Consider the following 56,425-nt stretch of genomic DNA (forward strand, 5'->3'; position numbering starts at 1 on the left):
GCTCCGGCCCGCTCATGGTCGGGGTGACGGGCGTTGCGGTTGGCCTCCGACTGGGGGCCGAGGAAGTACTCGACGAGCTCGTAGGCGCTGCTGGGGCCCACGTGCTGGGCGAAGTAGGTGCCGCCGGGCCTGAGGACACGGGTGATCTCCGTCCAGTGCGCCGTCACCGGGTGCCTGCTCACGACGAGGTCGAATGCCGCGTCGCCGAACGGCAGCGGTGCGTCCTCCGGCGAGGCGACGACCACCGCTCCGCGCGGGTGGAGGAGGGCGGTGGCCTTGGCGACGTTCGGGGGCCAGCCCTCGGTGGCGACGGTGAGACGCGGCAACTCCCGTGCCGACGCGAGGACTTCACCACCCCCGGTCTGGATGTCGAGAGCGGCCTCCGCCTCGGCCAGGCGCTCGCCCATGACCCGCGCGTATCCCCAGGAGGGACGCGCCTCAGTGGCCCGCCCCTCGAACCACGAGAAGTCCCAGCCCTCGGTGGGGGCGGCTTCGGCCTCGCTGACGAGCTCTTCGAAGCTTTCCGGGGTTTCGAAGCTTTCCGGGGTTTCCGGGGTTTCAGGGGTTTCAGGGGTTTCGAAGGTACGGGCGGTCGGGTTCATCGAGAGATGGTGGCAGGACGGGTTCGCGTGCCGCGACCGGATTCCCCCCGGGGGCGAGGGCGGGGGCGTTGTCACCGGGCGCTGCTACGTTCATCGCCATGACTGTTCCTGAGGCTGGAATGCCGTACGCCGGGGGCGAGAAGGAAAGCCTGCACGCGAGCCTCGACCGCCATCGGGACGCCGTGCTCTGGAAGTTGGAGGGACTGGACGACGAGCAGCTGCGCCGGCCCATGACCCCGTCGGGCACGAACCTGCTGGGGCTGGTGAAGCACCTCGGGTCGGTGGAGTACGGCTGGTTCTGCGAGACGTTCGGCCGCGCGGCGGAACCGCTGTGGTTCGACCCGTACAAGGACGAGGACATGACCGTCGCTCCCGGTGAGACGACGGCCCGGATCGTGGACTTCTACGGACGTGCCCGCGCGGCCGCCGACCGCGTGATCACCGAACTGCCGCTGGACACCCTCGGCAAGGCACCCTGGCGGGACCACAAGGTGTCGTTGCGCTGGGTCCTCATCCACATGATCGAGGACACGTCACGGCATGCGGGACACATGGACATCGTGCGGGAGCTGATCGACGGAGCGACGGGGGACCATCGCCGGCCCTAGTTCAGTTCCTCTCCGGGGGTCAGGCAGCGGGTGAGGCCGGGGGCTCCTGGAGTACGAGGAGGGTGTGTACGTCCTCGCCGTGGCGGACCGTGCCTGCTTTGCGGAAGCCGTGCCGTTCGAGGAGGCGGACCGAGGCGGTGTTCTCGGCGAAGGGGTCGGCGTGGAGGGGGCGGGTCCTCTCCTCGCCGAGGAAGAGGGCGAGGGCCTCGGTGCCGACGCCCCGGCCCCAGTGGGACCGGCCGAGCCAGTAGCCGATGAAGCGACGGCGGTCCTCCGTTTCCTCCTCCCACCAGGCGACGATGTGGCCGGCCGCCGTGCCGTCCACCGTGACCGTCCGTACGAGGACGGCGTCGTCGCCGAGGATCCGGGTGACCCAGTGATTCATGAAGCGGTCACGTGGCCGGGGCGTGAACCGTGACCGCCGGGCCGCCTCCGTGTCGTGCTCCTGCTCGAAGAACACGCCGAGATCGGCGTGTTCCACGGCACGCAGCCGTACGTGGGCCTGTGCAAGCGTGTCGTCGCTCATACCGAGGGAGTCTGGCACCACCCACTGACATCGGACTCGGCCTGGGACTCGGCCTGGGACTGGGACTGGGCCTGGAACTGGAACTGGGACTGGCTCTGGGATTGGGTGTGTCTACGGGACGAGAGGGCGTACGTCCTCGGCGGTGAAGCGGACGAAGCCCTCGGGGTCCGGCTCGTCGGCCGTCGGCTGGAGGATCACGGTGTCGGCGCCGGCGTCCGTGAGGCGGCGGACGGCCGCGGCGACCGCTTCCGCGTCCCCGGCGACTCCGAGGTCCGGGACCGATGCCAGGCCCTCCGCATCCAGCTCGGCGTGGAGGCGGGCGGCGGCGTCGGGTCCGGTGGCCGTGAGGAGATAGACGACGACGGTGTGCGGGTCATCGGGGCCATCGGTACGGGAGGCCGACTTCCGCCCCTCGTCGATGAGTTGGCGCGCTGTACGTACGCCGTCGGGTGGAGTGCCGGCGTGGAGGATCGTGCCGTCGGCGGCCTCCCCGGAAAGCCGGAGCGTACGCGGGCCGGTGGCTCCGGCGAGGATCGCCACGGGTGACTGCGGGGGCCAGTCGAGGGCGACGCCGTCGAGCTTCACGTACCGGCCGTCCGTGGTGACGCGTTCGCCGCGCAGGAGTGCGCGCAGGGCCGCGAGGTACTCACGCAGGAGCGTCACGGGCGACTCGGCCCGTGCCCCGACCTGCCCCATCCAGTCCTGTACGCCGTGACCGACGCCCACGATCGCCCGGCCCGGGAAGAGCCGGTCCAGGGTGGCGGTCTCCATCGCGGTCACGGCGACGTTCCGCAACGGCACGGGAAGCAGACCCACGCCCACGCGCAGCCGCTCCGTCCAGGCGAGCGCTGCCGCCGCCGCGGAGACCCCGCCTTCCAGGAAACAGTCCTCCCACAGCCACAGCTCCTCCAGCCCCACGTCCTCCGCCGTACGAACCATCGTGCGCAGGCGTTCCGGGGGCAGCTGCGGCCGGAATACGGCACCTAGAGCGGTCATGGGGTTCTTCCTACCCCGGGGTGGGGGCGGCGGACAACTCCATTACGGGGCCGCACCGTCGACGGCGCGCAGAAAGAGGAGGCAGAGGGTAACTGGTTTCTCCGTCCCAGGGCTTCGTCGGCACCCGTCACGTACCCGCAGGTCAGAGGGCTGGCTCCCGTGATCGTCTGGGACTCAGACGACACTTACGCCCGTTCCATCCGCCCTCACGGTAGTTGTCCACAGGCCCGCGACGTCCGGGGTGGGGTGCGGGAGAGTTGGGGGGTGCGGGGATTGCGGGAGGTTGCTGTGGGTGGGGTGTTGGTGGCGGAGTGGGGCTTGGCCGCGGGGTGGTCGCGGTCCGGGCTCTATCGGTGTCTCAAGGAGGAGGGGTGGGCAGCGCTTGGTGAGGGGGTCTGGGCGGAGCCGGGTATGGAGGTGGATTTCCGGATGCGGCTCAGGGCGGTGCAGCTCGCCGCACCGGAGCTTGTCGTCAGTCACCGGGCGGCAGCCTGGGTTTGGCGGATCGAACTGCTGCGGGTGGAGGCGGAGTTCACCGATCCGGCGGCGGTACGGCAGCGGAAGCGTCTGCGGGTGCACCGCAGTGCGCTGCCCGCCGGTGACGTGGTCGAGCGTGACGGGTTGCGGATCACGAGCGTCGACCGGACGCTGGCCGACCTGTTGCTGTCGGGGCCGCGGGACGAAGCCTTGGTGGCCGTCGACTCCGCGCTCACCCGTCGCACGGTCGGGGTGAGCGACCAAGACCGCGAGCGGCGGGTGCGTCGGGCACCGCTCACCCATCGCGGCACGATCGCCACCGCACTCGGACGGCGGAGGCGCGGTGTCGTCCGGGCCCTGGGGTGGCTCGCGCTCGCCGACCCGGCGTGCGGTTCGCCGGCGGAGACGGTGGCCCGGCTGCGGATGTACGACGCCGGCCTGCACCCCGAGACGCAGGCCGAGGTCGCCACGTTCACCGGACGCGTGCTGCGCCCCGACTTCCTGTTCCGGGCGCAGGGCGTCGCCGTCGAGATCGAGGGGTACGCCTATCACGGCAGCCGCGAGGACCACCGCCGTGACGTCGCCCGTTTCAACGACCTTCAGCAGTGCGCCGAGGTGCGGGTCGCGCTGCGGTTCACGGCGGAGGAGGTGTTCCGCGCCCCGAGGACGATGATCGCCACGATTCGGCGGGCGTTGGGGGCGACAGGAGGGGGTTCTGGGGTCGCAGGAGGGAGTGCGGGGGTCGCAGGAGGGAGTGCGGGGGTCGCAGGAGGGAGTGCGGGGGTCACAGAAGGTGGTCCGCCTTGCCCGCCTTGATGTCCTGGATGAGGGTACGGAGGGCATCGCGGGTGTCGGTGAGGTAGGTGTCCTCGGCTCCGGCGAGGGCGATGTAGGCGTTGCCGGAGGTGTCGGTGCCTATGCGGAAGCAGTTGGCGCCCTCTCCGCAGAAAGGGGGTTCCCAGGTGATGTCCGGCACGGCTGTGTCTCCTAGAGGTCGGCTGCGAGATCCTGAATGAAATCGCGTGACGCGTCGGGGGCCAGTGCCACGGCTTCCGCCGCGTCGAGCTGGGCCCGGTACTTGTGGAGCTGCATCTCGGTGTCGATGAACTCCGGTCCGTGCGTGCTGTCGAGCTCCACGGTGTCCAGGGCGGGGACGGAAGATTCCGCGTACACGACCGACTGTCCGGCTCCGGGAAAGCCGCCCGCCTTGAAAGGGATGACCCGCACGGTGATGTGGCCTCGCTCCGACAGGCGCAGGACGTGCGCCAGCTGTCGTCGCGCCACGGCAGTACCGCCGAACTCCATGCGTAGGGCCGCCTCATGGACGATGACGTCAAGGACAGGCGGTTCGGGTCGGTCGAGCACCTGCTGCCGGTCCATGCGGTGCGCCAGGCGTACGGCGACGTCGGCGACGGGCAGGCGGGGAATCACCGCCTCGAAGACCGCGCGGGCGTGGTCCTCGGTCTGAAGCAGTCCCGGCAGGTGCACGGTCAGCGCGATGCGGAGGCACTTGGCGCGCCACTCCATCTCGGCGATGTCCTGGAAGCTCGCCGGGAGTTGACCCCGGTACGTCTCCCACCAGCCCTTGTCGCGCTCGGCGGCCATGTCGGCGAGCGCCTCGACCAGCGCCTCGTCCGCGCAGCCGTAGTTGGCCGCGAGGGTACGTACGCGTTCAGAGCTGATGCCGGACCGGCCGGACTCCATGTTCGGCACGTTCGTGCGCGGAACGCCGAGCAGCCCTGCGGCGTACTCCGTCGTCATGCCTGCGGCAGCACGCATTTTGCGCAACTCCGCACCGAGCCGTCGCTGCCGCTCGGTCGGTGTGCTCCTTGGCGGCATCCGCCCCTCCAGTTCGGCCCCGCGGCAGGGCAAGTCTGCCTCCGCGCGAGCAGGCGGGTCCACCACGATCGGAGTGAATCCCGGCCAGTAGGTAGTACACGTACTCCAGAATGCTCTACGTTAAGTAACGCACACGCTACACACGGCAGTTGGCAGTGCATCGCGCGAGCCTGCCCCGAACTCCTTCCCTGGGAGGGGCGGGCCCGCGCCAGGGAGACGAGCCACCGGCAGCCGTGATCGTCACGTCATGTCACATCACCGGACAGCACTCACCCCAACTCACCCCACGGGAGTTCCGCATGCCCATTTCCCTCTGCACCGTCCAGGGCGACCACTCCGCCCCCGCGCCCGAACCCCTCGCGTACAGCCTCACCCTGCCCGCCACGCTCAGATCGCCGGCGATCGCCCGGGCGGCGACCCGTACCGTGCTGGTCGCGCACGGGCTCGGCGCGCTGGCCGACCCCGCCGAGCAGGCAGTGGGTGAACTGGTCGCCGTTGCCTGTCGGTTCACGCCCACGTCCGAGGTCTATCTCTCCCTACGCCATCGGGACGGAGCCCTCCGCGTCATCGTCTACGACGGGCACCCGCGCCACACCCACCCCCGCCTCGCCGCCGCCTGCGACACCCGCCGCCGCGCGTCGTTGCGCCTGCTCGGCTGTGTCGTGCGGGCCTGCGAGGGCGACTGGGGATTCGGTGAGGCACGGGAGCCGGGAGGGGGGACACGGATGTGGGCGGTACTGCCGTGCGGCGGGACTCCGGCGGGGGTGGGTGACCCCCCGGAACCGATGTCGAGGTCGATGTGATCAAGGCGGGACAGGCCGCTCGTCGCCCGACCCCCGGTCGGACGACGAGCGACTCCGGGGTGGCCGCACGGGAGCCCACCACCCGGACGAAAGGCACAGCCTGCACGACAGGAGGCCCTCGACCCGCAGTTCGACACGAGTCGCAGGGCGCACTCGACCCACCTGGTGGACCAGAGGAAACGATTTGCTACTTACTTTGCTACTCCGATGGTATTCTGGCGTCATGGACTCCACGGAGCAGTACGACAAAGATGAGGGCCCCGCCCAGAAGGTCAGCGTGTCCATGCCCGCAGGTCGCGTCGCCGCGGTGAAGGCGCGGGTGGGATCGCGCGGTTTCTCGGCGTATGTCAGTGCGGCGGTGGAGAGGCAGATACAGCGCGATCTGCTGGAGGAGTTGCTCCAGGCGAAGGAGGCGGAGACCGGGCCGCACTCCCCCGAAGTCCAGGAGTGGGCCACAGAGATCTTCCGCGAGGCCGAGAGCATGGCGGAGAACGAGCACGCCGCAGAAGGCCACGAGGGGGGCGGGGAATCGGAATGGCGCGCGCACAGGGCCAGTTGAGCAACGGCGTACTGCTCCTCGACAGCGAGGGACTGAGCAAGCTCATGGCCAACGACCCTCGCGTCACAGGCCTGATGCGCACCGCCCAGGCCAAGGACACCCTTGTCGCCCTGAGCAACCTGACGTTGATCGAAGCATGGCATTCCAAAGTCCGCATCGAACGCCTCCGCTGGCACGTCTCACGTATGGAGGTGCTGTCCGTCACGGATGCCATCACATGGCGGGCCATCGATCTGCTGCGGAACGCGAACCTCCACGGGCACAAGTACGCGATCGACTCCGTCGTGGCCGCGACAGCCTTGGGCTACTCGGGGCCACGCATCATCGTCACCTCGGACGCCGACGACATGAACAAACTCTGCGGGGACAGGGTCCGCGTCGTCGGCGTGTGACAGGGACGCGGCGACGGCTCGATCGTGCGTCAGCTCTGACTGGGCCCCGCCCCCTCCCCCTTCGGGAACGTCACCTCCACGCGGCGGTTTTTGCGGCGGCCCTGTTCCGAGGTGTTGTCGGCGATCGGGTAGTCCTCGCTGTAGCCGCGTACCGCGAAGGTGACGTTCGTTCCGCCGAGGCTGGAGGCGAGTTCCTCGTGGACGACTTCGGCGCGGTTCTTGGAGAGGGTCAGGCCGTGGGCGTACGAGCCGAGGTTGTCGGTGAAGCCGAAGACGCGGACGTTCGTGGCGTTCTGGGCCTTGATCTCGTCCGCGATCGCCTTGATGCGGGAGCGTGCCTCGGGGTTGAGCTTCGAGCTGTCCTTCGGGAAGAGGACCTCCGCCTGGAGCGCGAACGTCACGTCCTCGTTCGTGTCCACCCGGCGTTCCTCGCCGCCGAGGTCCTCGACGACCGACTTGATGTCCAGCACGCGCGCGGGCGCGAGCGTGGCGCCGTCGGCGAGCTTCAACCCCGGGCTGTTCGCGTCCACTTCAGGGGGTGGGGAACTGCTGACGCTGCCCGGCGGAGCGCTCGGGTCCTCGTCGTCCGCCTGGGCCGGGGTGAGGGGCGTCAGGAAGACGAGGGTGGTGAGAACGGTGAAGGTGATCGCTGTGGTGCGGGGGGTGAGGGGCATGGTTACTCGCCCTCGGAGAGTTCGATGGAGGCAGGGGGCATCGAGCCGACCTGGAAGGAGACCTTGGTGGTGCCTTCGGGTGGGGCTGGGAACTGGGCGAACCACTCTGTGGTGTCACCCGACAGCACGCCGCCGGTGAACCGGGTGCACAGGCAGCGCCCTTCCGTGTCGCGCAGGACGAGGTACTTCTTCTTGCCCGTCTGGTCGACCAGGCTCGCGCCGGCGATCGACCCGCCGTTCTTGGCCAGTTCGCTCTCGTCGCCGCGCCAGTCCGCGGCCACCCACGGCTTGCCGCTGCCGTTCGTCACCGTTCCCGCGACGGTGACGAAGCCGCCGTCGTCCCGGGTGGCCGACGTGACGGCCAGGGTCAGACCGCCGCCCTTGACCTCGGCCAGCGTCTGCTCGGCGGAAGGGGCTTGGGATTCCTGCTTGTCGTCACCCCCGTCGTCGTTCTTCGCGGGCGACGAGGACGAAGTCTTCTTGTCCGAAGCCCCGTCGTCTCCCCCACCGCAGCCGGCCACCGTGAGGACCAGCCCAGTCGTGATCGCCACCGCGGTCAGTACCGTGCGGCCCTTCGTGGTGCGCCGAATGTTCATTGGTACGGCTTCCTTTCACTCGGCCAGTTGCACAGAGAACAGCACGGACGCGTCGGGAAGGTCGTCCAAATCGAAATCTTCGGGGTCGATGTTCACCAACTCGCCGTCGCAGTCGAGTTCGACGGCGTCCTGGGGGTCGTCGGGTACGGCGAATTCGCAGCGGGGCTTGATGACAGCCTTGGCATCGGCCGTCGCCTGTATGTTCTCCGTGCCCGGGATGAGCGAGTCGCCGACCGTGTAGTTCGTCTGGATCGCCACCTCGTAGCCGAGGTACCCGTTCACGGTCGCGCCCCCGAACGCCGTGACGGCCGCGTCGTTCTCGGCGGCCAACGCGTCGGCCGCGGCGGCGGCCCCGGCGCCTTCGAGCGCTTCGGGGTCGAGCCAGTCCAGCCAGTCGGCGTCCCCGCCGACGGCGCCTCCCAGGCCCTCCACCAACTCGTCCCGCGCGCTCTGGGCGGCAGCCAACGCAGCGGCGTCCGCCGCGGATTGAGCTCCGTTACGGGCGGACGCCGCCTGAGCGAATGCGAAGAAGGCGAACGCGGCGAAGAGCAGAATCCCCGTCAGCCAGATGTAGATGGGGAGAGTCGCCCCTCGGTCGCCGCGCAGACGTGCTGCAATCAGCCTCCGACGACGCTGGTGACCGCTGCGAGGATCGCGCCCGAGATCAGGCCGTCGAGCCCGAGCCCGTCGATCAGCGTGAAGATCCCCGCGATCAGGATCATCAGCCCCGCGTACTCCACGAAGCCCGCCCCGGCGTCCCGGTCTCGTCCTCGCATCCGGGAGGCCACGGTGTGAACCCACCCGCGTACCGCGTACCGCGTCCTCGTGGATGTCTCCGGTCCCTGGCTCTTGGTCACAGTGATCCCTTCCCTCCCACCTGAAACCACTACCGTCCCGCGCACCGTACGTGAGAACACGCCTACTCCGGGTGGGCCCAGGGGCCCAACTTCCCGAGATCGGAGTCACCGGTTCCACCCCCCGCGGGCCGTGCCCAGCCAGTGGGCTATCGCTTCGCTGCGCGTGGAACTGTGCAGCTTTGCGAAGATGCGATTGATGTGGTTCTTGACCGTCTTCTCACTGATGAAACACGTGGCGGCGATCTGCCGGTTGTTCATGCCGGCCGCTATCAGATCCATGACCTCCACCTCCCGTGAACTCAGTCCGAAATCCAGTCGGTTGTGGCCGCGGCGCTGAAGTCCCGCCGCGGAGGCGGGTCGAGCCTTCGACGACTGTGCCACAACCGGTTGCAGATGCGAAGAGATTTCGTTCGGTTCGTACGAAACACCGAGTGAATCCGACCCAGTTGCCGCGGTGGCGGAAGAGGCGGCGGAAGAGGCGGAAGAGACAGCCTCGGCGGAAGGCGAGAAGGTGGCCCTTCCGTCACGCACGTCACGGACCGCGGTGATCAGTTCGGCCGCCGTGAACTCGCCGTGCACGAGATAACCGGCCGCTCCCAGGCGCAACGCCTCCGCCACCACCTCGGGTTCACGGCTGTACGTCAGCATCATCACGGGAGCCAGCCGGCCCAGTAACGGCAGTGCGGTGAGGCCGTCCGAGCCCGGCATGCGTACGTCCAGGAGGATCACGTCGGGGCGGTCGCGGGTCGCGGCCGCGACCGCCTCCGCACCGTTCGACGCCCTGGCGGTGACCCGGATGCCGGGGTGGGCGTCGAGCAGGGCCGCCAGGCCCGCCCGTACGACGGGATTGTCGTCGGCAACGAGCACTCGTAGGGGCGGGCCGGGAAGTGCCTGGTCAGGCATGTGCGGCCTCCTCTTGAGGAGTGTGTGAGGGGGATACCGGCAGGGGGGCGCCCAGCGGAAGGTCGACCTTGACCTCCGTGCCGCCCTGCTCGGCCTGGCGCAGCTGAATGCCCGCGCCCATCGACGTCGCGCGTTCCATCATGCCCAGCAGACCGAAGTGGCCGGTTTTCGCCAGGTGTTGTACGTCATCGAGGGAATCGAGGGATACGGCCGGGCCGGTTCCGTCGTCCCTCACCGTCAGGTGGAGGGAGGAGGGGGAGGCGTCGAGGGTCACGTCCACGCGGGTCGCGTTCGTCGCGTGGCGGTGTGTGTTCTCCAGTGCCTCCGAGACGATCGCCAGGAGGTGGTGGGACGTTTCGGGTGGGAGTACGAGGGTGGAGGGCGCCTGGTGGTCGACCCGCGCCGCGATGCCCGTACGGGAGGCGAAGTCCTCGGCCCTCGCCGACAGTTCCGTCCTCAGGTCCGTGGGCGGAAGCGACAGCGTCGTGTGGTGGCGCAGGTCCGTCAGGAGGTCGCGGGACTCCGCCGCCGCCCGGCGTGCCGCGCCCGCCACCGCCGCGGCCTGGGACTTGAGGGCGCGGGGGTCCGTGTCGTGGTCGGCGGCGACCGCGAGGGCCTCGGCGGCCAGGGCCAGGCCGTGCAGGGTCTTCGCCACCGAGTCGTGCATATCCCGGGCCAGGCGCGCCCGTTCGGACTCGACGGCCTCCGCCACGGCCAGGCGGGAGTTGGCCTCCGCGAGGGCCTGACTGGCCGTGCCGAAGTGGAACATCAGGTTGCGCAGGGTGACGCCTATGATGCCCGCGGCGATACAGAAGCCCGCGATCAGGAGAGTGCTGGCGCCGGCGCCCGGATGGTGTTCCCAGGTCCTGAACACCATGAGCAGTACGACGAGTTGGAGGCCCGTGAAGACTCCGGAGCCGCGCCAGCCGTACAGCAGGCCCGCCAGGAGCGGGGTGCAGACGGCCGCGTACGCGAGGGGGGAGGCGGGGGGCGCGGTCAGCAGGAGTATCGCGCCGAAGACCAGGTCCACCGCCATGAGGGTGGGGTGTGCGAGGAGGCGGGGGGCGAGGCGGTCCCAGTCCCTGAGCATGGCGTACGAGCCCATGACGCCGAGGACCGCCGCGGCGAGGACGCCGTAGCGGGGCGGGCCGTCCGTCGCGTTGGCCGTCGCGAAGGGGGCGCCGATCGCGATCAGGGTGAGGCGGACCGCGAACGCCTGGCGGCACAGGGCCTGTAGGGCGTTGAGCTGGAGGCGGACGCTGCCGGGCGCTGCCGCGTCGTCTGCGAAGTAGCCTGTGGCCCACTTGGCGGAGCCGGCCGGGGGAAGGGTTGTTCGTTGGCTGCGGGCCGGTGGGGGCTGGTCGCGCAGTTCCCCGCGCCCCTTGAGGGGGCGCCATGCCCACCGGTGTTTCCAGGTCCCCGTCACCTCAACGCCCCAATACCGAGCCGAAGTTGGTGCCGGAGCCCAGGAACATTCCTGTGGCGATGAGGATCATCGTGGCCGGAAGCATGAAGACCAGGGTGACCATGGTGGCCTTGGGGATCGTCTTGGCCGCGCGGCGGCGGGAGTTCTGGGCGTCGGTGCGGCGCATGTCCGTGGCGAGCTGGATCAGGGTGTCCGCGATCGGGGAGCCCAGTTCCTCGCCCTGCTGGAGCGCCGAGACGAACTGGGCGACCTGTTCGGAGGAGTTGCGCCTGCGCAGTTCGTCGAAGGCCTGGCGGCGGCTGACGCCCATGTCCATCTGGCGCAGGGTGATGCGCAGTTCGTCCGCCCACGGGCCCTCGTACCGTTCCGCGACCCGGTCCAGGGCCTGGCGGAAGCCGAGGCCCGCCGAGACCACGACCGCCAGGACGTCCAGGAAGTCCGGGAGGGTGCGGTCGATGACGTCCTTGCGTTCGCGGATGGCCTGCCAGATGAGGGCGTCGGCGGCGAGGATGCCGAAGGCGAGGGCCATCAGGGCGAAGAGCGGCTGGCCGTTGGTGAGGAAGATCAGGCAGAGCAGGACGCCGAAGACCCCGTACACCGCCCGGCGGGCCGCGTAGCGGTTCAGGGTCAGGCCGCCGGGGTTGCCCGCCATGTCGATGCGGCGGCGTTTGGCGTCCGTACGGCGGGGGCCCATCAGACGCAGGACGAGCGGGGCGAACCGCATGCCCAGGCGGTCGACGGCCGAGTCGGCCTTCGAGACGCGGGTGGCGCCGACCTCCAGGGCGAGCGCCATGTCGCCGGGGAGCTTGGCGTCCGCGCGGTACATGCGGATGCCGAGGAGCATGCCTCCGACGGCGAGGCCCGTCAGCGCGGCGAGGAGCAAGGCCAGCAACGTAATCCCCTCCCCCTCATACTTCGATCTTGCCGAGGCGGCGGATGGCGAAGAAGCCGATGGTGTAGAGGCCCATGGAGACGAGCACCAGGGTCTGGCCGAGCGCGGAGCCGGTCACCTTGGCGAGGGCGCCCTCGTTCGAGGAGTTGATCAGGACCAGGGAGCCGACGCCGAGGAGCGGGACCGTGAAGGCGGTCGCGTTGACCTCGGAGAGCATGGTGCGGACCTCGCGGCGGGTCTCCTTGCGGTCCTCCAGGGTCTGGGTGAGGTTCCGCAGGGAGTTGACCACCGAGCCGCCCGCCTTGTTGGACAGGACGAGGGTGGTGACGAGGACGACGAGTTCACGGGACGGGAGGCGTTCGGCCAGTTCGCCGAGGGCGTCGTCGACCGAGCGGCCGAGGGTCAACTGGTCGGCCACCCGGGCCAGTTCCTCGCCCGCCGGGGCCTCCAGCTCCTCCGCCGCCATCGCCAGGGCCGTACGCAGGGCGAGGCCGGCGGCCGCCGCGTTGGCCAGCAGGCGGGCCACGTCCGGGAGTTGGTTGATGAAGGCCTCGATGCGTTTCTGGCGTTGCCAGTTGAGGAAGATCGCCGCGCTCCAGATGCCGGCCAGACCGGCGATGGGGCCGAAGAACGGGGCCAGGGCGGCGGCCGCGATCAGCCAGAGTGCGACGACCCCGGCGGCGACGTATGTGCAGAACTCGCCCGCCGTCACGTCGAGTCCCGTCGCCGACAGGCGCAGGTGGATCGTGCGGCCGAGGCGGGTGCGGCGCAGCCGGCGGTCGACGGCGGCGAAGCGGCGGGCGCGGCCGGCCGCGGTGCGCAGCGGGCCGCCGCCGGAGAGGCGGTCGACGAGGGCCTGCCGCTGGGCGCGGCCCGACGCGTACGTGTGCACGCCCGCGACGGCGAGGGTGCCGCACAGGACGGTGCCGCCGAGGGCGAGCAGGGCCGGGTTGTTCACGGCTCGCTCCTCTCAGGTTCGGTGGGGGTCGTGTCAGGTTCGGTGGTGGGGGGCGTCGCGGGTGCGCGAGTGAGGGGGGTCGCGCGTGCGCGGGCAGGCGGCGTCGCGGGTGCGCTGGTAGGCGACGTCTCAAGCCCGGTCGTGGGAGGCGTACGGCGGTTCATCCGATGGCCTGCCTCGTGTTCAGTACGTCGATGGCTTCCGCGACCCCGAAGGCGGGCGGCAGGGGCTCGTTGGCGACGTACAGCTTCTCGGCGACCGCGCGGGGCAGCGGGAGATGCTCGAAGTGGCCGTGGACGACGCGGTCGGGGCCGGTGGGGCGGGGCACGAAGCGGGTGACCGGGACGACGCGGAACTGCTCGCGGCCGTGCGAGACGAGCAGGGCGATCTCGGTGACCTTGCGGGAGCCGTCGGCGTGGCGGGTGAGCTGGACGACGACATCGACCGCGGAGTTGATCTGGTCCTTGAGCGCCTCGAAGGGGATCTGGACCTCGGACATCGAGCCGAGGGTCTGGAGGCGCATCAGCGCGTCCTCGGCGGAGTTCGAGTGGACCGTGGCGAGGGAGCCGTCGTGGCCGGTCGACATGGCCTGGAGCATGTCGAGCGTCTCGCCGCCGCGGACCTCGCCGACGATGATGCGATCGGGGCGCATACGCAGGGAGTTGCGGACCAGGTCGCGGATGGTGATCTGGCCCTTGCCCTCCACGTTCGCCGGGCGGGATTCGAGGCGGATCACATGCTCCTGCTGGAGCTGGAGTTCGGCGGAGTCCTCGATGGTGATGATGCGCTCGTGGGACGGGATGAGTCCGGAGAGCGCGTTGAGGAGCGTCGTCTTTCCGGTGCCCGTACCGCCGCTGACGATGACGTTGAAGCGGGCGCGGACGAACGCGGCGAGCAGCATCAGCATCTGCTCGTCGAGCGAGCCGAGGCCGATCAGCTCAGGGAGGGTGTAGGCACGCGGGAAGCGGCGGATCGTGAGGGTCGGGCCGGTGAGCGCGAGCGGCGGGATGATGACGTTGACGCGCTCGCCGGTGGGCAGGCGGGCGTCGACCATCGGGTTCGACTCGTCCACGCGGCGGTTGACGGTGGAGACGATGCGCTCGATGGTCTGCATCAGCTGCTCGTTGGAGGCGAAGCGCAGCGGGAGCTGTTCCACGCGTCCCGCCCGCTCCACGAAGATGGAGTCCGGGCCGTTGACCATGATCTCGGTGATCGACGCGTCGGCGAGGAGCGGTTCGAGGACGCCGAGGCCGAGCGCCTCGTCGACGACCCGGCGGATCAGCTGGGAGCGCTCGGAGGACGACAGGACCGGGCCCTCGCGGCTGATGATGTGCCCGAGCACGCGCTCCAGGCGCATCCGTCGCTCGGCCGCGGCGAGGCTCGACATCTCGGCGAGGTCGATCTCTTCGAGCAGCTTGGCGCGGTAGACGGCGACGAGGTGTCCGTCCTCGCGGTCGGTTCCGCCCTCTTCGGGGGCGGCGATACGGGCTCGCAGGCTCATGGGTCGGCTCCTCTCGCTCAGTCGTCCGTCGGCATGGTGGCGTTGCGTTCTACGGTCACGGTCGGCAGGAGGGGGATCACGGCGGGGACGGTGACGGTGACCGTCGCGGTGGTGAGGTCCGGGCCCTCGGCAGCCGCCACCGCCGGGTCGAGCCAGCCGCTCACCGCGGCCTGGCCCGCCGCGGTTCCGTCCTCGCCCTGCGAGGCCGCCCGCGCCGCGGCCCGTGCCGCTGTACCGGCCTGGCTGAGGCCGTAGCCGATGAGGCCGAGCTGGATGGCCGCCATGCCGACGAGCAGGAGGATGGGCAGGAATCCGGCGAACTCCAGCATGGATACGCCCCGGTCGTCGCCCCGGAGACGTTTCGCGAGGCGCCTCAGGAGGCGGGTCGGGAGGCGTGTCGGGAAGCGCTTCATTCGTCGTCCCCTTCCAGCGCGGCTCCCGCCTCGCCCTTGACCGTCCAGCCCGCGTCGAAGCCCGGGAAGAAGAGGGGTACCTCTGCCTCGACGGTGGCCTTCATGACCGGCCCGTCCGTGCCGCAGCCGATCTCGGCGTCGTCCCAGGCGCCCGGGAGGTGTTCGCTTCCCGCGTCCTGACACGCTCCGGCGTACGCGCCCGGCGTCATCGCGTTCGCCGCCGTGGCGGCCCTGGCCGCCTCGTCCGCCGCGTTCCCCGCGAGGGAGTACGTATAGCCGTACAGCGCGCACTGCCACAGGATGGTCATCACGACCAGGAGGATGGGGAACATTCCGGCGAATTCGAGGGTGATCGCTCCTCGGTCGCCGCCCTTGCGGCGGAGGGCGAGGGCGCCGCGGTCCGAGGACGTCTTGCGGCGTTTGCCGCCACCGCCGCCCTCCTGCGGGACCACCAGGTCCAGTTCGCCCGCCAGGGTCCACAGGGCCTGCTTGACCGTGGAGCGGGCGTCCAGGTCCTGCATCCGCCCCGCGTCCACCACCGACTGGAGCTCCTTGAAGGCGGCGGGCACCGTGGAGCGGGCGACCTTGGTGCCGGTGACGCGTTCGACGAGGGACGGCTGTATCTCCGTACCGCGCGAGAAGCGGTTGACGACGGTCAGGGTCTCCTCGGCCTTGCGGATCTGGAGGCGGTCCCACATGCGGACCATGCGTTTGGCGGCGCGGACGGCGACCACGTCGGGGGTCACCAACAGCAGGGCCTGGTCGGCCAGTTCGACGGCCGCCGCGTTCGCCGCGTTCAGCTGGGCACCGCAGTCGACGACCACGACCTCGTAGCGGGAGCGCAGGGCCGCGAGGACCTGGCGGGCCACCCGGTCGGTGATCTCCTCGCCGCGTTCGCCCTCGGCGGGGGCGAGGAGGAGGCCGAGTCCGGTGTCGTGGGTGTAGACGGCGTCCTGGAGGACGCGCGGGTTGATGTCGCTGATCCCGGCGAGGTCGGCGATGGAGCGGCGGAACTGCACGTCCAGGTACGAGGCCACGTCGCCCGACTGGAGGTCCAGGTCGAGCAGGGCGACGGAGTGGCCCGACGCCTGGGCGGCCAGGGCGAGTTGGACCGCGGCCACGGTGGCGCCGACGCCGCCCTTCGCGCCGGTGACCGTGACGATCCGGCCGCCCGGTCCGGTGTAGAGCTCGGGTGTGCCGCTGCCGAGATGGCGCCGCATGCCCATGGACCAGGCGGCGGCGGCCTGGACGCGTTCGGCCAGGGCGTCGTAGCCGAGGGGCAGGCCGATGATGCCGCGCGCGCCGGAGTCCATGGCGGCGGTGAGTACGCCGGTGCTGGTGTCGGCGGTGATGAGGACGACGCCGACGGCCGGGAAGCGCATCACCACGTCGCGGATGGCGTCGAGCGCGGAGACCGGGCCGATCCGCTCGTGGACGAGGACGACCTCGGGCAGTTCGTCCAGCGACTCGGCGGCGAGGCGGGCCAGCGTGTCCAGCAGGGCCGTGGTGTCCGGGACGGGCGGCGCGGGTTCGGCGTCGGCGAGCTGGCTCAGCAGCGTGGTGAGCGCGCGGGCCGAGTCGATGTCGCCGACGGCGGGAAGGATCCGGATGGTCATCGGCCGACCCCTCGGCCCGGCTCGCCGGTCTTTCGGTCCGGCACGCAGATTCCTCGGTCGGGCCTGCCTGTTCCTCGGCCCGGCTCGCCGGTTCCGCGGACTGGCCTGCCGGACTCTCGACCTGGACTGCCGATCCCGCGGCCCGGACGGCCGGACTCTCGTCCCGGGTCGCCGAGTCCTCGGCCCGGCACACCTGTCCCTCGGCCCGGCCCGCCGGTTCCGCGGACTGGCCTGCCGGTCCCTCGATCCGGCCACGTGGTGGCTGAGCGCATCACGGCCTCCTACTTGTCCTCGTCGAGGGTGTACGTGCGGTCGCCGGGGGCGACGGTGGCGTCGGTGCCGCCCGCGAGCAGGGCGAGGCGGACGTGTTCGGCGAACGACTCGGCGTACGCGACGCGTTGGGCGTCGGCGGTGTCGAGGGCGAAGGTGATCGGGACCGCCTCGTTCGCGGTGCGGCGGCGGTCGTTGCTGGACTGGCCGGGGTCGAGCGCGGTCAGTTTGCCGACGTCGATGACGCGGGCGTTCGCGACGATGACCTTCGACTGGTCCTTGCCGTTGTCGGTCTCGTCCTTGAACGTGGCGAAGATGTTGACCCGGGCGCCCGGGTTGATCTTGCCCGCCACACCGGTCGCCGCGTCGATCATGATCGCGATCTCCTGCTGGCCGGGCTCCAGCGCGGGCCGGTCCACGATCATGTCCTTCTGGAGCAGCGAGCCCTTCTCCAGCTGGGTGACCGCGATCTTGCCGCGGATCTCGGAGAGGTCGGTGACGGCGGTGGACGACAGCCACCGCTCGGGCATCGAGACCTTCTCGAACTGGCCGGCCGACAGCTCCTTGTAGGGCGCGATGTCGTCCTTCAGGCGGTACGCCGCGACCTCGGGGCCGACCTTCGAGTTCACGTCGCGGATCACCGAGAGCACTCCGGCGAAGGCGCCCAGGGCGCACAGGACCGAGAGGACCAGCAGGATGACGCCGCGGCGCTGGCGTGAGTTCATGACGCGGACAACCTCGATCGGGGGGCGGGGACAACGGGGTGAGCAGTCGTACGTGCTATTCAGGTGTACGTACCGGACTTACGGGGACTTACGTGGTTTACGAAGCCCCTCGGGGCAGCGCACGTACCGAAGAAGCTGCCCGCACCGCGGCCCTCGGAAGCTCCTGAGGCGGTGCCAAAGGTGCCGCACAGAATCCGCAGCGGTCACCGATGAGCTCCAGGCCGCACCAGTGACACTCCTCGCGGCGCACGGACGAGACCAGTTGGTACAGCACGGACACGTCGTAGAGCCCGGTGGCGAACTCGGCGACCTTGCCCGTGCCCCACCACCGCGCGGACTCGGCGGGCAGCGGTACGGTCGTGACGCCCTGGACGTGCCAGGCGGGCGCGAGCGTCCCGGTGAGCCAGTCGGCGGACAGCTGCCCGGGCGCGACGAGCATCCGCGTCCCGAACTCGGGCCCGGCGAGCTCCTCTTGGCCGACGCGCACCAGTTGGGGCCGCGGATTGGCCAGTACGGCGAACTGGGCGCCCGGCACCCATGACTTGGCGTGCGACTTCAGGGACACCGGGATGCGGTCCAGCTTGGCGACCGAGCCGAGCAGGGCGCCCGCGTAGATGTAGTGCGCGAGCAGCCGCGCGGAGGAGGCGAGCACTCCGGGGCTGAAGTCGCAGACGGAGAGCTGGCGCAACTGCTGGGCGAGCAGGGCGAGTCCGAGTGGCGGCAGATCAAGGCCGAGCAGCGCGATGCGGTCGCTCTCCAGGACCGAGCGCACGGTGTGCAGCCGTCGGGTGACGTCGCCCGGCGTCGAGGACGGGTACAGCGCGATCACGTACCCGTGCTGCTCGATGAGCGCGTGCATTCCGGTAAGGGAGCTTTCGAGGCTTTCGAGGGGCTGTACGGCGGCGGGCGGGGTCTGCCGGTCGTGCGGTGGGAGCACCAGATCGGAACTGGTGACGGCTATCGCGGTCGGCACGCTGCACACCACCCCGTTCACTGCGCGGGGTGGTCAACCACCGTCACAGATCGCCCCTGATATCGCCATGAAACCTGCACGGAAGAACGCGAACTTGTCACTGTGGCGTCCTTCTGCAACTGCACCTTATCCACGGCATGGGCCGCTCAACACCTGATCCGCGAGATCACCTCACACAAGGTGCGTACATGATCCACGCAGAGTGAGGCGCAAATGCCGCAACTCGACGGTACGGCAAGGACATTGAACTTCGTTCAGGTATTGACAACCGGATTGGTCTGGACCACCTTGGACGTCCAGCGGTGGCCACCGTAGTCGTCCCCACTCCAGACCCCCCACTCACCGGAGGCCCCAGTGGACCGCGTACCAGGCATGCCCCGACGCAGACGGACCTGGGTGGCAGCGCTCGCCACCGCACTCGCCGCGTCCGTCCTCTCCCTGACCGGAGCCGGCCCGGCTTCGGCCGCCGACGTCAACAACACCAAGAACGCCGGCTTCGAGTCGGGCCTCGCCAACTGGACCTGTTCGGCGGGCAGCGGCGCCACCGTCTCCTCGCCGGTGCACGGCGGTACGGCCGCGCTGAAGGCCACGCCCTCCGGGCAGGACAACGCCAGGTGCAGCCAGACCGTGGCGGTGAAGCCCAACTCCACGTACGCGCTGAGCGCGTGGGTGCAGGGCGGGTACGCGTACCTCGGCGCGAGCGGCACGGGGACGACGGACGTGTCGACCTGGACCCCGGACTCCTCCTCCTGGAAGCAGCTGACGACGTCCTTCACGACGGGCGCCTCCACGACGTCCGTGACCGTCTACACGCACGGCTGGTACGGGCAGACGGCGTACCTCGCCGACGACCTCTCCGTGTTCGGGCCCGACGGGGGCGGCGGCAGCGACCCCGGCCCGGTCATCCCCGCGGCCCCGGCCGGTCTGAGCGTGCCGTCCACGACGTCCTCCGCCGTCTCCCTCGCCTGGAACGCGGTGTCGGGCGCGACCGGTTACAACGTCTACCGCGCCGGCACGAAGGTCCTCGCGGTGACCGGCACCTCGGCGACGGTCACCGGTCTCGCCGCCTCCACCTCGTACTCCTTCCAGGTCACCGCGACGAACGCGGCGGGTGAGTCGGCGAAGTCGACGGCGGTCACCGGGACGACCCAGGCGACCTCGGGCGGCGGGACCGCGCTGCCCAAGCACGCGGTGACCGGCTACTGGCAGAATTTCAACAACGGGGCGACCGTCCAGAAGATCTCCGACGTCCAGTCCCAGTACGACATCATCGCGGTGGCCTTCGCCGACGCCACGACCACTCCCGGCGCGGTGACCTTCAACCTCGACTCGGCCGGCCTCGGCGGCTACACCGTCGACCAGTTCAAGGCGGACGTCAAAGCCAAGCAGGCCGCGGGCAAGAAGGTGATCATCTCGATCGGCGGCGAGCGCGGCACGATCTCGGTGAACGACTCCGCCTCGGCGACGAACTTCGCCAACTCCGTCTACTCCCTGATGCAGACGTACGGCTTCGACGGCGTCGACATCGACCTGGAGAACGGCATCAACGCCACGTACATGACGCAGGCGCTGCGGTCCCTGTCCTCGAAGGCGGGCTCCTCGCTGATCATCACGATGGCACCGCAGACGATCGACATGCAGTCGACGTCGAACGGCTACTTCCAGACGGCCCTGAACATCAAGGACATCCTCACGGTCGTCAACATGCAGTACTACAACAGCGGTTCGATGCTCGGCTGCGACGGCAAGGTGTACTCGCAGGGCTCGGTGGACTTCCTCACCGCCCTCGCCTGCATCCAGCTGGAGGGCGGCCTCGCCCCCTCCCAGGTGGGCCTCGGCCTGCCGGCCTCCACCCGGGGCGCGGGCAGCGGCTACGTCTCCCCGACCATCGTGAACAACGCCCTGGACTGCCTCACCAAGGGCACGAACTGCGGCTCCTTCAAACCGTCCAGGACCTACCCGGACCTGCGCGGCGCGATGACCTGGTCGACGAACTGGGACGCGACGGCGGGCAACGCCTGGTCGAACGCGGTGGGACCGCACGTGCACGGGCTGCCGTAGCGGGGCCCTGCGTGTGAGTGGTTCGGTGTCTCGGCGCCGCATCGGTGTGTACGCACCGGTGCGGCGCCGCGTCGCGTTCGGGTGAGGTCCCGGCAGGGCGGGTCACCGCAGGGCCGGCCACCGCGTCTGAAACATTTCCGGGGGCCCACCGCATCAATGAAGTGAGGGCGGCGCGGGCAGGCACGGGGCAAGCACAGGGGGAATGCATGGGACAGGTCGGAGTGGAGGAATACGCGGGGGATTACCAGGAGTTCGCCGCGGCGCGCGTGGGGCACCTCTACCGTTCCGCCTGCCTGCTCACCGGGGGCGACACCCATCTCGCCGAGGACCTGGTGCAGGAGACACTCGGCCGGCTGTACGTCCACTGGGGCCGGGTCTCCCGGGTCGGCAATCCCGCCGGGTACGCCCAGACCGTCCTCACCCGCACCTTCCTCACCCACCAGCGGCGGCGCAGCAGCAAGGAGCGGGCCACCGACGTGTTCCCCGACGTCCTGGACACCCGGGCCGCCGACGCCGACACGCCTCTGCGGCTGACCCTGATCGAGGCGCTGGGCCGGCTGTCCCCCAAGGACCGGGCCGTGGTCGTCCTGCGGTACTGGGAGGACCGCAGCATCGAGGAGACCGCCGACGCCATGAACGCCAGCTCGGCCGCGGTACGCACCCGTTGTGTGCGCGCCCTCGCCAGACTGCGCGCCCTGCTCGGCGAGAACCTGGGCGAGTACGCGGCGCCCTGAGCGGTTCGTCCCGCCTCTCTCACCCTCACCGCTCCGAATCTCACCCTCACCCGTCCGATCTCACTCTCACCCCTCCGAAACGCGAAACGGTGATGTGCCATGCCTGTTGACCACGACGAGCTCCCCTTCGACGACCGGCTGGGCGCGGCCCTGCGGCAGGCCGGCGACTCCTTCGAGACCGACGGGAACGCCCTGGTCGCCGCCGGCCGGGTCCGCGGACGCAGGCTGCGGATGCGGCGGCGTGCCACGGTCGCGGGCGGCGTGGCCGGGATCGCGCTCGTGGGCGTGGGCGGGGCGCTGCTCGTGCCCTGGAGCGGCGACGACGGCGGGCAGCGGTCCGTGGCCGCGAGCCGGACCCCCCTCCCGGACGGCACCGCCGTCACTCCCGACCGCGGCGCCGTGTCCGGCCCCGAACTGCTCCGGACCCTCGAAGGGCTGCTCCCCGAGGGGACGTTCAGCGCGAAGGAGGCACGCTCCACCGACCACGCCCTCGGCCCGTACGCCGGTCTCGTGTTCGACGACGGCAACGGGAAGGCAGCGGTCCAGGTCGGACTCGGCCGGATCGAACCGGGGAGCCGACAGGCCGAAGAGGCGACCACCTGCCCGGACAAGGCCCTCGTGGGGTACGACGCCTGCAACAGGAGCGAGCTTCCCGACGGCTCCGTCCTCATGATCTTTCAGGGCTACGAGTACCCGGACCGCCGCGTGGACACGAAGCACTGGTACGCGCAGCTCGTCACCCCGCAGGGCCAGCAGATCAGCGTGATGGAGTGGAACGCGGCCGCGCAGAAGGGCGCCCCCGTCACCAGGCCCGATCCCCCGCTCTCACCCGCGCAGTTGAAGTCCGTCGTGACGGCGCGGGAGTGGCGCGCCGCCGTGGACACCATCCCGGAGCCAGAGTCGGCCAAGGGGGCCAAGGGAACGGCCCCGGAGACGGCCCCGGCGGCGGGCGGATCCGCGGAGGCCGACGGCCGGTCGGTCCGGTCCACGCTCGTCTCGCTCCTCCCCGAGGGTGTCGAGGTGACCTCGAAGGGCGGCCAGGAGACCGAGTACGCCTATGTGGTCGTCGACGACGGCAAGGGCAGGAGCTTCGTCCAGATCAACGTCCAGGCCGACATGTCCGACGTCGAGGGCGAACTCTTCGGGCCCGACGCCGAGAGGCTGCCCGACGGAACGAAGGTCGCCACCCATCAGGGTCCCGGTGACAAGGGTGACACCGGAGTCGTCATGTGGACCGTCGACACCATCAGGACCGACGGGATGCGTGTGGTGGTCAGCGCTTTCAACGCGGGTGCCCAGAACGCCGCCGCGACCCGCGACACCCCGGCGCTGACCATGGAGCAGCTCAGGAGCATCGCGACCAGTGCGAAGTGGCGGGAGATCCTCTGAGCCGTCCGTCCAAAAGAACTCCGACTAGAAGAACTCCGCCCACGGCTGGTCCCAGATCTGCTTCACGCACAGGACGACGAAGAGCAGGCCCGCGATCGTCAGCATGGCGTTGCTCAGGATTCCGTTGCGCCATTCCGCGGGCGTGCGGGAGGAGTTGAGGAGCCAGACCAGGGTGAGGGCGAGGAAGGGGAGGAAGGCCGCGCCCAGGACTCCGTACAGGATGATCAGGCGGAAGGGCTGGCCCTGGAAGAGCAGGATCATGGGCGGGAAGGTCAGCCAGAGCAGGTACGCGCGGAAGGGCCAGGACTTCTCGTGGGTGCCGGACGCCACCTCCTCGCCCGAGGCCGTGGCCGGGGCCGGGGCCGTGGCCGTGGCCGCCCGGTCCTTGCGGTAGCGCTCCACGAAGTCCGCGAACATCAGGCTCACGCCGTGCCAGACGCCGATCAGGGACGTGAAGGACGTGGCGAAGAAGCCGATGAGGAAGAACTTGGCGGTCGCCGTGCCGTACTCGTCCTCCAGGATGTCGCCGAGCTGGATGAGGCCCTTGTCGCCGCTCGCGATCGCGACGTTGGAGGAGTGGAGGAGCTCCGCGCCGACGAAGAGCATCGAGATGACGAAGATGCCGGTGGTGGCGTAGGCGACGCGGTTGTCGAAGCGCATCACCTTCATCCAGCCGGTGTTCGTCCAGCCCTTCGCGTTGACCCAGTAGCCGTACGCGGCGAGCGTGATCGTGCCGCCCACACCGCCGATCAGGCCGAGCGTGTTGAGGATCGAGTCCTTCTCGTCGGGCAGGACCGGAAGCAGGCCCGCGAACGCGTCGGCGAGGTTCGGGGTGACGCGGATCGCGAGGTAGACCGTGACGACGAACATCACGCCCACCAAGACGGTCATGACCTTCTCGAAGACCGCGTACTTGTTGAACCACACGAAGACCAGGCCGACCAGACCGGTCAGGATGGCCCACCACTTGAGGTCCATGATGTCCGGGAAGAGGGCCTGGAGGGGCAGGCCCGACGAGGACATGGCCGCCGCGCCGTAGACGAAGCCCCAGATCACGACGTACGCGACGAAGAACCACGACGTCCAGCGGCCCAGGCTCGCCCAGCCGTCGAAGAGCGTGCGGCCGGTGGACAGGTGCCAGCGGCCCGCCGCCTCGGCGAGGGAGATCTTGACCAGACAGCCGATGACGGCGGCCCACAGGAGTGTGTAGCCGAAGTTCGAGCCCGCGATGAGGGTGGCGACGAGGTCTCCGGCGCCGACGCCCGTCGCGGCGACGACGATGCCGGGGCCGATGTATTTCCAACTGGATTTGCGGGGGCCGGTATGGGTCTCCCCCGTCGCTCCCGTGCTTCCGGTGGCCGGGCTTCCAGTGGTGTCCGCGTTCCCAGAGGTGTCAGCCATGCGGATCAAGAAAGCGTAAAGAGGATGAGGGCACAAGGGGGCGTGCGGTGATCAGCACTCGATGTGCACAGCGGAGAGAGGCGAGGAGAGGCGAGGAGAGGCAGCGAGAAGGGACGAGAAGGGCGTTCGGGCGGGCCCCGGCGGCTGGACCTGCCGCCGGGGCCCGGGCTGTGGTTCCGGAAGTGGACAACGGTTCGTCCGGAACTCGCGGGGCACTACGGCTGTCGCCGACCACAGCCGTCGGACCCGCACGTGCCGAGCTCGAACCAGACGGTCCGGCCCGGCCCGTCCTGGTGGCAGCCCCAGCGCCGCGCGAGCGCATCCACCAGGAACATTCCGCGGCCGCTCCCGGCGGTGCCCGACCCGAGCACCTCCGGGGGGCGGCGGTCGGCATCGGAGACCTCGCAGCGCAGAACCCCGTGCGCGGCCCAGAGGGTGAGGCGGAGGCGACTCGCCGCGTGTATCAGGGCGTTGGTGACGAGTTCGCTGGCGAGGAGCTCCGCCGTGTCGCTCTGTTCCGCGAGCCCCCAGCCCTCCAGCTGCCGCCTGACCTCCGCGCGGGCCTCGGCCGCCGCGGCGGGAAGGGGGTCGTACACGACGCTCAAGTGGCCTGCTCGCAGGGGTGGTTGGGGGTAGAAGCCGTACGCGGCGTCGGGATCCGGAAAATGTCCTCCGGAGAGTTGCAGCATGCTTCAAGGTTCGACTTCCCACGGCGCCCGGAAACGGGGAGGACTACCTGAATGCCTACCTGAAAACGTGCGTTCGCACCGGTTTCAGGGCATGGGGGTGCCCTCGCCGTGGGGGAATCGGGAGTTCTACGCGGCTCAGCGGCGCGCGGTGACCCACGCGGCGATCTGGCTGCGGCAGCTGAAGCCGAGCTTGCCGAGGATGCGTTCCACATGGCCCTCCGCGGTGCGCCGGGCGATCACGAGGCGGTCGGCGATCTGCTGGTTGGCGAGGCCTTCGGCGACGAGCTCGGCGACTTCCCGCTCGCGCCGGGTGAGGGGGTTCCCGTCGGAGCGGCGGGTGCCGGCGACCGCCGGTCTCCCGGACTCCTGGAGGGCGTACGAGACGATCCCGGTGAGCCCGAGCCCGCCGCCGCGCCGGTACGCCCGGTCGAAGTCCCCCGGCCCGACGGCCTTCCGTACCCTCCTCTCGCTCTCCTCGCGCGCGGAGTTGTACCTCGTGAAGCCGAAGCGGTTGCCGTCGATACCGGCCCAGACGCGGTCGGCGCCGCCGAGCAGGACGGCGGCACGTTCGTGGGCGCCGCGTGCGGCGGAGATGACGACCAGCAGGTCGAGGGTGAGACCGATGCCGATGACGTCGTGCACGGCGAGCTTGCGACGCAGGGCCTCACGGGCGTACGGCTCCGCGCGCTCCCATTCCTTCCGCTCCGCGTACGCGAGGGCGAGGACGCGCAGGACGTACGAGCGGACCCACTCCTCGCCGTGCTCCTCGCAGACGCGGCGGGCGTCCTCGCAGACCTGGACGGCCCGGTCGGTCTGGCCCAGGAAGGCGAGGCCGGCGGCGAGTCCGACCTGGTCGAGGACGGCGAAGCTGGGGAGCTGGCCCTGGACGGGGTCGCGGGCGACGGCGGCCTCGTAGTGCTCCAGGGCGGCGGGGAAGTCGTCGCCGAGCAGGGCCATCACGCCGAGCAGGTACTCCGCGTGGGCGACCTCCGCCGGGTCGCCGATGCGGCGGGCGAGCGCGCGGGCGTCCTCGGCGCGGTGGCGGCCCCGGGTGCGGTCCTCGGGGCAGCCGGCGAGCAGCCCCGCGACCCACAGTGCCCTGGCGCGCTCCCGGGTGGGCTCGGGAGACGCGTCGAGCGCGCGGTCCAGCCAGTACCGGCCCTCGCGGGGCGCCCCGCACGCGAGCCAGTAGAACCACAGGGTGCCGGCGAGCCCGAGTGCGGCCCGGGCCTCGCCCGGCAGGGTGAGGCTGAACTCCAGGGCGGCCCGCAGGTTGTCCTGGTCGGCCCGCAACCGGGCCACGATCTCCCGCTGCCCCGGCCCGAACCACCGCCGCTCGCACTCCACGGCCACCTCCTGGATCCAGTCCCGCTGCCGCCGCCGGGCGGCCGCTTCCGCCCCGGGCCGCTGCCGCAGCCTGTCGAGCCCGTAGTGCCGCAGCGTGTCGAGCAGCCGGTATCTGACCGGGCCGGGCCCGCCTTCCCTGCACAGCACGGACTTGTCCACGAGCCCGGCGACGGCTTCGAGGACGTCTTGGGGGTGTACGCCCTGGCACTCCCCGTCGCCCTCGCTCTCGTCCCTGTTGCTGTCCTTTTCCTTGCCCTCGCTCTCGTCCCTGTCGCTGTCCTTTTCCTCGCCCTCGCTGTCGGTGTCGGCGGCGGCGGTCTCGGTGTCCGCACACACCGCCTCCGCCGCCTCCAGGTCGAAGCTCCCCGCGAACACCGAGGCCCGCGCCCACACCAACTGCTCGGTGTGCGTGCAGAGTTCGTGGCTCCAGTCGACCGCCGCGCGCAGCGTCTGGTGGCGGGGCAGGACGGCCGGGCTGCCGGTGGTGAGGAGGCGGTAGCGGTCGTCGAGCCGGGCGACGAGCTGGTCGACGCCGAGGACGCGCATCCGGACGGCCGCGAGCTCGATGGCGAGGGGCAGGCCGTCCAGGCGGCGGCAGAGGCGGGCCACGGCGGCCCGGTTGTCGGGGGTGAGTTCGAAACCGGGGACGACGGCGGCGGCCCGGTCGGCGAAGAGCGCCAGGGCCGGGTACGTCGCGGCGGCCGAGAGGTCCGAGTCCGGGTCGGGCACCGGCAACGGACGTACGTCCAGGAGGTGTTCCTCCGTGAGGGCCAGGCGGTGGCGGCTCGTCGCGAGGACCCGGACGCCGGTCGTGCCGTGCAGCAGCGCGGCGGCCAACTCCGCGCAGGCGGACAGCAGATGCTCGCAGTTGTCGAGGACGAGGAGCAGTCGGCGGTGGCGGGCCTGCTCGACCAGCGCGTCCAGCGGCGGCTGTTCGGAGTGGTCGTGCAGGCCGAGGGCGTCGGCCGCGGCGAGCGGGACGAGCGCCGGATCGCGCAGTCCGGCGAGGTGCGCGAAGCGCACGCCGTCCGGGAACGCCCGCTCGACGCGGGCGGCGATCCGCCCGGCCAGCCGCGTCTTGCCGACGCCACCGGGCCCGGTCAGCGTGACCAGGCGTGCGGTGGCCAACAGCCGCCGCCCCTCGGCCAGTTCGTCCCGCCGGTCGATGAAGCTGGTCGTCTCGACCGGTGGCTGACGGACCCTTCGCGGCGCTGATCCGCCCATGATCGGCCAGTCCTCTGGGGTGGGAGACCGAAGCCGGAGTAAGCGGCTCCTCGTGCGCGGGTCCCCACTCTTCCGGCTGCGCCACGGCTTCGCACGCGCGCGTCACACCCGTGGGTGCACTTTGCGTGGGTCCGCGACGGGCGGTACGCGCCCGCGTACACTGCCGGGCCGCATATATGCACAGTGCCCGGTGTGTTTTCGGCTGGTTCATGCCGGTGGCTTCCAGCCCGCACTTGACCCGGACATGGCAGGCCTCCACGATGAGCGCCACACCCGTACACGGGGTCCCGTCGGTTCTTTCGGTGGCCCGCCCCGGCACGTCGCACGATCCACCCCCCGCTCCAATCCCCACACTTCCGGTGATCCCGGAATTTATGGAGAACCTAGGAGATTCCATGCGACTCCGCATCAAAAGCGACGGAACGTCCGCCGCTCCCCCCTCACCCGGCAGACGCGGCCGGCGCACCGCAGCGCTCGCCACGCTCCTCGCCCTGGCTCTCGCGGCCCCCATCGCCGCCACGACCAGCGCGAACGGCGCCTCCGGGGCGGCTCCCGCCTCCGACACGGACGAGATCCGCCAGTACGAGATCCAGATCCACGGCAGCACCTCGGCCACCCGTACGGCGATCGCCCAGACGGGTGTGTCGATCGACGAGGCCGACGAGGAGACCGTCGTCGTCTCGGGCCGCGCGGCCCAGGCGAAGAAGCTGCGGCAACTCGGCTACGAGGTCTCAGCGCTCGGCTCCGCCCCCAACCGGTCGAGCGCCGCGGACGCGAACATCCTCGACTTCCCCTCCGCCGACTCGCGCTATCACAACTACGCCGAGATGAACACGGAGATCAACCAGCGCCTGGCCGCCTACCCGAGCATCATGAGCAAGCAGGTGATCGGGAAGTCGTACCAGGGCCGGGACATCGTCGCCATCAAGATCAGCGACAACGTCGCGACCGACGAGGCCGAGCCCGAGGTCCTGTTCACCCACCACCAGCACGCGCGCGAGCACCTCACCGTGGAGATGGCGCTCTATCTGATCCGTGAGCTGGGCGCCGGGTACGGCTCCGACTCCCGCGTCACGAACATGGTGAACAACCGCGAGATCTGGATCGTCCCGGACCTCAACCCGGACGGCGGCGAGTACGACATCGCGTCCGGCGCCTACCGCTCGTGGCGCAAGAACCGCCAGCCCAACACCGGCAGTTCGTACGTCGGCACCGACATGAACCGCAACTGGAACTACCGCTGGGGCTGCTGCAACGGCTCGTCGGGCTCGACGTCCTCCGAGACCTACCGGGGTCCGGCGGCCGAGTCCGCGCCCGAGGTCAAGGTCGTCGCCGACTTCGTCCGCAGCCGGATCGTGGGCGGCAAGCAGCAGATCAAGGCTGGCGTGGACTTCCACACGTACAGCGAGCTGGTGCTGTGGCCCTTCGGCTACACCACGTCGGACACCGCGACCGGTATGACGGCCGACGACCGCAACGCCTTCGCCACGGTCGGCGGGAAGATGGCCGCCAGCAACGGCTACACGGCCGAGCAGTCCAGCGACCTCTACATCACCGACGGGACGATCGACGACTACCTGTGGGGCAGTCAGAAGATCTTCTCCTACACCTTCGAGATGTATCCGGGGTCCGCGAGCGGGGGTGGTTTCTACCCGCCCGACGAGGTCATCGAGCGGGAGACCGCGCGCAACAAGGACGCGGTGCTGCAGCTGTTGGAGAACTCCGACTGCATGTACCGGTCCATCGGGAAGGAAGCGCAGTACTGCAGTTGAGTTGACCGGCCAGAGGTACGTGGCTTGAGTCGGCCGACTTGAGATGCGTGGCCTGGAGTACGTGGGGAACTGCGCGGCCGTTGTGGCTGGTCGCGCAGTTCCCCGCGCCCCTATGGGGTGCTCTTTTCGACCTCTTCGACTTCCGCTTCCTCTTCGCCGTCTTCGCCGTCTTCGAAGTAGGTGTCCAGGACCTCGTCCAGTTGGGTCTCCCACTCCTTGAAGCGGGACCTGGCCGTCGCCTCGATCTCGATCGGGTACCAGCGGCGGTCGGGCGTGTGCACCGTGATGGTGAACCGCTTCCCGAAGCGCGGCGACTCGGTCTCGACGGCGCCGATCTCGTCCCAGCGGAACTCGGCCTCCTGGTCGTCCAGGCGCAGCCGTACGCCCCCGTGGTCGGCGACGATCCTCGCGCGGCGGTCGGACGCCTCGAAGACGGGGCCTCCCTCCGGAGCCTCTTCGGGCTCCTCGCCCGAGGGGTCCTCATCGGAGGATTCCTCGCTGGAAGACTCCTCACCGGAGGGTTCTTCGCCGGAGGGCTCCTCGCCGGAAGCCTCGTTTTCGAGCTCGGGCTCGGGCTTGGGCTTGGGCTCGGCCTCTGAGACTTCCTCCTTCGAGGTTTCCTTCTTCAAGGCCGGCGCCTTGGAGGCGGACTCGTCGGAGGCGGACTCGTCGGCAGGCGAAGCCTTCTCGGCGGCCTCCGCCGACTCCGGCTCCGTCTCGGGCTCCGTCTCCTCCGAGTCCTTCGACTCGGTGTCCTTCGACTCTGCGTCCTGCGGCTTGGCGTCGTTCGGCACGGCGGGGCGCGGGCCCGTGAGGCCGGGCACGAACGCCGGGTCGACCGCGGCGCCTTGCAGGGGCTGGATGTTGGGTCCTATGCGCTGCTCCACAGCGGGCAGTATGGTCGACGATCCTGTGCCGGGAACAGCCGGGCCCCAGAGATGGCCGGGAACCGGATATACGTGTGCTGCCTCATGGGGTGGACAACCCCGGGTCCATCGGTCGATACCGCGTTCTAGGGGCGGCTCGGCCCCCGACCGGCCACCCCTCACCGCCGAGGCAGTTCGAGGTAGCCGGGTGCGGGGTAGCCGGGTACAGGGGTACAGGTGTACCGGAGTGCCGAGTGGCCCTAAATGAAGACGCTCAGCAGTGCCGCCACCGCGAAGCCCGCCACCGACAGGACCGTCTCCAGGACCGTCCAGGACTTGAGGGTGTCCCGTTCGGAGATGCCGAAGTACTTGGCGACGATCCAGAAGCCTCCGTCGTTGACGTGCGAGGCGAAGATCGAACCGGCCGAGATCGCCATGATGATCAGCGCCAGATGGGCCTGCGAGAGGTCCTGCCCCTCGACGAGCGGGACGACGATACCGGCGGTGGTGACGATGGCGACCGTCGCCGAACCCTGGGCGACCCGCAGCACGACGGAGATCAGCCAGGCCAGCACGATGATGGGCAGGCCCACGTCGTTGAAGGTGTCGGCGAGCGCGTCCGCGATGCCCGAGCCCTTGAGTACGGCGCCGAAGACGCCGCCCGCGCCGACGACCAGCAGGATGTTGCCGACCGGCTTGAGGGAGGCCGTGGACACCGTCTCCAGCGACTTGCGGGACCAGCCGCGCCGGATGCCCAGCAGGTAGTACGCCATCAGCAACGCGATCGTCAGCGCGACGAAGGGGTGCCCGAAGAACTCGATGACCGAGCGGAACGTCGACGGGTCCAGGGCGATGGAGGAGAAGGTCGCCGCGAGGATCAGCAGCAGCGGCGTACCGATGATGAGGAAGACGGTGGAGAGGGAGGGCGGCTGCTCGGCGGGGTCCCCGCCCGGGCCGTCGGCGACGGCGACCGAGCCGGAGCCCGTGCCTGTGATCTTGCCCGTGGCTGTGCCTGAGCCTGAGCCGTCGGTGGCTCCACCGACTGCCGCCCGGCGCGCCGCACGCTCCGCGGCGACGGCCGCCTTCGCCTCGTCCGCGGCCTCGACCATGTCCTGCGGTACGGGGACGAAGAGGCGCTTGCCGATCCAGGCGGCGTACGCCCAGGCGGCGAGCACGGCCGGGATGCCGACGACGACGCCCATCAGGATGACCCAGCCCAGGTCGACCTTGAACAGTCCGGCGGCGGCGACCGGGCCGGGGTGCGGCGGCAGGAACGCGTGAGTCATCGACAGGCCCGCGAGCAGCGGCATGGCGTAGAGCAGGATCGACTTGCCGGAGCGCTTGGCGGCGGCGTACACGATCGGTGCGAGGACGAAGATGCCGACGTCGAAGAAGACCGGGATGCCGAAGATGAGGCCGGTCAGGCCCATGGCGAGCGGGGCGCGCTTCTCGCCGAACAGGTTGAGCAGGCGGGCGGAGAGCGCCTCCGCGCCGCCGGACACCTCAAGGATCGCGCCGAGCATCGTGCCCAGGCCGATGATGATCGTGACGTGTCCGAGGATGCCGCCCATGCCCGTCTCGATCATCGAGACGGCGGTCGACCGCTGGACGGTGCCGAAGAGTTCGGTGACGGAGAGTCCGGCCGACAGGCCGACGGCTATGGACACCGCGAGCAGGGCGACGAACGGCTGCAGCCTGACCCTGATGATCAGGACGAGGAGCAGGACGATGCCGAGGGCCGCGACCGTCAGCAGACCTGCGGTGCCGTCGATGAGGAGCAGCAGTCCGCCGGTGTGGGGTGGGATCTCTGGTGCGGGTGGTGTGGCTGCGAGGAGGGATGACATGGGGAGGACCTCTTCTTAAGGGCATGGTGTTTTTGGGCAGGGGGGATCGCTGTGCGGGGTGCGGGGTTTGTGGGGGGTGGTACTTGTCGCTGCCGGGTGCGGGTCGTTCGTGGCTGATCGCGCCCACGCGGCGGAGCCGCATATCGATGCAGCCCCGCGCCCCTGAAGACGGGGCGCGGGTCTGAGCCTCAGCTGTCCAGTACCGCCAGCGCGTCGATCTCGATCAGCAGGCCTGCCGGGAGGCCCACGTAGACCGTGGTGCGGGCCGCGGGGGGTGCCGTCAGGTTCTGCTCCTCGAAGTACGTGTTGTAGATCGCGTTCATCTCCGCGAAGTGGTCGACGTCCGTGAGGTAGACGCGGATCATCATCGCGTCGTCCCAGGAGGAGCCGCCCTCTTCGAGGATGGCCTTGACGTTGGCGAGGGTCTGGAGGGTCTGCTCGCGCAGGGTCGGCCCGGCGGGCGTGGGAGGCTGGCCCTCGACCGCGGGCAGGAAGCCGACCTGGCCCGCGACCTGGAGGATGTTCCCCTTCCTGACGCCGTGCGAGAACTTGGCGGGCGGGGCGGTGTGGGTCTTGGGCGTGAGAGCTGTCTTCTCGGTTTTGTCTGTCATGAAGTGCTTTCCTTCGCGGGGGTCCTGCCGGAGTACTCGCCACTGATGGCGTCCGCCGTACGACGCACCAGTGGGAGCAGTGTGAGGAGTTCGTCGGCGGTGACGACGACGTTCGGGGCGGAGACGGACATGGCGGCGACGACGCGGCCGTCGGCGCCGCGGATGGGCGCGGCGACGCAGTTGATGGACTCCTCGTGGCCGCCGAGGTCGGTGGCCCAGCCCTGGTCGCGCACCTTCTCCAACTCCCGCAGGAACGCGGGGGCGTTGGGGGTCGAGCGGGACGTGTACATCGGGTAGTCGAGCTTGTCCGCGAGCACGCGGCGCTCGGGCTCGGTCAGGTCGGCGAGGAGCAGTTTCGCCACCGCTGCGACCGTGATGGCGACGGGCTTGCCGATGCGGGAGTACATGCGCACCGGGTAGCGGCTCTCGACCTTGTCGATGTAGAGGACCTCGCCCTCCTCGTACACGGCGAGGTGGACGGTGTGGCCGCACTGCTCGTTGAGGCGTACGAGATGGGGGTGGCCGATCTCGCGGACGTCGAGGTTCTCGACGGCCTCCTGGGCGAGGGCGAACAGGCGGGCGCCCAGGCGGTAGCGCTGGTCGGACTGGCGGTAGACGAGGCCGTGCTCGTGGAGCGTGCGCAGGAGGCGCAGGGCGGTGGACTTGTGGACGCCGAGCCGCTCGGCGACCTGCCCGAGGTCGGCGGGGCCCTCGGCGAGCAGCGGCAGGATGCTCAGCGCGCGGTCGACGGTCTGGCTCATGGGGTGTGTACCTCCTCCTGGGCCCGGTCTGCGGCGTTCGTCCAGCCGGGGCCGAGTCGAAGTGTCCCCCACGCGTCGTCGTCCAGGGCGGCGAGGCGGTCGGCGAGGTCGCGGGAGGGGGGTGTGCCCAGGTCTCCCGGGACGGTGAGCGCGGCGGCGGCCATGAGGTGGCCGTGCCGGAGGCGGTCCCGGGCGGGGAGTCCGCGGAGGGTGGCGGACAGGAAGCCGGCGGCGAAGGCGTCGCCCGCGCCCACGGCCGCGACGACCTCGACGCGCAGGCCCGGTACGAAGGTGACGACGTCAGTGGCGGCACCGTCGACGACATCGATGTCGATGTCGATGTCGATGTCCATGTCCATGTCCATGTCCATGTGGGTGTCCATGTCGATGTCCGTGTCGCCCTCGCGGAGGTCGGCCCGGTCGCGTACCCGCTCGAAGACGGTCGCTCCGCCCCCGCCCTGCTTCACGACCAGGACGTCCGGCTCGGGCAGCGCCTGCCGGACGACGCCCGCGCCGCGCAGCCCCCACGCGGCCTGCGCCTCGTCCTCGCCGACGAACACGATGTCGGCGCCGCGCGCGAGGTCCAGCAGGACGCGGGGTCCCTCGGGGGTGTCCCACAGACCGGGGCGGTGGTTGACGTCGAAGGAGACGAGCGCGCGGCCGGGGCGGCGCGTGGTCAGCTCGCGCAGCAGCCGGAGGCAGCCGCCGGAGAGCGCCGCGGTGATGCCGGAGAGGTGGAGGACGCGGGCCGAGCGGACCGCGTGCAGGTCCACGGTGTCCGTGGCCATCGCCGAGGCCGCCGAGCCGGTGCGGTAGTAGGCCACCTCGTGGGCGTCGGTGGACCGGTCGTTCGCCGTGCGGAAGTAGATGCCGGTGGGGCGGGTGGCGTCGCGCTGTACGGCGGAGGTGTCGACGCCGTACGCGCCTATCGCCTCGATCAGGTGGTCGCCGAAGCCGTCGTCGCCGACCCTGCTCACCCACTTCGCGGTGTGGCCCGCGGCGGCCAGGACGCAGGCCACGTTGGACTCCGCGCCGCCGATCGCGCGTTCGAAGGACGGCACGTCGGCGAGGCGGCCCGGCAGGGAGGGAAGGAACGTGACCATGGACTCGCCGAGGGTGACGACTTCCACGGCGGGCGTGGGGTTCACGGCGTCCGTGGGAGCGGGTCCGGTGGGGGTCACGATGGCTGGGGCTCCTTGTTGCCTCGGTGGGCCTTGGTTGCCTTGATGGGCTCGGTCGCCTTGAGGGGGCTGGGTCGCCTTGATGGGTCTCGGTTGCCTTGATGGGTCTTGGCGGCTCCGTTGACCCGGCGTTGGCCGAGATGTTAGACAGCAGTAAGCGCGACACGCAATGACTGTTGCAGATACTGCAACGACTTGATTGGGGAGGCTTCATGGCCGCCGACTCCGTACCCGGCACCGGCGCGGAGCGTCTCGCCGCGCTCGCGGACGAACGTGTCGACCATCGCTTCAAGGGGCTCCCGCCCGACGCCGACGGACTGACCGTCGGCGAGTTGACCGCCCAGCGCCGGAACCTGTTCAGCGGCGGCTTCACCACGCCGGTGCTCGCCCTCTCCGCCGAGCGGCTGGCGCACAACCTGCGGCTCATGGAGACGTACGCGGTCCGGCACGGGCTCGCCTTCGCCCCGCACGGCAAGACGTCGATGGCGCCCCAGCTCTTCCAGCGGCAGATCGAGCACGGCGCGTGGGGCATCACGCTGGCGGTCCCGCACCAGGTGCGGGTGGCGCGGGCCTTCGGTGTCCAGCGCGTGTTCCTGGCGAACGAGGTGGTGGACCCCGCCGCCCTGGGCTGGGTGGCCGCGCAGCTCGCCGCCGATCCCGCGTTCCGTTTCGTCTGTTACGTCGACTCCGTGCGCGGGGTGGAGCTGATGGACGCCGCGCTGCGGGGTGCCGCCCGGCCCGTGGACGTCGTCGTCGAGCTGGCGGCCGGCGAGGGCGCCCGGACCGGCGTACGGACGGAGGCGGAGTGCGCGGCCGTCGCGGAGGCGGTGGCCGAAGTGGACACGCTGCGGCTGGTGGGTGTCGCGGGGTACGAGGGCGAGGTGCCGGACGCGGATCCGGAGCGGGTACGCGCCTGGCTGCGGCGGCTCGTCGCGCTGGCCGTCGACTTCGACAAGGCCGGTCGCTTCGAGGGCCTGGACGAGATCGTGGTGAGTGCGGGCGGCAGCGCCTGGTTCGACGCGGTGGCCGATGTCTTCGCGGGGATTCCCGAACTGTCCCTGCCCGTGCTGAAGTTGCTGCGCTCCGGCGCGTACGTCTCGCACGACGACGGGCACTACCGGAAGATCACGCCGTTCAACCGGGTCCCGGAGGAGGGCGCCCTGCACCCCGCGTTCCGGCTCTGGGCGCAGATCGTCTCCCGTCCGTCCCCCGAGCAGGCCTTCGCCAACGCGGGCAAGCGGGACGCCGCGTACGACCTGGATCTGCCGGAGGTGCAGGTCGTTCGCTCAGGCAGTACGGGTAGCGCGGGTAGTTCGGGTGGTTCGGGTAGTGGTGAGCGGGCGGCGGACGGCATCACCGTCACGGGTCTGTCCGACCAGCACGCCTGGGTTCGTACCGCCGCGGGCGCCGACCTCCAGGTCGGCGACTGGGTGGGCATGGGGCTCTCCCACCCCTGCACGTCCTTCGACAAGTGGCAGCTGATTCCGGTGGTGGAGCAGGACGGCACGGTCGTCGAATACATCCGCACCTACTTCTAGTACCTCCACACCACACCTACTCCTAGGAGCCCGCCATGCTGGATCTCGTCATCCGTGACGCGGAGGTCGTCGACGGCAGCGGCGGCCCCTCCTACCGGGCCGACGTGGGCATCGAGGGCGGCCGCATCACGGCCGTGGTCCAGGAGGCCGCGGCGGCCGGCTGTCTGCGGCCCGTCGCCCGCCGGGTGCTGGACGCCGAGGGGCTCGTCCTCTCCCCCGGCTTCATCGACATGCACGCCCACAGCGACCTCGCCCTGCTCCGGGACCCCGACCACAGCGCGAAGGCCGCGCAGGGCGTGACGCTGGAGGTCATCGGCCAGGACGGGCTGTCGTACGCGCCGGTGGACGAGCGGACCCTCGCCGAGGTGCGCAGGGCGATCACCGGCTGGAACGGCAACGGCGACGACATCGACTTCACCTGGCGCTCGGTGGGCGAGTACCTGGACCGGCTGGACCACGGCTTCGACGGCGAGGGCATCGCCGTCAACGCCGCGTACCTGATCCCCCAGGGCACGGTACGGATGCTCGCCGTCGGCTGGGAGGATCGCGAGGCGACCCCTCAAGAGCTGGACCGGATGCGGGAGTTGGTCGCCGAGGGCATGCGCGAGGGCGCCGTCGGCATGTCGTCCGGGCTCACGTACACACCCGGCATGTACGCCAAGGACGCCGAACTCACCGAACTGTGCCGGGTGGTGGCCGCGTACGACGGCTACTACTGCCCGCACCACCGTTCGTACGGAGCCGGCGCCCTGGACGCGTACCGGGAGATGGTGGACCTGACGCGCGAGGCGGGCTGCCCGCTCCATCTGGCCCACGCCACCATGAACTTCGGCGTGAACAAGGGCAGGGGCGCCGACCTGCTGACGCTCCTCGACGAGGCGCTCGCGGACGGGGCGGACATCAGCCTCGACACGTATCCGTACACGCCCGGCTGTACGACTCTCGTGGCGATGCTGCCCAGTTGGGCGAGCGAGGGCGGCCCGGAGGCGATTCTTGCCCGCCTGAAGGACGACGAGACCGCCGGGCGGATCCGCCATCACATGGAGGTGGTGGGCGCGGATGGCTGCCACGGCGTTCCCATCGAGTGGGACACCATCGAGATCTCGGGGGTGACCGACCCGGCGCTCGCGGACTACGTGGGCCGCACGGTCCAGCAGTCGGCGGACGCGCGCGACGAGGCCCCCTGGACCACCGCCCGCCGGCTGCTCCTGGACGACGGTCTCGGCTCGACGATCCTCCAGCACGTCGGCCACGAGGAGAACGTGCGGGCGATCATGCGGCACCGCGTCCACACCGGCGGCTCGGACGGCATCCTGCGCGGCGACAAGCCGCATCCGCGCGCGTACGGCACGTTCCCGCAGTATCTCGGCCGGTACGTACGGGAGTTGGGCGTCCTCGGCCTGGAGGAGTGCGTCGCGCACCTGACGTCGCGCCCGGCGGCCCGGCTGCGGCTGTCCGACCGCGGGCTGGTCCGCGAGGGGTACAAGGCGGACCTCGTGCTGTTCGACCCGGCCACGGTGGCCGCGGGCTCGACCTTCGAGAACCCCCGCGTACTCCCGACGGGCATCCCGTACGTCCTGATCGACGGGCGGTTCGTCATCGAGGACGGGCGGCGGACCGACGTGCTGGCGGGGCGGGCGGTCCGCGGAACTCCCGCGTGACCGCCCGCCGCCGGATCACGGCTTGGGCAGGGTGCACCCGCTCGCGCTCAGGTCGAGCTTGTTGTCGACGCCGAAGCAGGCGGGGATCTGGTAGGTCTCCTGGGCGTAGTTGATGCCCGCGCGGACGGTCACGTTGCCGCTCTCGTCGACCTCACAGGGGTTGTTGACCGTGCAGCGGGCGCCGTCCTCGTTGCCGGTGTTGTTGACGGCGACGACGTTGCCGGTGGCGTTGTCGACGACGGGCGAGCCCGAGGTGCCGCCGATGGTCTGGCAGGCCGAGGTGTAACGGACCGAGTCCTTCCAGGTCCAGTCGCCTTCCTTGAGGCGGTAGGCGAAGCCGTCGACGTTGCAGGCGTAGGTCCGCTTCCAGTAGCCGGAGACGACCGTGATGGCGGTGCCGGCGACGGGGTGCGTGTCGTTCAGCGTCAACGGGCTGATGTTGTACGAGGTCTTGATCTGCGCGTACGTGGTGGTGAGCTGGTACAGCGAGACGTCCGTGTCGGTCATCGTCGCGTAGGCGATCTTGCTGGCGCGCAGGGTCCCGAGCCGGGTACCGGCGGCGTTGAGCAGACCGAAGGTGCGGCTGGAGGCCTGGTCGACGATGACCTCGCCGGCCGCGGGGAAGCCGGTCTCCAGGCAGTGGCCGTTGGACATGACCATCGCCGGGTCGTTGTCCTCCGAGTCCGGGAACCGGACGACGGAGCCGGAGCAGTTGCTGAGCGAGACGGTGCCGGCGAAGGTGACGGCCTGGACGGTCGGTGCGGTGATTCTGGACACGGCCGCCGTGGTGGACGTGACGGCGTCTCTGACCACTGACGTGGCCGTGTCCGTCACCGCGGGCTCGGGCGCGGGCGCCGCGACCGCGGGTGCCGCACCGGCCCCGGCTATGACCAGGGCGAAGAGCGCGGCGCCGAGAGGCTTTCTCATGTGGGGGGTCCCCTCTGTGACTTGGGCGGCCGGAGATCCTCCGGCCGCCCACAGTTTGACATGGGCATTGTGAAGTGAGAGGGGGGTTCGGGCAAGGAGTTGTTTCAGGACCGGCGGTGGCGAATTTCCTCGCAGGCGGCGTCGATGTGCAGGAAGAGCAGCCGCCCGGAGGCCGCGATCCGCGCACCGAGCTCCTGGCTCCGGCGTTCGCGGGCAGGGGTGACCCGGCCGGTGAAGAAGACCACCGGTCCGTCGAAGCGCCTCTCTTGCCGCCAGCGTGCGAGATCCGTGAATCCGGCGTCCCGGTCGGACCCACGCGTGACGTCGGAGAGCAGCAGGTCGAATGTCTGGGTGCGCAGGATCTGCTCGGCACTGCGCGCGCTCTCGGCCAGCACGACGTCGGCGCCGCGGTCGGTCAGGTCGCCGATGAAGCGCCGGTTCCCGCCCGGGTTGTCGTCGACCCAGAGGACACGGAGGCCCTCGTACGTACGGAAGCCCTCGTACGTACCGCGCCCTTCGGCGGATGTGCCGTCGCCCCCGCTCGGCGCCTCGTCGCCGTCGCGAATGAGGACGACCGGGGCCACGCCGCCCTTCTGCAAGTGCTGCACCAGCTCGTCCACCTGCGGCAGGCGCATCCACTCCTCGACGAGGTGGACGAAGTTGTGGTCTCGCGCGAGAGCGGGATAGGAGGTGGGCAACTCCTCCTCCAGCCGGGCGAGTACAGCCGCCCAGCCGTCCGAGAGCGCCATGTCCGGCTCCGCGAGGCCGTGACCCTTCACGCTGTTCACCGTGGTCCGCCACGACTCGGGATCCGGCCGTACCGCCTCGCTCAGCACCCGCCGGGCCGCCCGGTACTCACGGAACTCCTGTGCCGCATGCGTGTAGGTGCCGTCGCGGCTGACGAGCAGTCGGTAGAAGTCGCCGTACAGATGCTGGAGCAGCAGCGTCCTGATCACCGCCTCCGGCCGGAAGCTCTCCCAGAGCGGGTTGAGCGCACACTCCAGCCCGAAACCGTTGATGAGCCGCTTGATCCGGCGCGGGTTGCGGGCCGAGCGGGCGGCTATCAGCTTCACCAAGTCGTCGTCCAGCAGCTCGCGCAGACCGGAGCGCTCCGCGCAGTGCCGGACGTACGCCTCGACCTCGTCGCCGCCCGGCACCGGCAACCGGTAGCTCGTCTGGAAGACCTTCTCCATGAACGCCGACCCGGCAGGGCCCAGGTCCCGCAGCAGGCCCGACGGGCCGAGCGCCGACCGGTCGCAGCCGATCACGAAGACCAGCCCGGGCACGTCCAGGTAGACCTTCACCGCCTCGCACACCGCGAGGACCGTCTCCTCCGAGCAGCGGTCGAGGTCGTCGACGAAGACGACGAGCAGTCGGCTGGGCTCGTACTCCGCCGACTCCGCCCACTCGGTGGCGAGGTCGCGCAGCGCGACCCGCATCTCGTTGCGGGCGTTCGCGTTGACGGACATGTCCCGCCAGAACTGGTCCACGAGGCCCGCCACCCCGAACGGCACCGAGGCGACGGTGAGCGTCGCCCGCACCGCCCTGATCAGCGTCCCGCGCTCGGACACCCGGTGCATCGCCCGCCGCAGCATCCGCTTGTCGAAGCGCAGCAGGACCGACTTGATGAGCCCTTCCAGCGCGTCGGCCCCGGTGGAGGTCCAGGCGTTGTACCAGACGGTCTCCACGTCCCTGCGCTTCAGCAGCTCCGCCTGGACCAGCCGCATCAGACTGCTCTTGCCCATCCCCCAGCCGGCGTCCACGGCGAGTGTGAACGGGGTCGCCGTCCGGGAGTCGTGCAGCAGCTTGGCCAGCTCGCGGGCGGCCCGGCCGGTGCCGAGTACATCGACCTCCGGGTCGGTGACCGGTTCGTCGTTGAGCAGCGAGAAGTCCATGGCCCTGCCTCCCCCTTCGGAAGGGCCAACCTACCCAGTCCGACGGCCACTTGGCTCGTTGCCCGGCGGCAGCCCGGGGGATGGTCCGGCGGCAGCTCGGGGCATGGCCCGGCGGCAGCTCGGCTCCCTGCCTGGCGGCAGCCCGGGCATCGTCCGGTGGCTGCTCGGGACATCGTCCGGCAGCCGCTCGGCTCGTCGTCCGGTGGCCGCCCGGGGCCCGGCCGCGGCTGCTCGGGCCGTTTGGTGCCGCTACTTGGGCCGTTTGGTGCCGCCCTGGCCGCGCCCCGGCTTGCCGTCGGAGTTGCCCGGGGGCCCCGGGCTCGTGGTGGCGGTGGGGGCGGTGGGGGACTTGGCAGCGGGCTTCTCGGTCTCGTCGCCCGTCGAGGTGGGGCTCGTCGAGCCGCTCGGGTCCCCTGTGCGGGACGGCTCCCCGCCGTCGGACGACCGTACGGCCGGGGCCCCGCCGGAAGTCTCCGAGTCCGTGGGCGACGCGGGATCCCCTGCCGTCGGACTCGTGCGGTCCTCGTTGCCCCGCGCTCCGCCCCCCGACGACCCGAAGGAGAACCCGGCTATCACGGCGGCCACGGAGACCGCCCCCACCGCGCCGGCGGCGACCGCCACCCGCCGCGAGGGCCAGGCTCTGGGCTTCCGCCGGGAACGACGGCCACCGGCCAGGCGGCCGTCGTGCGGACCGTCGCCGCCGGCCAGGCGGACATCGTTCGGACCATCGCCGCCGGCCAGGCGGACATCGTTCGGACCATCGCCACCGGCCAGGCGGACGCCGTTCGGACCATCGCCGCCGACCGGGCGGCCATCCTCGGCTCCGGCGGCCACCGGTGGCAGCTCGCGGGTCTCGTCGTACGCGTTCTGCCAGCCGTGGGCAGTCGCCGGGTCGGCGTAGCCGTCGTACACCGGGGTCTCCCCGACCTGCGGGTGATACACGATCGGCGGAACCACGGGCTCGTCGCCGTCCCGACGCACACCATGGGCGTCCGGCGCGCCGACCGCGTTGTTCGCGGCATTCGCGCCGTACACCCCGTTTTCGTTACCAGGTGGCCTCGACATGGCCGCACATTCTAGGGACGGGAGAGGCCGACGGGACAGCTACCGACGGTAAGCACCCAAACCACCCCGTCTCACGTGGTGGAGAACACTCCGCGGGACGCGTTACCCGGCCGTAAGCTCACGGACATGCAGGTGATCCAGTCGACCAAGCTCGCCAACGTCTGTTACGAGATCCGGGGCCCGGTTCTGGAGGAGGCGATGCGGCTGGAAGCGGCCGGCCACCGCATCCTCAAGCTGAACACGGGCAACCCCGCCGCCTTCGGCTTCGAGTGCCCGCCCGAGATCCTGGAGGACATCCTCCGGAACGTGTCGTCCGCGCACGGGTACGGCGACGCGAAGGGCCTGCTGGCGGCGCGCCGGGCCGTGGTCATGCACAACCAGACCATCGGCATAGAGACGGACGTCGAGCACGTCTTCATCGGCAACGGCGTCTCCGAGCTGATCGTGATGGCGATGCAGGGGCTGCTGGACGACGGCGACGAGGTGCTCGTACCGGCCCCGGACTACCCCCTGTGGACCGCGGCCGTCTCCCTCTCCGGCGGCACGGCCGTGCACTACCGCTGTGACGAGCAGTCCGACTGGATGCCCGATCTGGCCGACGTGGAGCGGAAGGTCACCGACCGCACCAAGGCGATCGTGATCATCAACCCGAACAATCCGACCGGCGCGGTCTACGACGAGGCCATACTGCGCGGACTGACCGACATCGCCCGCCGCCACAACCTGCTGGTCTGCTCGGACGAGATCTACGACAAGATCCTGTACGACGGGGTCAGGCACACACCGACCACCACGATCGCCCCCGACCTGCTGACCCTCACCTTCAACGGGATGTCGAAGGCGTACCGAGTGGCCGGCTACCGGGTCGGGTGGGTGTCGATCTCGGGTCCGCGGGCGCACGCCGACTCGTACATCGAGGGGCTGACCGTCCTCGCGAACATGCGACTGTGCGCGAACATGCCTGGTCAGCACGGTGTGGTCGCCGCACTGAGCGGGCGCCAGACGATCAACGACCTCGTCCTCCCCGGCGGGCGGATGTGCGAGCAGCGGGACGTGGCATACGACCTGCTGACGCAGATTCCGGGCGTGACGTGCGTGAAGCCGAAGGGGGCCCTCTACCTCTTCCCGCGCCTCGATCCGAAGGTCTTCAAGATCAAGGACGACCGGCGGATGGTGCTGGACCTGCTGCGGGCCGAGAAGATCATGGTGGTACAGGGGACGGGCTTCAACTGGCCGGATCCGGATCACTTCCGCATCGTCACCCTGCCCACGGCCCGGGACCTGACGGACGCGGTGCTGCGGATCGGGAACTTCCTGGACGGGTACGCCCAGCGCTGACCTGCACCCCCTCACACTCCGTGCCCACCTGGGCCGCCTTTCCGAACCTACTCAACTTTAGACGAAATCTAAGCTAGGATGGCTTCCTGTTCAGAGCACAGGAGGCCATCTCCCATGTACGAACCGATCCGCACCAAGTCGGTCCACAGGATGGCCGGCACCGCCGACTTTCCCCATCGGTCGCGCGAAGAGGAGCTGGACATCCAGCTCGCCGGTCACCTCGCGGCGCTCCTCGCGGTGACCGACGAACTGCGCGGCAGCGAACCGTCCGCGGAGCTCGACGTCGCCGCCGAGCGCCTGACCGGGCAGGTCACGCGCCTTCGCGGGGGCCGTACGCCGGTCCGCGCGCCGGTGACCGCCACCACCGCCCCGTCCGGCCAGATCGTGGCGCTCCACGAGCGGGCGCACGCCCTCGCGGGCCGCGCCCTCGTCGTCGCGGCGTCCCGTGCGGACACGGCGGCCGCGATCCTGGCCGCCGAGCGCATGGACGCGCACACCGCGGCCGCCGAAACCCACGCCCTCACGTCCCACTGAGCCTCACCGCCGACTGACCCTCCGGGCTCGCACCGAGCGTCCGGGCTCCCAGCGAGTCTTCGGACTCATGCCGAGCCGGGGCCCCGCCGAGCCGCAAGGCCCACCCCGAGCCTCACGGGCTCACTCGATCGGCCCCGGTCCGCGCGCACCCGCAGAGACACGCGGACCGGGCGCCCCAGCTCGCCACGGACGGCCGCCCCGCAACAAGGGTGGCCGTCTGCGCGCCCCCACCGGACGGACCCCCGGCTTCCGTTCCGTACTGGGATGGGTCGGCCACCCCGTGTTCACCCGGAGCATCGAGGAATGTTGGGTTCCGGGAGCAGGCTCCGGGTGTGAGACGAATAGTCGCCATCGTCCTGGCGGTGTTCCTGATCGGCGGAGTGGCAGCAGCCGTCGTCGCGGGCCGCGAAGAGCAGGACAAGAGCACGGCAACGAAGACCGTGCGGGGAGTGATCGGTTCGGAGAAGGCGGAGTTCTTCGCCGATCCGGATGTGGTGAAGGCCCTCGCTGCCAAGGGCTACACCCTGAAGACGGAGACCTCCGGGTCCTGGGCCATGGAGGGACTCGACCTCAAGGGGTACGACTTCGCGTTCCCCTCCAGCCAGGCCCCCGCCGACGAACTGGCCGCGAAGTACGACGTACGGCAGCCTCTGCCGCGCCCCTTCTACTCGCCCCTCGTGGTCGTGGCACACCGGAACGCCGCCGAGGTGCTGGCGGCCAACGGGCTCGCGACACTCGGCGGCAAGGGCAGCGGCAAGGGCAGCGGCACCTTGAAGATGGCCGCCTATCTCAGGGCCGCCGACCGGGACAAGACCTGGCAGCAGCTGACGGGCGCCGACAAGTACGGCGAACTGACCGGCACGCTGTTCATCTCCACCACGGACCCGACCACGTCGAACTCCGGCGCGCTCTACCTCGCCGCCGCCTCGTACGTCGCGGCCGGCGGCCGGGTCGCCGCCGACACCTCGGACGTCGGCAGCACCGCACCCCTGATGCGCAAGCTGATCGCCGTCCAGGGCGCCCAGCAGACGAGCACGGACGCCGCGTTCCGGGACTTCGTCAGCGGCGTCGGCAACCCGCTCGTCCTCGTGTACGAGTCACAGGTCGCCGCGCTGCTCACCCAGGGCCAGGCCGTCGACGACCTCACCGTCCTCTACCCCGACACCACCGCGAACAGCGACCACACCATCGTCCCCCTCACCGAGGAGGGCCGGGCGCTCGGTGAACTCCTCAGCACGGACAAGGAGTTGCGCAAGCTCGCGGTGCGGCACGGGTTCCGGCCGCAGGGCACGAGCGCGGAGTTCACGGCGGCCACGGCCGCCCACACCACGTATCTCAACCAGAAGCTGACCGGCGTCCGGCAGGCACCCGTGCCCGCCTCCAAGGTGCTGCACGAGATGGCGCGCCGGGCGCGGGGCTAGGGGGAACGGCAAGTGAGCAACCAAGCGAGCAACACTGAAGACACCTTCGTCCTGACACCTCCCGAAGCCGTCGCAGCCGTACCGAAGGAGAAGGCCGGCGGACTCGTGCCGGTCGACGACTCGGTCCGTACGGACATGGCGCGCAAGGCCGCCGAGTACGTCGAGGGGATCGCCGCGCTCGACGCCCGCTCCCCCGAGTTCGCCGGGAAGATCGGGGAGATCGCCGGCCTCGGCTCCGGCGAGATGCGCGGCGCGGCCGCCCAGTCGAACCGCATGCTGGAGCGCACGATCCGCAGCCTGCCCGCGAACGGCGAGGACGCCCAGTCCCGCGTCTCGTCCTCGCTCGTCGAACTCCGGCGCACCGTCGAGGACCTGGACCCGCGCGAGGTGCCCGGCGGCCGGGCCCGCAAGCTGCTGTCCCGGCTGCCCGGCGGCAACAAGCTCCGCGACCACGTCGCCAAGTACGCCTCCGCACAAGGCACGTTGAACAAGATCGTCGGCTCGCTCCGCGGCGGCCAGGACGAACTGCGCCGCGACAACGCCGCGTTGCAGACCGAGCGCGTTCGCCTCTGGGACTCGATGGGCAAGCTCCAGGAGTACGTCGTCCTGACGGAGGCCCTGGACGCGGCGGTCGAACGCCACATCACGAGCGTGGAGGCGGCGGACCCGGCGCAGGCGGACACCCTGCGAGCCGACGTCCTCTTCCCCATCCGCCAGAAGCACCAGGACCTGCTCACCCAGCTCGCGGTGTGCGCCCAGGGCTATCTGGCGATGGACGTGGTCCGCCGCAACAACGACGAGCTGATCAAGGGCGTCGACCGCGCGGCCACCACGACGGTCGCCGCGCTGCGCATCTCCGTGATGCTCGCCTCCGCCCTCGAAAACCAGCGCAAGGTCGTCGAGCAGGTCAACGCCCTGCGCGGTACGACGGAGGACCTCATCCGGGGCAACGCGGAGATGCTGGCCACGCAGAGCGGCGAGATCCAGCGCATCGCCGCCGACCCGGCGGTCGGCGCGGAGACGCTCCGCACGGCCTTCCAGCAGATCTACCAGACGCTGGACACCATCGACACGTACAAGGCCCAGGCCACGGAGTCCATGGCGGCGACGGTGGAGTCCCTGACAGCCGAACTCCAGCACGCGAGCGCGTACTTGGACCGCAGCCGCTCGCGGGCGGCACTGGACGGAGGCCTCGCATGAGACGGGCAGGCTTCGAAACCCGCCGCGCCACCCAGGGTGCCGTGGCCGCCCTCGCACTGGCACTCGTGACGGTGACGGTGACGGTGGCGGGATGCACATCGACACCTGACACCGAGAAGCCCGACCCCGCCTCCTCCGGCAAGGCGGAACCGGGCACTCTCCGCATCCTCGCGTCCAGCGAACTGTCGGACATGAAGACCGTGTTGGAGCAGATCCAGAAGGACACGGGCATCACGGTCCGCCCCACCTACATGGGCACGCTCGACGCGGTGGACCTCCTCGGAAAGAACAAGGCGAAGGGCACGTACGACGCGATCTGGCTCTCCTCCAACGACTACCTGCGCCTCAACCCCACCGCCGCGCAGCAGATCGTGTCGGAGACGCCGGTCATGTCCAGCCCGGTGGCCATAGGCGTGAAGAACGCCACGGTACAAAAGCTGAACTGGAAGCCGGAGAACGTCACCTGGGCGGACATAGAGGAGGCGGTGGCGGACGGCAACCTGACGTACGGCATGACGGACCCGTCCCGCTCCAACTCCGGTTTCTCCACGCTGGTTTCGGTGGCGTCGGGCCTCTCAGACGCCCAGTCCGCACTCACCGACAAGGACGTGCAGCGGGCGACGCCCAGGCTGGCGGAGTTCTTCAAGGGACAGAAGCTCACGTCCGGTTCCTCGGGCTGGCTGGCGGAGGCGTACGACCGGCGCGGTGACGTCGACGCGCTGCTCAACTACGAGTCGGTGCTGAAGTCGCGGAAGGACCTGACGGTGATCCGCCCGCGCGACGGCGTGGTCACCGCCGACTACCCGCTCTCGTCCCTCACCTCCACGAGCCAGGCGGTCCGAGACGACGTCCGCCGCCTCACCGAGGCACTGCGCGCACCGGCAACGCAACGGCTGATCACCGACCGCACCCTGCGCCGCCCGGTGGTCGCCTCGGTCCCACCCGCGACGGGCCTGGACGCCACCCGCCGACGCGAACTCCCTTTCCCGGGCACCCGTTCAGTGGCAGACGGCCTCTTGGACGCATACGAAAACAAACTGCGCCGCCCCTCCCGGACCGTATACGTCCTGGACACCTCGGGCTCAATGCGGGAGGACGGACGGCTCGACCGCCTGAAGAAGGCGCTCACGGACCTGACGAGCGACTTCCGCGACCGCGAGGAGGTGACGCTGATGCCGTTCGGCTCGGCGGTCAAGAGCGTACGGACGCATGTGGTGCGGCCCGAGAACCCGCGCTCGGGCATCGACGGGATCCGCCGCGACACCAAGGCGCTCACCGCCGACGGGGACACCGCGATCTACACCTCGCTGGAGAAGGCGTACGAGCATCTGGGCGCCGACGACGACACGTTCACGTCGATCGTGCTGATGACGGACGGCGAGAACACGAAGGGCGCGAGCCCGGCGGACTTCGACGGCTTCTACGGCGGACTGTCGGCAGCTGAACGGGAGATCCCGGTCTTCCCGATCCTCTTCGGCGACTCGGACCGGGGCGAGCTGGAACACATCGCCCAACTGACGGGCGGCCGGCTCTTCGACGCGCAGAAGGGTTCACTCGACGGCGCCTTCGAGGAGATCCGTGGCTACCAATAGGCCCACGAGGACCAGCAAGACGGGCACGACGGGCAAGACGGGCAAGCTCCTCGGCTACCTGGAGTCCCGCAAGAACCTCACGGGCAGCGTCGGCGGAATCGCCGGCCTGGCGCTGACGTTCACGGGAGTGGCGGGCCCGTACTGGCCGGTGGTGGTGGCGGGCTTGTACGGCGCGGGCGCACTACTCGCCCCTCCGGAGAGGCCCCCACTCCCGGACTTCCCGGACCCGTCCGCGCAACTGGAGGAGCTGCGGGAGGACTTCGACAAGCTGAGCACCTACCTCGCGGACATCGAGCTACCGCCCGCCGCGTCCGGCCGCCTCACCGAACTGTCGGAGTTGCTGACGGCTCTGCTTGACCCCGGCTGGGTCGCCGAGATCCTGGCCCAGGACCCAGAGGGGGTACACGCCCTGTCCCGGGCGGTACGGCAGGACATCCCGGAGGCGGTAGACACCTTCGTACGAACACGATGGTGGACGCGCCTGACCCCGGGCACGGAACCACCGGAACGCCATCTGGAGCGGCAACTGTCGTTGCTCCAGGAGGAGTTCGGCCGCCTGGCGGCGACACTGCGGGACGTCGAGGCACGGCGACAGGAGTCGCTTACGCGGTATTTGGAGGACCGGTCCGACTGAGGCGTCGGTCACAGGCTCTCACGGTGGTGAAGACCATCGTTCTCGACATCGGAGCCGAGTACGGGACCCGTGCGGCGGCCGGACGTGGCTCCCTGCGTTGAGCGCACGTGAGGTGGCGTACAGCTGGAACCTCACATCAGATCGGCCCCGCCCTTACTCTGACAGTGACGAAGCTGCAAGGAGGAACAGGCCTGATGTCTCCAGATGCCAGCCCGGACCCGTACGCCGACCCGCTTGTGTTCGGTCAGCGCCTCCAGATCTTGCGCACCCGCAAGGGCATGACCCGTGAGCAGTTCGGGGGGCTGGTCGGCAAGACGGGTTCTTGGGTGAAAGGGGTCGAGAACGGGCGCCTGAAGACACCCAAGCTCGAAATGGTCCTGCGCATCGCCGAGTTGCTGCGCGTCCAGGACCTGTCGGACCTCACTGGCGACCAGTCCGCGCACCTGGCCTTGTTCGCCGGCCCGGGTCATCCCCGACTCGCCGAGGTCAAGGCTGCGGTCGACGTTTTCCCGCTCACCGCACAGCGCGAGGCGCCCCCGGCCGCGCACCTTCAGTCGCGGCTCGCCCGCGCTTGGAAGGCACGCCATTCCGCGCCCAACCACCGCGAGGTGATCGGCGCGTTGCTGCCGGATCTGATCCGAGACACTCAGCTTGCCGCACGGCAGGCCGACACCGCGCCGGACCGTCGGAAGGCACAGGCAGCACTCGCCGAGGTCTACTCCCTGTGCCAGTTCTTCGTGGCCCACCAGCCCGATTCCGCCTTGCTGTGGAGGGTCGTCGAACGGGGGTTGATCGCCGCGCAGGAGTCCGAGGACCCGCATGCCATCGGGGTGGCCGCATGGCTGGCCACGCAGGCACACCGCGACGCGGGCCCGGCACACTTCGACGCCGCAGACGCGGTGAACCTTGAGACCCTCGCGTACCTCGAACCGCTGTTGCCCAACGCGTCGGCCGACGTCTTGGCCATCTCCGGAGCGCTCACCTTCGAGGCCGGATACACAGCGGCCCGGCGAGCCGAAACCGGCACGGCATGGCGGTATTGGGACCAGGCGCGCGCCATGGCACAGCGGCTCCCGGAGAACTACTACCACCCGGTGACGTCGTTCTCCCGCGCCATCATGGGCGCGCACGCTGTCACTGTCGCCGTAGAGCTGCGCCAGGGCGGAGAATCCGTCCGGCAGGCCGCCGCCGCGGACGCGGACACGATCAGGTCGAGGCCACGGCGGGCCCGGCACCGCATCGAGGAAGCTCGCAGCTACCACCTCGACGGACAGCCGGACGTCGCGCTCGCCACGCTGAACAAAGCCCACGAAGCCGCCCCAGAAACGATCAAGTACAACGGGTACGCGAAGCGGATCGTCCTCGAAGAAGCCGAGTCCAAGGATCCAGCTCGGCGCCATCGCGCATCCGAACTCGCTGTGAAGATCGGCCTCTTGGCCGCATGACCATAGGGGCACAAACTGTGCCCCTCGATCACCCCTAGTGCCCCTAACGTCGCCGAGAGCAACAGAACCCGGTGCGGTGGTGAGACCTGCCGGGCGTGGCCAACGCTACGAAGGAGCACCGGCATGCACTATGTCTCACGAACACTCAAATGGCTGAAAGCCCTCCTGGCCGGGACGCAGTCACCAGGCGAGTCCACCTACATCACCCCGGTTCCAGCCTCAAGTTCGCACCCGACGGTGCCCTACCCATCGCCTGAGATGTGGGGCGCCATCCTCACTGGAGCACGCCGCCGCCGAGCGCCGCACCTGTGGCCAGCCCTTCAACGGTCACCCGTCGAGGATCGCTCCGCCACCGACGCTCCCGTGCGCGCCTACGTGTTACCCGAACACGAGCGCACTCGGGCCTTGGCCCTGGCCTGCGCGACGAGGGAGGTCCGGTGACGATGACCGCGGACGAGCCCACGTACAAGCCCCGGCTCGGCGATACCGTCGAGGACACCCAGCAAAGCAAGGTAGGCAAGGTGATGGGCTTCGTGGGCCCGTACGTGCAGTTGCGGCCGATCGGCGGCGGCATCGAGTGGGACGCCCGACCGGACCGGCTCCGGCTGCTCACCCTCGCCGAAGCACTGAGCGCGGGCGTGGCCGTGGCCAACGCTCGCTCGCGGGGCGGGTGTTCATGACGGTGAACACGTCATTGCCAGTCGACACGACCAAGATGCGCGCCACCACGGCCCGTCTGCTCGCGAACGACGCCGGACCGCTTTCCCCTGGCGAGCTAGACACTCTGACGCTCACGTTGAAGGGATACATGCAACTGCTCATCCCCGAAGTCGAACGAGCCGCCGCCCAGCCGCCCGACGACGACCCCACGATGACCATTCCCGTCGCCTGCGCGGTCGTGGCCGCCGCGGAAGCCCGCAGGAAGCTGGACATTCCGCTGCGCCCGGGAGCGTCGGCGGCCAGCGCATACGCGCGCAGACTCGCGCGCTCGGTCGAATGTCTCCTCACGAGCCTGGAGAGTCTGGGCGCCGCACAACCGTGATCCACGACTTCGCCGTCGTACCGCACGAACGAGCTGAGTCCGATGCCGTGGTTGAGGAGCTGGTGGAGCGCGGTGAGGGCGTCGTCAGGTACGACACGGCCGACTCCTCACCGCCTCCGGCCCAGCCGTCTCCCTCGCAGAGGACGACTGGGCAGGCACGCTCACCGTTTCCGCGACCGTGCCGTCGGGCGACCGTCAGGCGACAACTGTTGTCTGAGTCCCAGCGACACGCCGAGTTCTCGGCGTGTCGCTGGGACTGAGCGCACACTTGGCATCCGACGGGGGCGCCGGCCGCGGAGTTCGGACGGTGGGCAGGCCTCAGCCCAACCGCTTGACCAACGCCCGGTACTCGTCCCACAGCTCCGTCGGTGTGTGGTCGCCGAACGTGTTGAGGTGTTCGGGGACCAGTGCCGCCTCCTCGCGCCAGATCTCCTTGTCGACCGTGAGGAGGAAGTCCAGGTCGGAGTCGGAGAGTTCGAGGCCGTTCGTGTCCAGGGCCTCCTTCGTCGGCAGGATGCCGATCGGGGTCTCCACGCCCTCCGCCTTGCCGTCCAGGCGGTCCACGATCCACTTCAGGACGCGGCTGTTCTCGCCGAAGCCGGGCCAGACGAACTTGCCCTCGTCGTTCTTCCGGAACCAGTTGACGTAATAGATCTTCGGGAGCTTGGAGGCGTCTTTGTCCTTGGCCACGTTCACCCAGTGGCCCATGTAGTCGCCCATGTTGTAGCCGCAGAAGGGCAGCATCGCGAACGGGTCGCGGCGCAGTTCGCCGACCTTGCCCTCGGCCGCCGCCGTCTTCTCCGACGCCACGTTCGCGCCGAGGAACACGCCGTGGTTCCAGTCGAACGACTCCGTCACCAGCGGTACGGCCGTGGCGCGGCGTCCGCCGAACAGGATCGCCGAGATCGGGACGCCCCTGGGGTCCTCCCACTCGGGCGCGATGATCGGGCACTGCGAAGCCGGCGTGGTGAAGCGGGCGTTCGGGTGCGCGGCCGGGGTCTCCGAAGACGGCGTCCAGTCGTTGCCCTTCCAGTCCGTCAGGTGCGCCGGGGTCTCCTCGGTCATCCCCTCCCACCACACGTCGCCGTCATCCGTCAGCGCGACGTTCGTGAAGACGGAGTTGCCCCACAGCGTCTTCATCGCGTTGGCGTTGGTGTGCTCACCGGTGCCGGGAGCGACGCCGAAGAAGCCCGCCTCGGGATTGATCGCGTACAGGCGGCCGTCCTCACCGAAGCGCATCCACGCGATGTCGTCGCCGATCGTCTCCACCGTCCAGCCGCGGACCGTCGGCTCCAGCATCGCGAGGTTGGTCTTGCCGCAGGCCGACGGGAAGGCCGCCGCCACGTACTTCGACTCTCCCTGCGGGGGCGTGAGTTTGAGGATCAGCATGTGCTCGGCGAGCCAGCCCTCGTCCCGCGCCATGACGGACGCGATGCGCAGGGCGTAGCACTTCTTGCCGAGCAGCGCGTTGCCGCCGTAGCCGGATCCGTACGACCAGATCTCGCGGGTCTCCGGGAAGTGGGAGATGTACTTCGTGGAGTTGCAGGGCCATGGCACGTCCGCCTCGCCCGCCTCCAGCGGCGCTCCGAGCGTGTGCACAGCACGCACGAAGAAACCGTCGGAGCCGAGTTCGTCCAGGACGGGCTGGCCCATGCGCGTCATGGTGCGCATGGACACGGCGACATACGCGGAGTCGGTGATCTCGACGCCGATCGCGGAGAGGTCCGAGCCGAGCGGGCCCATGCAGAACGGGACGACGTACATCGTCCGGCCCTTCATCGAGCCGCGGAAGACGCCGCCCTGTCCGTCCGGGCCAGGACCCGTGCCCTGGAAGATCTCCCGCATCTCCGCCGGGGCCTTCCAGTGGTTCGTCGGGCCCGCGTCCTCCTCCTTCTCGGAGCAGATGAAGGTGCGGTCCTCGACCCGGGCGACATCGGTCGGGTCAGAGGCGGCGTAGTAGGAGTTGGGGCGCTTGATCGGGTCGAGCCTCTTGAAGGTGCCCTTGCGAACGAGTTCCTCGCTCAGTCGGTCGTATTCGGCCTCTGAGCCGTCACACCAGACCACGCTGTCCGGCTGCGTCAGTTCGGCGATCTCGTTGACCCACGAGATCAGTTCCTGGTGAGTGGTGGGAACAGTTGAGGGAGCCGCGATGTCGCGCGCCACGATTGCTCCTAGATGAGGGGTTTTGTTGTTTATGCCCCTTGGGGGCTGCGACCCGGATGCTTCACGTAACCGATCTTTCCGCACGTAATCGATCTTCCTGGCGCTCATCCGGTGCCGACCGCACTCATTTGATCATCCGATGGGTTCGCGCATATGTCCATAGGGCCTCACACGTGAGCAGCGTGAGCATCACCACTTGTCGCCGGCCATTCACAGGCCATTTCCCGCCCACCAGCCGTTCTCCCCCGGACGCCGGTGAGACCATTGCCACTTGGCGCCTTTCATATGGGCGGACTGATATGTAACTTACGGTTCCGTAGGTACGATGCCCCTCATGACTGCGTCCGCCCCCGACGCGCCCTCGGACACGCCGGTCGTCGACCGCGTCGCCGAAGCGCTCTCCCTGCCGCATCCGGTCAAACCGAAGCTCCGTGGCTGGCTGCACGCCGGGATGTTCCCGGCCGTACTCATCTCCGGCCTCGTTCTGACCGCCCTTGCCGACTCGACCCGCGCCCGCATCGCCTGCGCGATCTTCGCGCTCACGGCCTGCCTGCTGTTCGGCGTCAGCGCGATCTACCACCGGGGTACCTGGACTCCGCGCATGGACGCCGTACTGCGCAGACTCGACCACGCGAACATCTTCCTGATCATCGCGGGCTCGTACACACCCCTGACGATGCTGCTGCTGCCCGAGGCCAAGGGGCAGTGGTTGCTGTGGGGCATCTGGGGCGCGGCCGTCGCGGGCATCGCCTTCCGCGTGTTCTGGATCGGGGCCCCGCGCTGGCTCTACACCCCGTGCTACATCGCGATGGGCTGGGCGGCCGTCTTCTTCCTGCCCGATTTCCTGCGCGCGGGCGGCATCGCCGTACTGATCCTCGTGATCGCGGGCGGACTGCTCTACAGCGCGGGCGGTGTGATCTACGCTCTCAAGCGCCCCGACCCGTCACCGCGCTGGTTCGGCTTCCACGAGGTCTTCCACTCCCTCACGCTCGCGGCGTTCAGCACGCACTACATCGGCATCTCGATGGTGGCCTACCAGCACGGATAGCCACCCCCAACCCCCGCCCAAAGGGCCCCACCGCATCGCACGGTGGGGCCCTTCCGCATGCCCGGCACCGCACAGCCATCCTCCCGTATTGACAGCCACCACCTTTTGAGAGCTACTCTCATTTCATGGTTACTGTCACTCCACATCCCGAGGCACGCCTCGACCCCCGCCGCTGGTGGGCCCTCGCCGCCCTGGTCGCGAGCCTGCTCGTGCTCGGCTTCGACATGACGATCCTCAACGTCGCCCTGCCGACGATGGCCGGGCAGCTCGGCGCGAGCACCGGTGAGCAGCAGTGGATGGCGGACGCGTACGTCATCGTGTTCGCGGCGCTGATGCTCCCGGCGGGACTGCTCGGCGACCGGTTCGGGCGGCGCCGGATGCTGATGACCGGGCTCGGCGTCTTCCTCGCCGGTTCGCTGGTCGGCGCCCTGGTGGACGATGTCACGTGGGTCGTCGTCGCCCGTGCCGTGATGGGCGTGGGCGGCGCGCTGGTGATGCCGCTGGCCCTGTCCGTCCTGCCGTCGCTCTTCCCGCCCGCCGAGCGCACCAAGGCGGTCGGCATCATCTCGGCCGCGTCCGCGCTCGGCATGCCGCTCGGCCCGATCATCGGCGGCTGGCTGCTCGACCACTTCTGGTGGGGCTCGGTCTTCCTGATCAACGTCCCGATGGCCGTGATCGGCATCGCCGCCTGCCTCTTCCTGCTGCCGGAGACCCGCGACCCGGCCTCCCCCAAGGTCGACGCCGTTTCCACGGCGCTCACCGCGGCCGGGCTCGGCGCGCTGATCTACGCGATCATCGAGGCGCCGAACCGCGGCTGGGGCGACCCGCTCGTGCTCGGCCTGACCGCCGGGGCCGTGACCCTGCTCGCCGCCCTCGTGCTGCGCGAGCGCCGATCCGTACGCCCCATGCTCGACATGTCGCTGCTCAGCCACCGCGGTTTCCTGCTCAACGCGGTCGCGGCGACGCTCGTGATGTTCGTCCTGTCCGGCCTGATGTTCGTGCTTCCGCCGTATCTGCAGGCCGTTCTCGGCAACGACGCCTTCGGTACGGGCATCCGGATGCTGCCCATGATGGGCGGGCTGATCGTCGCGGCGAGGGCGGCCCAGCCGGTCGTCGAACGGTTCGGGTCGCGGGGCGTGGTGAGCGCCGGTCTGGTGGTGCTGGCCTTCGCCGCGCTGCTCGGGAGTCGTACGACGGTCGAGTCCGGGTACGGCTTCACCGCGCTGTGGCTGTCGATCGCGGGCCTCGGCTTCGGCTTCGCCGTCGTCCCGGCGATGGACGGGGCGCTCGGAACGCTCCCCGCCGACCGGGCCGGCAGCGGATCCGGGCTCCTCATGACGCTGCGGCAGGTCGGCGGGGCGATCGGTATCGCGCTGCTCGGCAGTCTGCTGGCCAGTGCGTTCCGGGACCGGCTCGATGTGAGCGGGCTGCCCGAGCGGGCGGCGGACACGGCCGGGGAGTCGGTGGTCGCGGCCCACCTCGTCGCCGAACGCGCGGGCGCCGCCGACCTGGTGACCTCCGCGAACACGGCGTACGTCCACGGCATGGGCCTCGTCCTGCTGGTGTGCGGAATCGCCTCACTCGCGGCGGCGCTGCTGGCGGGGGCGTTCCTGCCCAACACCGGGTCCCTGCCGAACACCGGGTCCCTGCCCAACACCGGGTCGCGGGACGTCACGGGGTCCGAGGCGGGGAAGCCGGCCTCGGGCACGGCCCCGCGCACAGCCGAAAACATGGCCCCGGACGCGACCCCGAAAACGGTCGCAGACACAGCCGCGGCCCCGCGCACAGCCGCGAACGTGGCCCCTGACACGACCCCGGCCATGGCCCCGGCCCCTGCCGATGGCCGACAATGACTCCATGACGGCCGCACGTACCTCCCTCCCCGCCGACCGCCCCCAGCTGGGACTTCGTGAGCGGAAGAAGATCAAGACGCGGACGGCGATCCGTGACGCGACGTACCGGCTGATCCGGCGGCAGGGGTACGACGCCACGACGATCGAGCAGATCGCCGAGCTCGCCGAGGTGTCGCCGTCCACGGTCTTCCGCTACTTCCCGGCCAAGGAGGACATCGTCCTCACGGACGAGTACGACCCGGTGCTGGAGGCCGAGATGCGGGCCCGGCCGGCGGACGAGCCGTGGCCGGACTCCCTCCGACACGTGCTGAGGAAGGCCGTCACCCTCGGGATGACCGAGGAGCCCGAGGTGACGCGGCTGCGGACCCGGCTGATGATCGAGGTGCCCGCCGTGCGCTCGCGGATGATGGAGAGCATGTCGGTCACGGGCCGCATGCTCTGCCGCGTCATCGGCGAGCGCACCGGCCGGGGCCCCGACAGCCTTGAGGTACGCGTCCTCGCGATGTCCCTGATCGGCGGCCTGATGGAGGTGTCGCTGTACTGGGCCGAGCACGATCATGAGGACGGCCTCGGCGACCTGGTC

At 70.1% G+C, this 56,425-nt stretch carries 53 protein-coding genes (2 of these 53 cut by a window edge); 23 read left to right on the top strand and 30 right to left on the bottom strand.

The features are described 5' to 3' along the window. Positions 1-602 carry the 5' portion of a class I SAM-dependent methyltransferase gene (locus OHA11_RS15760; RefSeq protein ID WP_266496693.1) on the bottom strand. 229 nt of this gene lie to the left of the window's left edge, so the window shows 602 of its 831 coding nt (coding positions 1-602); its start codon is at positions 600-602; its stop codon lies off the left edge, out of view. 98 nt (positions 603-700) lie between these two features. Between OHA11_RS15760 and OHA11_RS15765 the strand changes: the two genes are divergently transcribed. Beyond that, the gene (locus OHA11_RS15765; protein ID WP_266496694.1) at positions 701-1,210 is read left to right on the top strand and encodes a DinB family protein; all 510 of its coding nucleotides are present in this window, start codon (positions 701-703) and stop codon (positions 1,208-1,210) included. A 19-nt stretch (positions 1,211-1,229) separates the two neighbouring features. Here OHA11_RS15765 and OHA11_RS15770 read toward each other — a convergent pair whose 3' ends face one another. Both OHA11_RS15770 and OHA11_RS15775 read right to left on the bottom strand, forming a co-directional pair. After that, positions 1,230-1,736 carry a GNAT family N-acetyltransferase gene (locus OHA11_RS15770; RefSeq protein ID WP_266496696.1) on the bottom strand — a complete coding sequence of 169 codons (507 nt, stop codon included), beginning with the start codon at positions 1,734-1,736 and terminating at the stop codon, positions 1,230-1,232. Between the two features lie 111 nt (positions 1,737-1,847). Next, positions 1,848-2,732, bottom strand: coding sequence for an LLM class flavin-dependent oxidoreductase (locus tag OHA11_RS15775; protein WP_266496698.1), 885 nt, complete (start codon positions 2,730-2,732; stop codon positions 1,848-1,850). A 411-nt stretch (positions 2,733-3,143) separates the two neighbouring features. Here OHA11_RS15775 and OHA11_RS15780 point away from each other — a divergent pair, with 411 nt between their 5' ends. After that, positions 3,144-4,025, top strand: a complete 882-nt coding sequence (locus tag OHA11_RS15780; RefSeq protein ID WP_266496700.1) for a hypothetical protein — start codon at positions 3,144-3,146, stop codon at positions 4,023-4,025. On the opposite strand, the gene OHA11_RS15785 is transcribed toward OHA11_RS15780, so the two are convergent. Together OHA11_RS15785 and OHA11_RS15790 are read right to left on the bottom strand one after the other, a co-directional pair. Continuing rightward, positions 3,994-4,185, bottom strand: coding sequence for a hypothetical protein (locus OHA11_RS15785; protein ID WP_266496702.1), 192 nt, complete (start codon positions 4,183-4,185; stop codon positions 3,994-3,996). The two genes, OHA11_RS15780 and OHA11_RS15785, sit on opposite strands and share 32 nt — an antisense overlap. An 11-nt stretch (positions 4,186-4,196) precedes the next feature. Next, positions 4,197-5,048 (bottom strand): helix-turn-helix transcriptional regulator, encoded by an 852-nt coding sequence (locus OHA11_RS15790; protein WP_266496704.1) that lies wholly within the window; start codon positions 5,046-5,048, stop codon positions 4,197-4,199. Between the two features lie 299 nt (positions 5,049-5,347). Here OHA11_RS15790 and OHA11_RS15795 point away from each other — a divergent pair, with 299 nt between their 5' ends. From OHA11_RS15795 to OHA11_RS15805, 3 genes are all read left to right on the top strand, one after another. Next, the gene (locus tag OHA11_RS15795; RefSeq protein ID WP_266496706.1) at positions 5,348-5,851 is read left to right on the top strand and encodes an ATP-binding protein; all 504 of its coding nucleotides are present in this window, start codon (positions 5,348-5,350) and stop codon (positions 5,849-5,851) included. Between the two features lie 223 nt (positions 5,852-6,074). After that, positions 6,075-6,410: a hypothetical protein gene (locus OHA11_RS15800; protein WP_266496708.1), complete on the top strand. Its 336-nt coding sequence runs from the start codon at positions 6,075-6,077 to the stop codon at positions 6,408-6,410. Then, entirely contained in the window at positions 6,386-6,802 is a 417-nt protein-coding gene (locus tag OHA11_RS15805; protein WP_266496710.1) for a PIN domain-containing protein, read from the top strand. The genes OHA11_RS15800 and OHA11_RS15805 overlap by 25 nt, the downstream gene beginning before the upstream one ends. A 29-nt stretch (positions 6,803-6,831) precedes the next feature. Here the strand turns inward: OHA11_RS15805 and OHA11_RS15810 are convergent, their stop codons facing one another. The 13 genes from OHA11_RS15810 to OHA11_RS15870 form a co-directional block, all read right to left on the bottom strand. Next, entirely contained in the window at positions 6,832-7,476 is a 645-nt protein-coding gene (locus OHA11_RS15810) for an OmpA family protein (RefSeq protein ID WP_266496712.1), read from the bottom strand. 2 nt (positions 7,477-7,478) lie between these two features. Then, positions 7,479-8,072 (bottom strand): hypothetical protein, encoded by a 594-nt coding sequence (locus tag OHA11_RS15815; RefSeq protein ID WP_266496714.1) that lies wholly within the window; start codon positions 8,070-8,072, stop codon positions 7,479-7,481. A gap of 15 nt (positions 8,073-8,087) precedes the next feature. Continuing rightward, a complete protein-coding gene (locus tag OHA11_RS15820; protein ID WP_266507199.1) occupies positions 8,088-8,693 on the bottom strand; it encodes a pilus assembly protein TadG-related protein in 606 nt (201 codons plus the stop codon). Further along, positions 8,690-8,848 (bottom strand): hypothetical protein, encoded by a 159-nt coding sequence (locus OHA11_RS15825; protein ID WP_266507201.1) that lies wholly within the window; start codon positions 8,846-8,848, stop codon positions 8,690-8,692. The genes OHA11_RS15820 and OHA11_RS15825 overlap by 4 nt, the downstream gene beginning before the upstream one ends. 186 nt (positions 8,849-9,034) lie before the next feature. Beyond that, positions 9,035-9,832 (bottom strand): response regulator transcription factor, encoded by a 798-nt coding sequence (locus OHA11_RS15830; RefSeq protein WP_266496715.1) that lies wholly within the window; start codon positions 9,830-9,832, stop codon positions 9,035-9,037. Next, positions 9,825-11,258, bottom strand: a complete 1,434-nt coding sequence (locus OHA11_RS15835) for a sensor histidine kinase (protein ID WP_266496717.1) — start codon at positions 11,256-11,258, stop codon at positions 9,825-9,827. Before OHA11_RS15835 ends, OHA11_RS15830 begins: the two co-directional genes overlap by 8 nt. 1 nt (position 11,259) lies before the next feature. After that, positions 11,260-12,150 (bottom strand): DUF5936 domain-containing protein, encoded by an 891-nt coding sequence (locus tag OHA11_RS15840; protein ID WP_266496719.1) that lies wholly within the window; start codon positions 12,148-12,150, stop codon positions 11,260-11,262. A 16-nt stretch (positions 12,151-12,166) separates the two neighbouring features. After that, the gene (locus tag OHA11_RS15845; RefSeq protein WP_266496721.1) at positions 12,167-13,108 is read right to left on the bottom strand and encodes a type II secretion system F family protein; all 942 of its coding nucleotides are present in this window, start codon (positions 13,106-13,108) and stop codon (positions 12,167-12,169) included. A 160-nt stretch (positions 13,109-13,268) separates the two neighbouring features. Continuing rightward, positions 13,269-14,609 (bottom strand): CpaF family protein, encoded by a 1,341-nt coding sequence (locus tag OHA11_RS15850; protein ID WP_266496723.1) that lies wholly within the window; start codon positions 14,607-14,609, stop codon positions 13,269-13,271. Positions 14,610-14,626: 17 nt separating this feature from the next. Continuing rightward, positions 14,627-15,022 (bottom strand): TadE/TadG family type IV pilus assembly protein, encoded by a 396-nt coding sequence (locus OHA11_RS15855; protein WP_266496725.1) that lies wholly within the window; start codon positions 15,020-15,022, stop codon positions 14,627-14,629. Continuing rightward, positions 15,019-16,638 (bottom strand): AAA family ATPase, encoded by a 1,620-nt coding sequence (locus OHA11_RS15860; protein WP_266496727.1) that lies wholly within the window; start codon positions 16,636-16,638, stop codon positions 15,019-15,021. The genes OHA11_RS15855 and OHA11_RS15860 overlap by 4 nt, the downstream gene beginning before the upstream one ends. 281 nt (positions 16,639-16,919) lie before the next feature. Continuing rightward, positions 16,920-17,633, bottom strand: coding sequence for a Flp pilus assembly protein CpaB (cpaB, locus tag OHA11_RS15865; protein ID WP_266496728.1), 714 nt, complete (start codon positions 17,631-17,633; stop codon positions 16,920-16,922). A 97-nt stretch (positions 17,634-17,730) separates the two neighbouring features. Continuing rightward, the gene (locus tag OHA11_RS15870) at positions 17,731-18,606 is read right to left on the bottom strand and encodes a hypothetical protein (protein ID WP_266496730.1); all 876 of its coding nucleotides are present in this window, start codon (positions 18,604-18,606) and stop codon (positions 17,731-17,733) included. Positions 18,607-18,978: 372 nt separating this feature from the next. Here OHA11_RS15870 and OHA11_RS15875 point away from each other — a divergent pair, with 372 nt between their 5' ends. The 3 genes from OHA11_RS15875 to OHA11_RS15885 all read left to right on the top strand — a co-directional run bounded on the left by OHA11_RS15875 (position 18,979) and on the right by OHA11_RS15885 (position 22,790). Then, positions 18,979-20,667 carry a chitinase gene (locus tag OHA11_RS15875; RefSeq protein WP_266496732.1) on the top strand — a complete coding sequence of 563 codons (1,689 nt, stop codon included), beginning with the start codon at positions 18,979-18,981 and terminating at the stop codon, positions 20,665-20,667. 206 nt (positions 20,668-20,873) lie between these two features. After that, positions 20,874-21,401 carry a SigE family RNA polymerase sigma factor gene (locus OHA11_RS15880; protein ID WP_266496734.1) on the top strand — a complete coding sequence of 176 codons (528 nt, stop codon included), beginning with the start codon at positions 20,874-20,876 and terminating at the stop codon, positions 21,399-21,401. A 99-nt stretch (positions 21,402-21,500) separates the two neighbouring features. Further along, positions 21,501-22,790 (top strand): hypothetical protein, encoded by a 1,290-nt coding sequence (locus tag OHA11_RS15885; protein ID WP_266496736.1) that lies wholly within the window; start codon positions 21,501-21,503, stop codon positions 22,788-22,790. Between the two features lie 24 nt (positions 22,791-22,814). Here the strand turns inward: OHA11_RS15885 and OHA11_RS15890 are convergent, their stop codons facing one another. The 3 genes from OHA11_RS15890 to OHA11_RS15900 form a co-directional block, all read right to left on the bottom strand. Continuing rightward, positions 22,815-24,200 (bottom strand): Nramp family divalent metal transporter, encoded by a 1,386-nt coding sequence (locus OHA11_RS15890; protein WP_266496738.1) that lies wholly within the window; start codon positions 24,198-24,200, stop codon positions 22,815-22,817. A gap of 206 nt (positions 24,201-24,406) precedes the next feature. Next, on the bottom strand, positions 24,407-24,880 hold the full coding sequence (locus OHA11_RS15895; protein WP_266496740.1) for an ATP-binding protein: 474 nt from the start codon (positions 24,878-24,880) through the stop codon (positions 24,407-24,409). Positions 24,881-25,015: 135 nt separating this feature from the next. Continuing rightward, entirely contained in the window at positions 25,016-27,451 is a 2,436-nt protein-coding gene (locus tag OHA11_RS15900; protein WP_266496742.1) for a LuxR C-terminal-related transcriptional regulator, read from the bottom strand. 395 nt (positions 27,452-27,846) lie between these two features. On the opposite strand from OHA11_RS15900, the gene OHA11_RS15905 reads away from it, so the two are divergent. Next, positions 27,847-29,223: a M14 family metallopeptidase gene (locus tag OHA11_RS15905; RefSeq protein ID WP_266496744.1), complete on the top strand. Its 1,377-nt coding sequence runs from the start codon at positions 27,847-27,849 to the stop codon at positions 29,221-29,223. Between the two features lie 110 nt (positions 29,224-29,333). On the opposite strand, the gene OHA11_RS15910 is transcribed toward OHA11_RS15905, so the two are convergent. The 5 genes from OHA11_RS15910 to OHA11_RS15930 form a co-directional block, all read right to left on the bottom strand. Continuing rightward, complete coding sequence (locus tag OHA11_RS15910; RefSeq protein ID WP_266496746.1) at positions 29,334-30,110, bottom strand: hypothetical protein; 777 nt, start codon at positions 30,108-30,110, stop codon at positions 29,334-29,336. A 239-nt stretch (positions 30,111-30,349) separates the two neighbouring features. After that, positions 30,350-31,933 carry a GntP family permease gene (locus OHA11_RS15915; protein ID WP_266496747.1) on the bottom strand — a complete coding sequence of 528 codons (1,584 nt, stop codon included), beginning with the start codon at positions 31,931-31,933 and terminating at the stop codon, positions 30,350-30,352. A 188-nt stretch (positions 31,934-32,121) separates the two neighbouring features. Further along, the gene (locus OHA11_RS15920; protein WP_266496748.1) at positions 32,122-32,544 is read right to left on the bottom strand and encodes a RidA family protein; all 423 of its coding nucleotides are present in this window, start codon (positions 32,542-32,544) and stop codon (positions 32,122-32,124) included. Further along, positions 32,541-33,305, bottom strand: coding sequence for an IclR family transcriptional regulator (locus OHA11_RS15925; protein ID WP_266496750.1), 765 nt, complete (start codon positions 33,303-33,305; stop codon positions 32,541-32,543). Before OHA11_RS15925 ends, OHA11_RS15920 begins: the two co-directional genes overlap by 4 nt. Beyond that, a complete protein-coding gene (locus OHA11_RS15930) occupies positions 33,302-34,486 on the bottom strand; it encodes a sugar kinase (protein WP_323186569.1) in 1,185 nt (394 codons plus the stop codon). Before OHA11_RS15930 ends, OHA11_RS15925 begins: the two co-directional genes overlap by 4 nt. A gap of 212 nt (positions 34,487-34,698) precedes the next feature. On the opposite strand from OHA11_RS15930, the gene OHA11_RS15935 reads away from it, so the two are divergent. Beyond that, positions 34,699-36,024: an amino acid deaminase gene (locus OHA11_RS15935; protein ID WP_266496752.1), complete on the top strand. Its 1,326-nt coding sequence runs from the start codon at positions 34,699-34,701 to the stop codon at positions 36,022-36,024. Between the two features lie 35 nt (positions 36,025-36,059). Further along, positions 36,060-37,685 carry an amidohydrolase family protein gene (locus OHA11_RS15940; protein ID WP_266496754.1) on the top strand — a complete coding sequence of 542 codons (1,626 nt, stop codon included), beginning with the start codon at positions 36,060-36,062 and terminating at the stop codon, positions 37,683-37,685. Positions 37,686-37,700: 15 nt separating this feature from the next. On the opposite strand, the gene OHA11_RS15945 is transcribed toward OHA11_RS15940, so the two are convergent. The 3 genes from OHA11_RS15945 to OHA11_RS15955 form a co-directional block, all read right to left on the bottom strand. Beyond that, positions 37,701-38,612, bottom strand: a complete 912-nt coding sequence (locus tag OHA11_RS15945) for a serine protease (RefSeq protein WP_266496756.1) — start codon at positions 38,610-38,612, stop codon at positions 37,701-37,703. Between the two features lie 104 nt (positions 38,613-38,716). Further along, entirely contained in the window at positions 38,717-40,507 is a 1,791-nt protein-coding gene (locus OHA11_RS15950) for a P-loop NTPase fold protein (protein WP_266496758.1), read from the bottom strand. A 249-nt stretch (positions 40,508-40,756) separates the two neighbouring features. Beyond that, on the bottom strand, positions 40,757-41,572 hold the full coding sequence (locus OHA11_RS15955; RefSeq protein ID WP_266496760.1) for a hypothetical protein: 816 nt from the start codon (positions 41,570-41,572) through the stop codon (positions 40,757-40,759). Positions 41,573-41,698: 126 nt separating this feature from the next. Between OHA11_RS15955 and OHA11_RS15960 the strand changes: the two genes are divergently transcribed. The 9 genes from OHA11_RS15960 to OHA11_RS16000 all read left to right on the top strand — a co-directional run bounded on the left by OHA11_RS15960 (position 41,699) and on the right by OHA11_RS16000 (position 50,778). Continuing rightward, positions 41,699-42,910: a pyridoxal phosphate-dependent aminotransferase gene (locus OHA11_RS15960; protein ID WP_266496762.1), complete on the top strand. Its 1,212-nt coding sequence runs from the start codon at positions 41,699-41,701 to the stop codon at positions 42,908-42,910. A 114-nt stretch (positions 42,911-43,024) separates the two neighbouring features. Next, complete coding sequence (locus tag OHA11_RS15965; protein ID WP_266496764.1) at positions 43,025-43,444, top strand: hypothetical protein; 420 nt, start codon at positions 43,025-43,027, stop codon at positions 43,442-43,444. 332 nt (positions 43,445-43,776) lie between these two features. Further along, positions 43,777-44,865 (top strand): hypothetical protein, encoded by a 1,089-nt coding sequence (locus tag OHA11_RS15970; protein WP_266496765.1) that lies wholly within the window; start codon positions 43,777-43,779, stop codon positions 44,863-44,865. Positions 44,866-44,877: 12 nt separating this feature from the next. Further along, complete coding sequence (locus tag OHA11_RS15975) at positions 44,878-46,065, top strand: toxic anion resistance protein (RefSeq protein ID WP_266496766.1); 1,188 nt, start codon at positions 44,878-44,880, stop codon at positions 46,063-46,065. Continuing rightward, positions 46,062-47,657, top strand: a complete 1,596-nt coding sequence (locus tag OHA11_RS15980) for a substrate-binding domain-containing protein (RefSeq protein ID WP_266496768.1) — start codon at positions 46,062-46,064, stop codon at positions 47,655-47,657. The genes OHA11_RS15975 and OHA11_RS15980 overlap by 4 nt, the downstream gene beginning before the upstream one ends. 58 nt (positions 47,658-47,715) lie before the next feature. Continuing rightward, positions 47,716-48,291, top strand: a complete 576-nt coding sequence (locus OHA11_RS15985; RefSeq protein WP_266507203.1) for a hypothetical protein — start codon at positions 47,716-47,718, stop codon at positions 48,289-48,291. A 194-nt stretch (positions 48,292-48,485) separates the two neighbouring features. Beyond that, a complete protein-coding gene (locus OHA11_RS15990) occupies positions 48,486-49,736 on the top strand; it encodes a helix-turn-helix domain-containing protein (RefSeq protein ID WP_266496769.1) in 1,251 nt (416 codons plus the stop codon). A 443-nt stretch (positions 49,737-50,179) separates the two neighbouring features. After that, positions 50,180-50,416: a hypothetical protein gene (locus OHA11_RS15995; protein ID WP_266507205.1), complete on the top strand. Its 237-nt coding sequence runs from the start codon at positions 50,180-50,182 to the stop codon at positions 50,414-50,416. Further along, on the top strand, positions 50,413-50,778 hold the full coding sequence (locus OHA11_RS16000; RefSeq protein ID WP_266496770.1) for a DUF6415 family natural product biosynthesis protein: 366 nt from the start codon (positions 50,413-50,415) through the stop codon (positions 50,776-50,778). Before OHA11_RS15995 ends, OHA11_RS16000 begins: the two co-directional genes overlap by 4 nt. 318 nt (positions 50,779-51,096) lie before the next feature. Here the strand turns inward: OHA11_RS16000 and OHA11_RS16005 are convergent, their stop codons facing one another. Then, complete coding sequence (locus tag OHA11_RS16005) at positions 51,097-52,941, bottom strand: phosphoenolpyruvate carboxykinase (GTP) (protein ID WP_266496771.1); 1,845 nt, start codon at positions 52,939-52,941, stop codon at positions 51,097-51,099. Between the two features lie 334 nt (positions 52,942-53,275). On the opposite strand from OHA11_RS16005, the gene OHA11_RS16010 reads away from it, so the two are divergent. The 3 genes from OHA11_RS16010 to OHA11_RS16020 all read left to right on the top strand — a co-directional run. After that, entirely contained in the window at positions 53,276-53,989 is a 714-nt protein-coding gene (locus tag OHA11_RS16010) for a hemolysin III family protein (protein ID WP_266496773.1), read from the top strand. 125 nt (positions 53,990-54,114) lie between these two features. Then, complete coding sequence (locus OHA11_RS16015; RefSeq protein WP_266496775.1) at positions 54,115-55,842, top strand: MFS transporter; 1,728 nt, start codon at positions 54,115-54,117, stop codon at positions 55,840-55,842. Positions 55,843-55,846: 4 nt separating this feature from the next. Further along, on the top strand, positions 55,847-56,425 hold the 5' portion of the coding sequence (locus tag OHA11_RS16020) for a TetR/AcrR family transcriptional regulator (protein WP_266496777.1). Its footprint extends 42 nt past the window's final position; the window shows 579 of its 621 coding nt (coding positions 1-579); its start codon is at positions 55,847-55,849; its stop codon lies beyond the right edge, outside the window.

Source organism: Streptomyces sp. NBC_00878 (assembly GCF_026341515.1).
Classification (GTDB): domain Bacteria; phylum Actinomycetota; class Actinomycetes; order Streptomycetales; family Streptomycetaceae; genus Streptomyces.

What these genes read in the sequence shown, in the direction of transcription:
- OHA11_RS16015 (WP_266496775.1), top strand. Translation starts at nt 54,115, where the DNA reads ATGGTTACTGTCACTCCACATCCCGAGGCACGCCTCGACCCCCGCCGC.
- OHA11_RS15925 (WP_266496750.1), bottom strand. Translation starts at nt 33,305, where the DNA reads ATGAGCCAGACCGTCGACCGCGCGCTGAGCATCCTGCCGCTGCTCGCC.
- OHA11_RS15775 (WP_266496698.1), bottom strand. Translation starts at nt 2,732, where the DNA reads ATGACCGCTCTAGGTGCCGTATTCCGGCCGCAGCTGCCCCCGGAACGC.
- OHA11_RS15905 (WP_266496744.1), top strand. Translation starts at nt 27,847, where the DNA reads ATGCGACTCCGCATCAAAAGCGACGGAACGTCCGCCGCTCCCCCCTCA.
- OHA11_RS15955 (WP_266496760.1), bottom strand. Translation starts at nt 41,572, where the DNA reads ATGTCGAGGCCACCTGGTAACGAAAACGGGGTGTACGGCGCGAATGCC.
- OHA11_RS16000 (WP_266496770.1), top strand. Translation starts at nt 50,413, where the DNA reads ATGACGGTGAACACGTCATTGCCAGTCGACACGACCAAGATGCGCGCC.
- OHA11_RS15765 (WP_266496694.1), top strand. Translation starts at nt 701, where the DNA reads ATGACTGTTCCTGAGGCTGGAATGCCGTACGCCGGGGGCGAGAAGGAA.
- OHA11_RS15850 (WP_266496723.1), bottom strand. Translation starts at nt 14,609, where the DNA reads ATGAGCCTGCGAGCCCGTATCGCCGCCCCCGAAGAGGGCGGAACCGAC.
- OHA11_RS15950 (WP_266496758.1), bottom strand. Translation starts at nt 40,507, where the DNA reads ATGGACTTCTCGCTGCTCAACGACGAACCGGTCACCGACCCGGAGGTC.
- OHA11_RS15895 (WP_266496740.1), bottom strand. Translation starts at nt 24,880, where the DNA reads ATGCTGCAACTCTCCGGAGGACATTTTCCGGATCCCGACGCCGCGTAC.
- OHA11_RS15980 (WP_266496768.1), top strand. Translation starts at nt 46,062, where the DNA reads ATGAGACGGGCAGGCTTCGAAACCCGCCGCGCCACCCAGGGTGCCGTG.
- OHA11_RS15770 (WP_266496696.1), bottom strand. Translation starts at nt 1,736, where the DNA reads ATGAGCGACGACACGCTTGCACAGGCCCACGTACGGCTGCGTGCCGTG.
- OHA11_RS16010 (WP_266496773.1), top strand. Translation starts at nt 53,276, where the DNA reads ATGACTGCGTCCGCCCCCGACGCGCCCTCGGACACGCCGGTCGTCGAC.
- OHA11_RS15860 (WP_266496727.1), bottom strand. Translation starts at nt 16,638, where the DNA reads ATGACCATCCGGATCCTTCCCGCCGTCGGCGACATCGACTCGGCCCGC.
- cpaB (WP_266496728.1), bottom strand. Translation starts at nt 17,633, where the DNA reads ATGAACTCACGCCAGCGCCGCGGCGTCATCCTGCTGGTCCTCTCGGTC.
- OHA11_RS15815 (WP_266496714.1), bottom strand. Translation starts at nt 8,072, where the DNA reads ATGAACATTCGGCGCACCACGAAGGGCCGCACGGTACTGACCGCGGTG.
- OHA11_RS15990 (WP_266496769.1), top strand. Translation starts at nt 48,486, where the DNA reads ATGTCTCCAGATGCCAGCCCGGACCCGTACGCCGACCCGCTTGTGTTC.
- OHA11_RS15900 (WP_266496742.1), bottom strand. Translation starts at nt 27,451, where the DNA reads ATGGGCGGATCAGCGCCGCGAAGGGTCCGTCAGCCACCGGTCGAGACG.
- OHA11_RS15875 (WP_266496732.1), top strand. Translation starts at nt 18,979, where the DNA reads ATGCCCCGACGCAGACGGACCTGGGTGGCAGCGCTCGCCACCGCACTC.
- OHA11_RS15795 (WP_266496706.1), top strand. Translation starts at nt 5,348, where the DNA reads ATGCCCATTTCCCTCTGCACCGTCCAGGGCGACCACTCCGCCCCCGCG.
- OHA11_RS15855 (WP_266496725.1), bottom strand. Translation starts at nt 15,022, where the DNA reads ATGAAGCGCTTCCCGACACGCCTCCCGACCCGCCTCCTGAGGCGCCTC.
- OHA11_RS15830 (WP_266496715.1), bottom strand. Translation starts at nt 9,832, where the DNA reads ATGCCTGACCAGGCACTTCCCGGCCCGCCCCTACGAGTGCTCGTTGCC.
- OHA11_RS15880 (WP_266496734.1), top strand. Translation starts at nt 20,874, where the DNA reads ATGGGACAGGTCGGAGTGGAGGAATACGCGGGGGATTACCAGGAGTTC.
- OHA11_RS15995 (WP_266507205.1), top strand. Translation starts at nt 50,180, where the DNA reads ATGACCGCGGACGAGCCCACGTACAAGCCCCGGCTCGGCGATACCGTC.
- OHA11_RS15790 (WP_266496704.1), bottom strand. Translation starts at nt 5,048, where the DNA reads ATGCCGCCAAGGAGCACACCGACCGAGCGGCAGCGACGGCTCGGTGCG.
- OHA11_RS15940 (WP_266496754.1), top strand. Translation starts at nt 36,060, where the DNA reads ATGCTGGATCTCGTCATCCGTGACGCGGAGGTCGTCGACGGCAGCGGC.
- OHA11_RS15915 (WP_266496747.1), bottom strand. Translation starts at nt 31,933, where the DNA reads ATGTCATCCCTCCTCGCAGCCACACCACCCGCACCAGAGATCCCACCC.
- OHA11_RS15810 (WP_266496712.1), bottom strand. Translation starts at nt 7,476, where the DNA reads ATGCCCCTCACCCCCCGCACCACAGCGATCACCTTCACCGTTCTCACC.
- OHA11_RS15805 (WP_266496710.1), top strand. Translation starts at nt 6,386, where the DNA reads ATGGCGCGCGCACAGGGCCAGTTGAGCAACGGCGTACTGCTCCTCGAC.
- OHA11_RS15800 (WP_266496708.1), top strand. Translation starts at nt 6,075, where the DNA reads ATGGACTCCACGGAGCAGTACGACAAAGATGAGGGCCCCGCCCAGAAG.
- OHA11_RS15920 (WP_266496748.1), bottom strand. Translation starts at nt 32,544, where the DNA reads ATGACAGACAAAACCGAGAAGACAGCTCTCACGCCCAAGACCCACACC.
- OHA11_RS15780 (WP_266496700.1), top strand. Translation starts at nt 3,144, where the DNA reads ATGGAGGTGGATTTCCGGATGCGGCTCAGGGCGGTGCAGCTCGCCGCA.
- OHA11_RS15945 (WP_266496756.1), bottom strand. Translation starts at nt 38,612, where the DNA reads ATGAGAAAGCCTCTCGGCGCCGCGCTCTTCGCCCTGGTCATAGCCGGG.
- OHA11_RS15960 (WP_266496762.1), top strand. Translation starts at nt 41,699, where the DNA reads ATGCAGGTGATCCAGTCGACCAAGCTCGCCAACGTCTGTTACGAGATC.
- OHA11_RS15935 (WP_266496752.1), top strand. Translation starts at nt 34,699, where the DNA reads ATGGCCGCCGACTCCGTACCCGGCACCGGCGCGGAGCGTCTCGCCGCG.
- OHA11_RS15885 (WP_266496736.1), top strand. Translation starts at nt 21,501, where the DNA reads ATGCCTGTTGACCACGACGAGCTCCCCTTCGACGACCGGCTGGGCGCG.
- OHA11_RS15825 (WP_266507201.1), bottom strand. Translation starts at nt 8,848, where the DNA reads ATGCGAGGACGAGACCGGGACGCCGGGGCGGGCTTCGTGGAGTACGCG.
- OHA11_RS15965 (WP_266496764.1), top strand. Translation starts at nt 43,025, where the DNA reads ATGTACGAACCGATCCGCACCAAGTCGGTCCACAGGATGGCCGGCACC.